Here is a 57,671-nt window from a genome sequence, read left to right as displayed (position 1 = left end):
TCACCTTTGAGGAAACAGAATTTGATTTTGGCGAAGTCAAAGAAGGGGATATCGTGGAGCATAAGTTCAAATTCACCAACACGGGCAAAGTGCCGTTGACCATCTTAAAGGCTCGCTCATCGTGCGGCTGCACCGTGCCATCGTATCCTGAAGACCCAATCGCACCGGGCGAAACGGGCGAAATCACGGCCAAATTCAACACCGACGGCAAACCCAGCCGCCAGCAAAAGAACATTTATATCACCGCCAACACTTATCCCAACGAATCCATCGTGACCCTCAAAGGATTTGTGAAGCCGAGCAATTGAGCATGAAAGCAAATAAAAAAACAAAAGGGCGGCATCTTGCGATGTCGCCCTTTTTGTTTTTGGGAGGATGAGGGGGCTCGAACCCCCGACCTTCGGAACCACAATCCGACGCTCTAACCAACTGAGCTACAACCTCCGTTTCGGGCGGCAAAGATACTTTGTGTTTTTGAACTTTGGCAAGACTTGTGAACGGGATTTTTTTCAAAGCCAAGAATCATGGGAACGGCACTCAAACTGCCATCGCCCCGACAGGTCGCCAACCCCTGAGTTTTTTGAGCAATTTGCACAGTTTCAGATTCAAAGAAGGGTTGGCGTTGAAAAAATGTCCGTTGATGGTCATCCATTTTTTTTCCAGTTTAATTTCGCGCAGTTCGCTGTACGACACCAGACGTGGCTTGTCGAACGGAGCGCGCCAATAGATGCCTCGGTCTGTCATGGCAAACCCTTCCTTGCCGTTGTTTTTCAGCGATAAATCGCAGATAAACCAAACGCGCTCTTTGCGCTCCGCAAAAAGAAAGTTTTTGCACACATTGGCCATCAATTCCTCCTCCATTGCGATAAAATTAAAATAAAACACCTCGTCTTCTCTGTCGAAATCCAGAAAATCCCGAATCATAAGCCCCAAGTCCGTTTTGCCCGCCTGTACTTTTTCGTACTTCAAAATAGCGGGCGGCAACACCGCCCCCGTCAAGTCGGGGCAAAATTGGATGATGAAATAATCGAGCAAACCTTCAAAAGCAGCATCCATGCGGCGGTCAATGTCGGGCAAGGCCTCCGTGCCAAATCGCTCCCATTGCGTGAGCGCATCCTCCGCTATTTGTTCGGCTCGCACCGAATAGATTTCCCGGAAGCGCGAATCATAGAACCGCTCGACAAATTCGCTGTATCGGGCAATATCGTGCTCCGCTTCCACCCGACGGCACAGACTGCCAAAGAACAATCCCTTCACTTGCTCGGTTAAGTCGTCCGCATCGAAATCAAGCGGGTAAACAGGCTCGTAGGCGCTTTGTTGGATGTTTTTGCGGCCAAAGTGAAACCCGCAATGATGACAGAAGACAGATGCCAGCGGGCTTTGCTCGTGGCAAGCCGGGCAGGGCTTCATTTTTTCCACCATCGCGTCGCCGCAGCGATGGCAGAATTTTGCCCCGGGAATGATTTCGGTCGCGCAATTCGGACAGAGGTTCATAGCGTCATTAAAAAGTCATTGTATCGTTGAGTGCACCACGTCATTAAAAGTCATTTTTCAATTACTCCTAATGACCACAATGACGCTCGTTACAGGCGACAAAAATAAAACTATTTGTTTTTAAAAACAAGTTTTTACAACAACTTTTTTTTTCAACATGGCAAAGCAGGTCAAAAAGGAAAACCTTCCCCAAAAGGTGTGCGCCTCTTGTGGGCGGTCATTTTCTTGGCGAAAAAAATGGGAAAAAGTGTGGGAGGAGGTGAAGTATTGCAGTGAGCGATGTCGGAGGAAGAAGGTTTAAGTTGTTTGAGGGTCTGTCCGGCCAAGCGGAGCGGGCGGAGCTTTATCGAGAGCGTTCAGAATAGCGTGTCAAACCTTCCTATATGTTTTTTTACACGGCAAACGCTGCGCTCAAAGGAGTGTAAATTATTGAAAACCAAAATTCTGCTCTCCCCGTGTCTCTGTGTTTTCTTACAGTCCGATTGGGATGACACAGTGTTGTGAACACGCTCGCTGCACCTGGTCGGGCAAGCCCTCAGATGCCGCTTTCAAACTTGTCCCACACATCGGGGCGACGTGTTTTGGTGCGTTCGATGCTTTGCTCGTGGCGCCACTCGTCAATCAGTTTGTCGTTGCCGGAAAGCAAAACCTCCGGGACGGTCATGCCATCCCATTCCGCAGGTCGGGTATAAACGGGCGGAGCCAACAAATTGTCTTGAAAACTGTCAAACAAGGCCGATGTCTCGTCATTCAAGACGCCGGGAATGAGCCTACCCACCGCGTCCACCAGCACGGCCGCGGCCAATTCGCCCCCCGACAACACATAGTCCCCAATGCTGATTTCCAGCGTGACGTACTTCTGTCGAATGCGTTCGTCCACTCCTTTGTAATGGCCGCATATAATGATGATATTTTCCCGGAGCGACAGCCGATTGCACAGTGATTGGTCGAGTCGAACGCCGTCGGGTGTTGTGTAAACGACTTCGTCGTAGGGTCGTTCGGTTTTCAATTTTTCGATGCAGGCTGCGAGTGGTTCTGGGCGCATCACCATGCCCGCGCCACCCCCAAATTGATAGTCGTCCACCTGCCGATGTCTGCCCAAGCCATACTCGCGTAGGTTGTGGAGGTGTACCTCAAGCAAGCCCTTGTCTTTCGCTCGTTGTATAATCGAATGATTGAGCGGGCTTTCCAAAAGTTCGGGCAGGACTGTGATGATGTCGAAACGCATAGTGGGAAGAGGGAGTTGAGGGGGGTGTTCGGCTAAGTGGCGCGAACAGGGGCTGGGGAAAAAACCACCACAAAGGTAAGGCGCTGTGCGGACAGACAAAGCAAACGATGTGGGATACAAAAAAGCCGTTGGTACTCGCTTACGCTTTCTCAACGGCTAAACCCCAAAAAACCAAATGAAAACAATCTTCTTGTGCAAAGGTAAGTCAGCACCCTTCGAACAACCTACTCAATATCGGTGAACGGGCGAAATGAGTCGTTGAAACGGCGAAAACAGCGGCTGATTCTGGATTTGGCCCGTTACTTCAATCCTGTTAAAAACAGCATCACATCCACTCCGTCCGCATAATCGCCCAAGCCCGGCATCTGGCTCTTGCCGAATGGCAGCGCGGCGAAATCGCGCAGTTTCACATTGCTCACCACGCACTGGATTTCCTCTTTTTTTTCTGCCAGACGAGCATCAATGTCGAAGAGGTCGTCGTAGTATTCGTAATGCACGGAGGCGATGCGGGCTTGCAGCGCGGGGTCTTCCTTCAGCAGCAGGCAGCCGTTGTTTTTGTAGTCTATTTTGTTGAGAATGAACAAGGTGAGGTTGTAGTCGAAATTGTTTTTGTACTTGTCGTGGTGAATGATGTCGCGGTATTCGTGCAGCGCTTCGAGCAGGGTGTCGAAATGGTAGCCGTGCGGGACGTAGATTTTCGACACGTTGCGGCAGCCAAGGCCAAAGTAGGTGAAGATATCGCTTCCCAGCGCGTAGAGGTCGGCCATCGTTTCGAGGCCATTGAGCACGGCGACGGCGTTGCGGTTGCGGCGGATGATGTGCGGGTATTTTGAAAAATACTGCTCGAAGTAGCGGGCGGTGTTGTTGCTGCCTGTGGCGACGACCGCATCGAAGCCGCTGAGAGATTCATTTTCTGCCACAAACTCCGTGTATTCCCACGCTTCGTGCGACCATTTGCCCATTATTTTCACCAACAACGGCAACAGGCGTTTGTCTTTGTCGCTGAGTTTCACTTTCGCCCGTTGGCCTGCCGCAAACACGCAGAGCCAATCGTGAAAACCCACCAGCGGGATGTTCCCGGCCATCACGAGACCAATGGTTTTGTCGGGATGTAGCGATTTTGACACGGGATATTGCGCCGCCCAAGCCTCTAATTTTTCTTTTTCCAAAAAGGCTTCGGCGATAGCTTTGAGGGCGTTGCGCGTGTTTTCCTCTGTGAACCAGCGATTTTCAATGTACGATTGTTGAATCGCGGCATCGAGTTCGGCATTGCCACCGGAGCGCAAATAATGGCCGAGTTCGGCGAGCAGTTCGAGTCGTTCGTGGAGTGTCAAAGTCAGGTAAGTTTTTGTGCGACAAAGGTAGAAAAAACGAATCGCAGAGGCGCAGAGACACGGAGTAGTTGAAAATCGGAATTCAGCGTTTCTGCGTCTCCGAAGTGAAATTTCACTGATTCAAGTACATCATCTTCACTTCATAAACCCCGTTCACCACGACCTTTTCACCCTCTTCCATGCCTTTCAAAATCAAAGTCCGCGTGCCGTCGTCCTCGCCCGTGTGCACATAAGCCAACTCGAATTCTTCGGGCGCGTGCTTCAGAAAAACCGCCGTTTTGCCGTTGATTTCGGTCAATGCCGAGTTTGGCACCGCGATTTGCCGGCTGCTTTGTTGGTTCATTGCTTTCAACGTCACGAACTCGCCGATTTTAAAATCGCCATTTGGATTGTCCATTTCAAAAAGCACCCGCTGACTTTGGTTGCCGGGGTTCATCGTCTGGGCGGGCGAAATCAGCCGCACCTCCGCGCTTTTGTGGTCGTCGGTGGAGCAAGTGACCAAAAACTTGTTGCCCACCCGGACTACCGGCACGTCGCGGTCGTAGACTTGAGCCTCCACATACACCTTGTTCAGGTTCGTGACGGTGAAAAGCGTTTGCCCCGCCACGACCTCCGCGCCCGGTGTGAGCGTGAACGCGCCCACAACACCCGAAATGGGCGCTACCAACGACACCGTGCGGCTGTTGGCCGAGGTATTTGCTCCAACGGCTTTGTTTTCAAGCGTTTGTAACTCTGCCAATGCCTGATTGTAATTTGCTTCGGCGGCTTCCACGTCGCGCCCGGCAGCGATATCTTCGATTTTTTTCAAACGTTCCAATTCGCGTTTGGTGGCGGCGACGCGGGCTTTCGCTGTCTCAATTTGCACCGCCAAACCCGCATTATTGGCCGCAATACCGACCTGATCGGGTGTTGCGATGTTTTGTTGCAAAACGGCCAATACCTGTCCGGCCCGCACCGATTGACCTACATTCACGGCAACTCGCGTGATGCGTCCGCCTTGCGGAGCCATCACCACGACCAGTTCGCCGGAAGCCGGGACAACCGTGCCGAACATCGTCGTGGCCGATTGGTAGTCGCCCACCGCAATCGGCTGGGTCAGGATTTCAAACAAAAACTGTGTCTCTTTGGGTGCGTACACGGACTTACCATAGCCGCTACCGCCCGATGCAGGACCGTGTTCTTCGTCGCCATGCGCGAAGGCAGGATTGAAGTTTGGCATTGAAAACCAGGCACTTGCCAACAGAAATAGCGTCGTTAGCACACGGTTTCTTTTTCGGGAAATAAAAAATACCAACGCGCCGCCAGCCAATGCGCCGAACAGGAACATCCACCAAGCGCCCACGCCGCCTGTCTCATCGTGGGAATGCGCCCCTTCCGCTTTGGTCAAAGTTTTCCCGACTTCCACCCCTTGCAGCCCGATTAAATCGGCACCGTTCGGGTGGCTCACTTGCACGTTGAGGGTGTAAATTTTATTTTCGGGAAATGAGGTGTGCAGTTCGTACACGCCCGGCGAGAGGGGCTTTACTTCAAAAAGAATTTGTGGATTTTCAGCCGCGCTGATTTTCAATTCAGCCTTTTCAATGGGCGATTACTGAAATAATCGGCCACAAAAAGCGTCAGGTGCGCCTCTTTCCCTGCGGTCAGTTCAGGATAGTACAGTGTCAGTTCGTACCTGTCGGATTGGCCATAGGTGGTGAAGTGGTCGGTTGCCACGCCGGGGTCCGTCGGGATTTCGTCGCCATGTGCAAGGAGATTTTTTGGGAAAAATGCGACGAGCGCGAAAAGAGAAAACAAGAGCGGTTTCATATTATTCGTGATTGAATTTTTGAAAAAGAGTTTCACACAACGACACGACGGCACAAAGAAAAAATTGGCGTTGTGCCGTTGTGTCATTGTGTGAAAAATCACTGCCCATAAAGGAACAGCAACTGGATATGGGCCGTATTCAGGGCGTTTACCTGTACTGCGTAGTCGCGTTGAATCTCGAAAGCCCCGTCCAAAGTTCGCAAAAAAGTGATGTAATCCACTTGCCCCGCCTCGCGCATCCGAACGGCGGCGGCGATGAGCGCACGGCTGCGGGGCAGGGCTTCGCGCTCGTGGTACTGAACATTTGCCAATGCCGTAACGGCCTCTGTCTGGGTGCGCTGCCATTCCAACGTGATGGCTTGCGACTGTGCTTCGGCGCGAGCCAACGCAGCTTGGCTTTCAGCTTGGGCGACATTTGCCCCGGCGCGGTATCGCCCCACCCATAGCGGAATGCCGATGCTGACGCGGAAACGGTAGTCAATCGGCGAGTTGCGCGTGCCCTAGTTGAGATAGCCCAGAGAAAAGTTGGGTAAGGTGCGGCTTTTCGCCAGATTAATTTGTTTTTTAGCGACTTGCACTGCCTGCTGTTCGTAGGCGACCGCTGGATTGGCGGCAATGTCGGGCATCGCCAGCAGCCCTAAGGTGTCGGCATTTAGGGGCAACAGTGTTCCTAAATCGCTCAACCCAGTAAAAGTTGTCAAATTCTGACGCAGCCCTTCCACCATCCGCTCGGCGGAGAGGCGCTCCCGATGCAGGTTGCCCGCCTCGTTTTCGGCGATGGTTTTTTGCAAAAAATCTATCTCGCCTGCGGTGAACTGGCGGGCGGCTGTGGCGGCAATTTGCTGATACAGCGTGTCGCGGTCTCTCCATTGCTGCGCCTGAAATTCAGCGACTTGCGTTTCTAAATAAAGTGAACGGACCATGTATCGCAAGTCGTTTTCGCTCACGCGCTGACCAGCTTGAGCGAGGGCGGTTTCGGCCTTGGCGACTTGTTTCTGGCGGCTGTACACGGTCGGAAAATCAAATGATTGCAACACGCCGACGGCGTAAAACTCCCCGGTCGGGCTTTCCACGTTCACTTCGGGATTGGGCAGGTTGAGGGCGGTTTTTTCTCCGTACTTTTTTGCCTGCACCCCGAACGCAGCGGCTTTGACTGAGGGGTGGTTTTGGAGCGCGGCCTAGATGGCGGCGTCCGGGGTGATGATTTTTTGGGAAAATGCTGATTCAGCCAAAGCAGTGATTATTAGGAAAATGAATTTATATTTCATTGTCGGTATTTTTGCTTCCTTGTTTTACTCATTAAGAGTTTGGTTTCACACAACGACACGACGACACAAAGAAAAAATTACGTTGTGTCGTCGTGTGAAATCTACATCTCTCATCAAAATCATTTGAACATGGCATTTCTACTCGAATTATCGAATAAACCTTCCCAAATGACTGAAAATGAAATTGCAGAAGTTGTTATTGACATTGGGTTTCATATTCACCGGAAATGGGGGCCAGGGCTTTTGGAGACCGCTTATGAAGAACTTATGGTTCATCATCTACGAGCCAATGGTTTCTTTGTTGAACAGCAAAAAGAGATACCATTTGAAGAAGATGGGGCAAAACTCACTGCGGGATTCAGGGCTGACATAATAGTTGAGAAGAAACTGATTATCGAACTAAAATCCATCGAACGGCTGGCTCCGGTTCATGGCAAAATTTTGCTCACTTACCTACGGCTCACAAACTTGAAGCTGGGACTTTTGATGAATTTCGGTGAAGCCTTTCTAAAAGATGGCATCAAGAGAGTTATCAACGGCTATTTATGAGGCGCTTGGTTTCACACAACGACACGGCGGCACAAAGAAAAAATTACGTCGCGTCGTTGTGTGAAATCTACATCTCGGTCTGAAAAACACCCTTTTTTCCCTCACGCCCGAAAAGAGTTTTTTTCACACAACGACACGGCGGCACAAAGAAAAAATTACGTCGCGTCGTTGTGTGAAATCTACATCTCGGTCTGAAAAATACCCTTTCTTCCCTCACGCCCGAAAAGAGTTTTTTTCACACAACGACACGGCGACACAAAGAAAAAATTACGTCGCGTCGTTGTGTGAAATCTACATCTCGGTCTGAAAAACACCCTTTCTTCCCTCACGCCCGAAAAGAGTTTTTTTCACACAACGACACGGCGGCACAAAGAAAAAATTACGTCGCATCGTTGTGTGAAATCTACATCTCGGTCTGAAAAACACCCTTTCTTCCCTCACGCCCGAAAAGAGTTTTTTTCACACAACGACACGGCGGCACAAAGAAAAAATTACGTCGCGTCGTTGTGCCGTTGTGTGAAACCTGCATCTCGCTGTGAAAAATACTCCTCCACCGCCTTCTTCCCCCACGCCCAAAACACGGTCGGCGTGACAATCATATCGAGCAAAGTCGAGGACAAAAGCCCGCCGAGAATCACCGTCGCTACCGGGTATAAAATCTCTTTTCCCGCCGCTTGTGGGTCCAAAGTCAGGGGAATTAAAGCCAATGCCGCTACGAGTGCCGTCATCAAAACCGGGACGAGTCGTTCGAGCGAGCCGCGCACAATCATCTGTTTATCAAACTTTTCGCCTTCGTGTTCTATGAGATGAAGGTAGTGCGAAATCATCATAATCCCGTTGCGCGAAGCAATGCCTGTCAACGTAATGAAACCCACCAGTGTCGCCACCGAGAAGGTGCCACCCGTGAGCCAAACGGCTGCCACCGAGCCGACGAGCGCGAGCGGGATATTGAGCATCACCTGCACTACGATACGCCACGAACGGAAGTGCGCGTAGAGGACAAGAAAGATACCCAGCAACACGAAAATGCTCAGGATACCGATGAGCCGCGAAGCGTCTTTTTGTGCTTCGAACTGGCCTCCGTATTCCAGAAAATACCCCTGCGGCATTTGGATTTTTTCGCTAACGGCTTTTTGAATGTCGGCGACAGTGCTGCCCAAATCGCGGCCTTGCACGTTGGCCGACACCACGAGACGGCGCTGGCCGTTTTCGTGGCTCACCGAATTGATGCCTTTTTCGTACTCGATGTGCGCGATACTTTCGAGCGGAATCAAAACGCCCTCCGGCGTGTGGATTTGCGTCTTGCGGATATTTTCCAGGTTCTCGCGGTCTTCCGGGACGGCGCGGAGCACGAGGTCGAAGGTTTTTTGGCCGTCCAAAATTTGCGATACGACTTTGCCGCCGTACAAAACTTCGAGGTCGCGGGCGACTTCGCCGGTTTGCATTCCGTAGCGTTGCAACGCGGCGCGGTCGAGGCGAATAGTCAGTTGAGGCACAAGCACTTGGCGTTCCACCTGCACGTCCACCGCACCGGGCACGGCCTCGGCAGCCTCTTTGATTTGTCCGGCAATGGCACGCAGTTCGGTCAAATCTTCTCCAAAAATTTTAATCGCCACCTGCGCCCGCACCCCGCTCAGCAAGTGGTCGAGGCGGTGCGAAATCGGCTGGCCGATGCTGACCGATACCCCGGCGAGGTTTGCCAGTTGTTTGCGGATGTCGGCGACAACTTCCGTGCGCGGGCGGGCATCTTCTCGTAATTCAACTTCGATTTCGGAGTTGGAAACAGGCTCCACGTGTTCGTCCAATTCGGCGCGACCCGTGCGGCGAGCGGTGTAGCGCACATCCGGCACACGCAGGATAAGTTGCTCGGCAACGGTGCCGATTTTGTTGCTTTCTTCCAACGACGTACCCGCCGGAGCGTACAAATTGACGGTAAAACTTCCCTCGTTGAACGGCGGCAAAAACTCTGTCCCGAATGTCGGCACCAGCGACGCAGCGCCGATGACAAGCGAAGCAGCGGCGGCGATGACGAATTTTGAATTGCCCAAACCAAAATTCAGGAGTTTCAAATCCTGCTTTTTCAACCAGGTGACCAAGCCCGATTCTTTGCCTTCGTTGAGTTTTGAATTTGGCAAAAGATAACTACACAATGCGGGCGTGACGGTGAGCGACACGACCAGTAAAGCCAAAATCGAGGTGATATAAGCGATGCCCAGCGGGGCAAAAATCCGCCCTTCGATGCCTTGGAGTTGGAACAAAGGCAGGAATACCAGCACGACGATAATGGTCGCGTACACGATGGAATTACGCACTTCGCTGCTGGCTTCGTACACCACGAGCAGGGGATTTTTTCTCCCCTCTCCCAATGGAGAGGGGACGGGGGAGAGGCTTCGGTTTTCCTTCAACCGGCGGAACACATTTTCCACATCCACGATGGCGTCGTCCACCAATTCGCCGATAGCGATGGCGAGGCCGCCGAGCGTGAGCGTGTTGATAGAAATATCGAACCACTTGAAAACCAAAGCGGTAATCACCAACGAGAGCGGAATCGCCGTGAGCGTGATGAGCGTCGTGCGGAAATTCAGGAGGAACAAAAACAGCACGATGACCACAAGAATGAAGCCGTCGCGGAGGGCGATTTCCACGTTCGTGAGCGAGTGTTCGATAAAGTTTTTTTGCTGAAAAACTTTCGCATTGAGCCGCACGTCGGGCGGGAGCGAAGGCTGGAGTTCGGCCAATGCCCGCTCGATGTCGTCGGTCAAAGTAACCGTGCTTGCGCCGGGTTGTTTTTCCACTGTGAGGATAACGGCAGGGCGAGCGTTCACTGAAGCGTCGCCGCGTTTGATAGCTGCACCAAATTGCACTTCGGCCACCTGGCTGAGCAAAACGGGCGAACCCTCACGGTTTGCCACGACCGTTTTTTTGCAAATCCTCCAGATTGTTGGAGCGCCCCAAAATTGAAATCAAAACCTCCGAGCCGTAGCGGTTGAAAAAACTACCCGTCGAGTTCAGGTTGGCGTTCGCCAATGCATTATCGAGGTCTTCGAGCGTCAGGTTGTACTGTTTCAATTTCGCAGAGGAAACCAAAACCTGGTACTGCAAACGGTCGCCGCCAATAGGGATGACCTGCGCTACGCCTTTGATTGCCAACAACCTGCGCCGGATGGCGAAGTCAGCCAACGTGCGCAAGTCGGCTGCCGTGCTGAGCGTTTTTCCGCTCGCGCTGTCGGGCTCGGCTGTCATGCCCACGAGCATAATTTGCCCCATGACGGAGGAAATCGGCCCCATGACCGGCACGATGCCGTCGGGCAACGGTACGGTGCTGAGTTTTTCGGCTACAAGTTGGCGGGCGCGAAACACATCCACGTCCCAGTCGAATTCCACAAACACCAAACCGATGCCGCGCGACGAACTGCTGCGCACGACTTCCACGCCGGGCGAGCCATTGAGCGCCGTTTCGATAGGCAAAACCGCCTGCGCTTCGATTTCTTCGGGCGACATTCCGCCTGCTTCGAGGAAAACGGTGACGCGAGGCCGATTCAAATCGGGCAGCACGTCCACCGGCAGGTTCATCGCCGTCCAACTGCCCCACACGAGTAGCAGCGCGGCGGCGGCGACCACGAAGAGGCGGTTTTGGAGGGAGAATTTTATGAGTGCGTTGAGCATTGCTTGTCTATTTGGTTTATTTTTGTGTCAAAATTTTTGAAAAATGCAGACTATAACGGTTGAGTTGCTTGACAATCAAGCTATGCTGTTGCTCCAACAATTGGAAAAAATAAAGTGGCTTCGCATTGTGGAACAGCCGAACAAGAAACCTTCGAAGCCTCAACTAAAATTAGGCGGCTCCATCCCTAAAAATGTCGCGCTCGATATGCAAAAACAGCTCAAAGAACTGCAGGAATCATGGGAGCGCGATATTTGATTGATTCTAATGCTGCCATTGATTTTCTCGGTGGTTTGCTTCCAATAGCTGCTACCACGCGGCTCGAATCATGGATTCTGAATGGGGAATGCGCTATTTCAATTATTAATCGCATTGAGTTGTATTCCATCGTTTTACCCCCTGCAGCACTTACAGCTATGAACAATTTTGTGGCTTGCGTTCAAGTTTTTGCACTTTCCGACATCATTGCTGACCGAACAATTCTCATTCGACAAGCAGATCGACTCAAACTTCCCGATGCCGTCATCGCTGCTACCTGTTTAGAAAATACTCTTCCAGTTATTTCCAGAAATCAGGCTGATTTTGGAAAAGTTGCGGGGCTAACCGTAATTGACCCTTACACTATTTCCTGACAAGACAATAGCGATTTTATCTCACACAACGACACGACGAGGTTTTTGAAAATCAATACGTTGTGCCGTTGTGTGAAACAAAAACTGCTTTAGTGATTATGTCCCTCATGCCCCGCCTCTTCAGCCTTTCCTTCTTCCACTTTCACCACAAAATCGGCCGTGTGGACTTTGCCGTCGGTCTGGAATTGCAGCCAGCCGCGATAGGTGCCGGGTTTGGCGAAAGTGGTGTGAATGTCCAATTTGCCACCCTCGGCGGAGGGATGGGTGTGGACAAACTCTTTTGTAGCGACTTCCACGAGTACGAGATGGGCTTTTTCACCCAAATAATTCTCAAAAGTGGCGGGGTCAACGGGTTTGCCGCCTTTCGTAATCGTGACCGGAATATGTTGTTGGGTACCTGATTTGAAACCCGCACCTTCATGCCCGGCTTCCATCTTGAGTGTGAAGCCGTCCACCGAAGTGTTGAGTTTCGGCTGGGCGTAAGCGACCGTTTTTGCGGGAGCGCCGGCCACATCGAGTTCGATTTTGTTCACCTGATTCAGGCCGCCGGTGGGTTTGTAGTCGGTAAAAGCCCAGTATTTGCCGCCCGCGTCGAAGCGGGTTTCATTGTGGCCGCGACCGGCAGTGAAATTTTCGCCTTTTGCCAGCACTTTGATGTCGTAACTGCCTGTGGCTGAATATTCAGGGTGAATGTGGTCGAACCACGAAAGGTCGTCGGAAACCAAAATCAGGTGCATTTTTTTCTCGTGCACGAGGTCGAGCGGGACTGGGGCTGATTCGTTGCCTTTGATTTTCGGCGTGAACGAGAGCATAGCCGGCTTTCCGGCTTCGAGTTGAGCGGGATTGGCCGCGAACGCGGTGAAATATTCGGCGGTATTGGCGCCCGCCTCTACTTTCATCGGCTCGAGTTTCATGTTGCAGATGGGGCAGGTGCCGGGCTGGTCGTAGGTTTTACCTTTTTCGCAGTTCATCGGGCAGATATACTTTGTTCCCGGTGCAGCAGCCTCCGTCGTTTGGGTGTTTTGTTTGGAATGGTCGTGTTTGCAGGCGTTGAATGCCACGACCGACATGGCGAGCACAAGGCCCGCGATGAGCATATTTTTCATAAAATAATGATGTTGAGAGTGTTGAAAAAAATGTTGAGAGGGGTTGAGATAGTTGAGGAGGGTTGAGAATGATTCTCTCAACTTTTTCTCAATTTTTCTGAACCAGAAAAACGGGCATACGTCAGGCTGACGTGGCACTATACGTCAAATCTTGGGCGGCAGCCAAATGGGCAAATAAACCGCTTCGGGCAGGTGGTCGGCAAAGTAAAACGCCTGCTTTTGTACTGAAAAATTGATTACGCGTGAGGCAAGCGTTGGCGATGTTTCGTGTGTAAATGCAGCTCCGGAGTGAATCACAATTTGACATGCCGGGCAGCGACAACCATCATTTTCGTGGTCGCAAGAGCAGCCGGAGTCAGGGCCCTGATGTTCAGCGTCGTCGGCACAGCAATCGGGTTGGGCTTGATTTGTTGTGCAGCAAGATTCGCCCGACGTTTTTTCATGGAACTTGGCTGTATGTTCGGCATTGTCGCTGCCACACGCCTCTGCGCGGTTCGCCGATAGAACGAACAGGCAAATTGAAAAGACCAATGTGGCTAAGCGATACGTCATGTTTAAAACAAAGGTAAAAAGGAAGAGTGGGTTCTACCGGCAACATTTTTTGGATGGTGCCAGCAAGTGCAGGATTTTTAGCAAAAACTTCATTTTCAGGAAATTAATCAATGCTGGTGACGAATTCCCCGGCCGATGAGCCACCAGTTGACAGGAAATGCTGCGGCAAAACCAGCAAGTAAAGCCAGTCCCATTCCAAACCAGAAAAGGCTGTCGCTCAAGCCAGCATCCATCACGCCGGGGGTGTAGAGTTCGGTCAAGACCTGAGCAGTTTCCATAACTACGATACTCAAGCCTTCCGCAATCAGGACGGTCTTGAATGCGCGATTCCAGCCAAAACCTGCCCGTCGCAGTGGAATCATGCCAAGCAAAAAGCCGCCGACAAAGCCCAGAATAATGGCCAAAATCATGGTTTCCATGTTGCCCCAACCTAATGCGGTGCCGATAATGACACCCGATACTTCGCCGATACCACAGCCGAGCAGACAGTGCAAAGTGGCGCTGAATGTGAGTCGGAGGCGATTGGGAGCTACGGTTTGCTGCTTTGGAGGAAGTGTTTGGGGGATTGGATGGTGATGTGCGTGATGTTCCATTTTTGTAGAGATTGTTGTTCAAAAAAACTTTTCGATTTACAATTCAGCGTGTCCATTTTTTCTCACCGCCATTGCGACGGCTTTCCCAATTCGGGTCGGAGCGGTTCACTTTTTTCTTGCAGGGATGATTTTCCGACGGAGAGCGTCCGGTCTTTTCCAGTTCGATGGAAGGCTTTCATTTCCAAGACATTAATGTTTATTTGCCTTGTCAACGACGGTTCGTAGAGCGGGATGCCGTTTCTTTCTTTTTGGCAGGAAGTCAGCAGGAAATAGCAAGCGAAAAGGAGGAAAGATGTTTTCATAGCATAACTTTTCGATGTTGAAAATTGGATTTGTCAGCAGGAATTCAGGATGGAGAACCTTCCAAGTTTTGAAGACCTAGAAGGTTTTGAATTCAGGCCGCTTCGGCTTTGAACCCCGCTTCTTTCACGGCAGCAATCACCGTTTCAGCATCGAGATTTTCGCCTTTGACGGTCAGAGGTTTGTCGGGCGATTGAATGTCAACTTCCCAGTTTTCTGCGCCGACGGCTTCGTTCAGCGCATCTGTGACTTGGCTGACGCAGCCCATGCACTTGATATTGGTTTTGAATTTTAATTCTTGTTTCATTGCAAAAAATTATGGTTGTAAACTGCTTGGACAGATTTGTTTCACACAACGACACGACGACACAAAGAATTGATTATCAGAAAATAAAATCGTAGTGTCGCCGTGTCGTTGTGTGAAACAGTTGAATATTCTTGCCTCAGCACTTAAATGTTTTTGATGACACAAAGGTAAAGGGGGCGAATGCCGGAGGCGTTACAATATGTTGGATGAGATTTACAGTTAAATGGCATCACTTGCGCCACTTCAACCGAAGACTGTTGCTGACGACACTCACTGAACTGAGGGCCATCGCGGCGCCGGCAATCATGGGGTTGAGCAGGAAACCGTTGACAGGATAAAGCACTCCGGCGGCAATCGGGATGCCGATGACGTTGTAAATAAAGGCCCAAAACAGGTTTTGCCGAATGGCGGCTACCGTGTGGCGCGACAACCGGATGGCTGCCGGGATTTTGCCCAAGTCGCTGCTCATCAGGGTCATTTTGGCTACGTCCATCGCAATGTCGGAGCCTTTGCCCATGGCGATGCTCACGTCGGCACGCGCCAAAGCTTGGCTGTCGTTGATGCCGTCGCCGACCATCGCCACGATTTTTCCTTGTTCCTGAAGTTGTCGCACGAACGCTTCTTTATCGGCTGGCAAAACCTCCGCCTGAAAATGCCCGATGCCGACTTGCTCCGCTACCGCGGCGGCAGTCCGACGATTGTCGCCGGTGAGCAAATACACCTCGATGCCCATGTCGCGCAACTCGCGGACGGCTTCGACGGACGAGGGTTTCACTGGGTCGGCGATGGCCGCAAGCGCCAGAATTTGCTGGTTGTTAGCGAAATAAATGACCGTATTGGCCTCTTTTTCCTGCAATGCCGAAGCCGTTTGAAGGCTTTCAGGAAAGGTCAGGCCATGTTCCTGCATGAGTGCGAGATTGCCTGCAAAAACTTTTTTCCCTTCAAATTCTGCGATAATTCCCTTGCCTGTGATGCTTTCAATTTTTTCCAGATGAACCGGTTTTGCCTGTTCTTCCAGAAAGGAAACGACTGCTTCGGCGAGGGGGTGTTCGGAGTTTTTTTCCAAACTGAACAGGACGTTTTGCCACCCGGCGCTATCCGTTTTTTCAGCCCAAATCAGGTTTTTCACGACAGGTTTGCCGGCCGTGATGGTGCCGGTTTTGTCCAAAACGACTGCCTGAATACGGTGCGCCAGTTCGAGGCTTTCCGCGTCTTTTATCAAAATGCCTTGTTCGGCGCCTTTGCCCACGCCAACCATGATAGCCGTCGGTGTAGCCAAACCCAGCGCACAAGGACACGCGATGACCAACACGGTCACCATCGCCAAAAGGCCTTGCGTTAGGCCGTTTTCGCCGCCCAACATCCACCACGTGCCAAACGCAATCAACGCGATGACGATGACGACCGGCACAAACACGGCGGCAATGCGGTCCACCAATTTTTGCACGGGCGCTTTGGAACCTTGCGCTTCCTGCACCATGCGGATGATTTGCGCCAGCAAGGTGTCGCCGCCAACTTTTTCAGCCTTGAATTGAAAACTGCCTTTTTGATTGATGGTGCCTGCCAGAATGCGGTCACCCGCCGATTTCGCCACCGCCACCGGCTCGCCACTGAGCATACTCTCGTCCACATAAGACGAGCCGGATTCGATGATGCCGTCCACCGGAATTTTTTCGCCGGGCTTCACCAGCAGAAGGTCGCCGATGCGCACTTGCGCAACCGGAATTTCCATCATGTGCCCTCCCGAATGTACGATGGTGACGGTTTTGGGCTGCAAACCCATCAGTTTTTTGATAGCTGACGAGGTGTTGGCTTTGGCGCGTTCTTCGAGTAGTTTTCCCAAAAGAATGAATGCCACGACAAATCCGGCGGCTTCAAAATAAACGTGCGCGTGTAAGCCGCGACTGTGCCAGAATTCGGGAAAAAGGGTGTTGAAAATGCTGAAAACGTAGGCAATGCCCGTGCTCAAAGCCACCAGCGTGTCCATATTGGCCGAGCGGTGGCGGGCTTGTCTCCGGGCATTTATGAAAAACGACCTCCCAAGCCAAAGTACCAACGGCGTGGAAATCGCCCACATAACATACTCGACGTAAGGCAAATCCATGAAAAACATCCCCAAAATGCCGAGCGGCACGGCGAGTACGACCGCCCAAATCGTGCGACGTCGCAAATCTTCGTAATGCTTGCGCTGAATATTTTCCGCCTCTTCTTTGGCCGCTTCGGGTTCCGCCACAATGAGGTCGTAGCCGATGCTCTGAAGGGCTTTTTTCATGTCGTCGGGCGAAATCTTCGCAGGTTCATACTCCACCAACACGCTCTGCGTAGCGAAATTCACGGCGGCGGACGTGACGCCCGGCTGATGCCCCAATACGGATTCGACACTGACGGCGCAAGCCGCGCAGGTCATATCGGTCACGGGGAATTGTTGGCGGACGGCGATTGCTGTGCTCATAAAACTTCGTTTTTGATGACACAAAGTTCTGCACTAAGGCCCCGGCCAGCGTTACGATTTAGTGGAAGAGAATTTCGCTTTAATGGACGTGGTCGAGCGTGCGGCGATGCCCGCTATGGTTGTTTTTGAACTCGGTAGGCGTCATACCGGTCACTTTTTTGAATTGGCTGCTCAGGTAGGCCACGCTGCTGTAACCGAGTCGGAAGGCTATTTCACTCAAAGTCAATTCGTTGTAAACCAGCCATTCTTTCACTTTTTCTATTTTTTGCAAAATGAAATATTGCTCCAGAGTGATGCCCTCTACTTCGGTAAATAGTTTGGAAATTGCGGAATAATCGCGGTGCAGGGCTTTGCCCACAAACTCGACGAGGCTGAAATTTTCCGGCAGTTCGCCCGATTGTACTTGCTCGATGAGGAGCGATTTCACTTTTTCAATCAGGCGGCTTCGCTGGTCGTCCAACAATTCAAAGCCCACAGCCTCAAGGTCGGCACGTAGGTTTTGCTCCTGCTCTGGGCGGAGTGTCTGGGAGAGCTCAATTTCCCCCAAAGCGACAGAAACCGGAGCGATGCCGTTTTTTTTCAATACCTGAGCGACGGTGAGTATGCACCGCTGACAAACCATGTTTTTGATGAAAAGTGTCATTTTTTCCACTTTTATCTGGCAAAATTAAATGAAAGGAAAAATTAAAAGCCAACCTTTTAAACATAGTAATTTCAAACTCGTTTCGGATGGAAATTACAAATGAACATAAATGCCTGACCCAAATACTTCTTCTTTGACCCCCGTGCAGCGCCTGCTCAGGCTTTTGGGGCAATTGCGCAGAGAGATTCGCTACACGGTGTTGTACGCTGTGGTGGCGGGTCTCATCAGTTTGTCGTTGCCGCTGGGCATACAAGCCATCATCGGTCAAATCGCGGGCGGCGCCATTTCGGCAGCATGGGGGGTGTTGGTATTGTTCGTCATCGTTGGTGCTTTGCTGGTCGGTATTTTGAGGCTGATGCAGCTTTCCATCATGGAATCCATCCAACGCCGCATTTTTACTGCTTCAGCAATTGAGTTTGCTGTTCGGCTGCCGCGACTCAACTTGGAAATGCTGCGCAGGGAACACCTGCCCGAATTGGCCAACCGCTTCTTTGACACGCTCACCATTCAGAAAGGATTGCCCAAAATCCTGATGGAGGGCAGCACGGCTGCGCTTCAAATCTTGTTCAGCCTGATGTTGCTGTCGTTTTATCATACCTCCTTCGTGCTGTTCTCCTTGTTGTTGATAGGTGTTTTGATTGTGCTTTTCGCATGGACTGGGCCGCGCGGCATACAGACCAGTTTGACGGAATCAAAATACAAGTACAAATTGGCGTTTTGGCTGGAAGAGGTGGGGCGCGTGTCCACCACCTTCAAACTCGCTGGCGAAAACCGCTTCCCACTGCTTCGCGCCGACGAACTGACGGTCAGTTACCTTGATGCCCGCGCAAGGCATTGGCGCATATTGGTGACGCAGTTCGTCAGCAGCATCGTATTTCGGGTGCTGGTGTTGGGCGGCTTTTTGGTGCTGGGCAGCGTGTTGGTGATGGACAATCAGTTGAATATCGGCCAGTTCGTAGCCTCCGAAATCCTTGTCCTGTTCGTCATAGAATCTGTGGAAAAACTGATTCTGCTGCACGAAACGGGCTACGATGTCATCACTGCCGCCGAAAAGCTCGGGCAGGTGAACGACTTGCCCATCGAGCGGGAGGATGGCGTGCGTGCCGAGGAGTTCTGTGGCGAACAGCCTTTGGCCATCGAGTTGCGCAACCTCTCCTACCAATACGACGACGGCGACAAACCAGTGCTGAAAAACCTGAACCTCAGCATCAATGCAGGCGAACGAGTAGCCATTGCCGGGTACAACGGCTCTGGCAAAAGCACGCTGCTACAGGTGCTATCGGTGGGCAAGCGCGACTTTACAGGCTCGCTGCTGTTCAACGGCCTGCCCAAACGCAACCTGCACCTGCGCAGCTTGCGCGAGCGCATCGGCGATATATCCTCGCAAGAAGAGGTATTCAAAGGCACAATCCGAGAAAACATTGATATCGGCAATGAGCACATTACGCTCCAAAAGGTATTGCAAGTGGCTGAAATGGTAGGGCTGAGCGATTTCATTCGCCAAGCCCCCCGAGGCATTGACACAGAGCTGTTGCCGAGCGGAAAAAACATTCCGCGCAGCATCGTCACGAAGATATTGGTGGCGCGAGCCATCATCGGGCAGCCCAGATTGTTGGCGATGGAGGAACCGCTGGGCAATCTGAACCCACAAGACCGCCTCCGCATCGCTAGCCTCCTCACGGACAAAAAACAACCGTGGACCTTTGTCTGCACCACCGCCGACCCTCTGCTGGTCTCGTTTTGCGAGCGCGTGGTCATCCTGAAAGAAGGGGAAATCGTGTTCGACGGCAGTCTGGACGAGGTCAAAAAGACAGAGCATTACAGGCGAGTGCTCAGAACCGATATGAGCGAGGCGTGGTGATGCCCTCGCATTTCAAAACGAACAGAAAACGCAAAAACTTAGGTAGAGGCTGGAAGGAAGGCCGTGAGACCCGATTTTGGGTTGCATACCGTTCAAATGAGAATGGAATCAGCCCTCTACCCTCAACCTTCCACCTAAGTTTTTACAAAAAACAACGACACCGTGATATGGCATTTCAAAATTCCAAACCCCTCATGCTCAACATTTCCGAAAATGTGGTCAGTTGCGACCCGGATATGTTGGGGCTGAAATCGCCGAAAAAGTCGGAGATGTCGAAGCGGCACCTCTCTTTTCGCAGGCTCGTGCTTGTGCTACTCGGGCTGTTTGTCGCCTTCATGTTTTTGCCATGGACACAAAACATACAGGCCGACGGCAGGGTCACCACCCTCCGCCCCGAACAACGCCCGCAGACCATCCACGCGACCATCGCCGGACGCATAGAACATTGGTATGTGGTGGAAGGGCAAGCCGTTCGGCGCGGCGACACCATCGTGCACCTATCCGAAGTCAAGGCCGAGTATTTTGACCCCAATTTGGTGGAGCGCGTGAGTGGGCAAGTGTTGGCCAAACAAGGCGCAATCGAATCATACAGCAACAAAGTCGGCGCGCTGGAAGAACAAATTGCGGCGATGCGCCGCGAGTTGGACAGCAAAATCACCCAGATTGAGCAAAAAATCGTGCAGGGAAGGTTAAAAGTCGAAAGTGACAGCATTAGATTGGTGCAGGCCAACATCGACTTGCAAGTAGCACAGCGGCAGTTCAGCGGCATGAAAAACCTATACGACAAAGGCATAGAGGCGCTCACGAAACTGGAAGAACGCCGCCTCAAATTGCAAGAAGCCGAGACCAAACTCATAGCCGCTCAAAACGCCCTTGAAACCAGCCGGCGCGAACTCGACATTTACCGCACCGACCTGCGCCTCACGCAGAACGAATACGCCAACAAAATAGCCAAGGCCCAAAGCGACAAATTCAGCACCCTATCGGAGCAATACGACGCACGGGCATCGGTCAACAAACTCCAAATCGAGCGTGACAACTACGCCGCCCGCTCGGCATTCTATTACATCGTGGCACCACAGGATGGCTACATCGTGAAAGCGATGAAGCCCGGCATCGGCGAAATCATCAAAGAAGGCGACCCGGTGGTAAGCATCCAACCTGCCGACTACCAATTGGCGGTGGAGATGTATGTGAAGCCTATTGACCTGCCACTGCTCGATGTGGGGCGCACGGTGCGCTTTCTGTTCGATGGCTGGCCCGCACTGTTTTTTAGCGGTTGGCCGGGCGTGTCAGTCGGCACCTATGCCGGACAAATCGTCGCCATTGACCGCAACATCAGCGCCAACGGCAAGTTTCGCGTGCTCGTAGCGCCAGACCCGACCGACGAGCCATGGCCCGCCGCCCTCCAGCCCGGCGGCGGCGCGCAAGGCATCGCGCTGCTCAACGACGTGCTGTTGGGCTACGAGCTCTGGCGGATTGTCAATGGGTTCCCACCGGATTTGTATAAAGGGTTGGAAACAACAGAGACGAAGGAGGAACCCAAATGAAAAGCACCTCATCTGTCAAAAATTTTCCAAAGAGGGAGAGAAAAGCGTGCATCGCGACACTTTTCGCGATTCGTTTATCCGAAAAAAAAGGGTCTGGCGTGATATCCCGCAATGGTTTGCTGGCGCTATTTTATCTGACGTTCTTTCTTTCCAATGCAAAATCCCAAAATCTCGATTGGCCCACCTTTCGCCGCCAAGTCCTCGAAAACCATCCCTTAGCCAAACAGGCAAATCTGTACCGCGACCAAGCCGAGGCCGCCCTGCTGCGTGCCAAAGGAGGCTTCGACCCCAAAGCCTACACCGACCTCACTGCCAAAAACTTCAACGACAAGCAATACTTCCAACACACAGAGGCCGGCCTCAAATGGCCCACTTGGCTCGGCCTCGAACTAAAAGGCGCCTACAACTACGCCTCCGGCCAATTCCTCAACCCCGAAGCCAACCTGCCCTCCAACGGTCAAGCCAACTTTGGCTTCAACTGGACGCTGGGCCAAGGACTTTTCATCGACGACCGACGCGCAGGCTTGCGGCAGGCCCGCATCGGCCTCCAACAAGGCGATGCCGAACGCGCCGCCGCCCTCAACGACCTCCTCCTGGAAGCCGCCAAAATCTATTGGAACTGGGTGGCCGCCGACAACACCCTGCGCGTGTACAGCGAGGCGCTCCGCCAAGCCGAGCTGCGCAACGCCGCCATCCGCGAGAGCTTCCTCCAAGGCGAACGCTCCGGCATGGACACCCTCGAAACCTTCATCCAACTCCAAAACCGCCTGCTTGATGTCAATTTTGCGCAGGTGGATGTGCAAAACACCTTGCTCGCGCTGCAAGTCTTTTTGTGGGAAACCAACAACGAGGTCGTCGAGACCGCGCTCATCCCCCCCTCCCCTGCCCTGCTCGCCGGAGAATTCGTGCCATTGCCCCCGCAAAGCCTGCTCGAGCTCGCACAACAAGCCACCATCCAACACCCCACGCTCCGCCTCTACGATGCCAAACTCCGCAGCCTCGACGTGGAGCGCCGCCTAAAAAACGAGTACCGCAAACCCGTGTTCGACCTCAATTATTATTTGCTTGGCAATGGCTGGCAGTTCTTCCCCACCGCAGGCACGGAAGGCATCGGAGTGTTCGGTCAGGACATGAAATGGGGACTCAATTTCAGTTACCCGCTGCTCAACCGAAAAGCGCGCGGCGACCTGCAAGTGACTCAAATAAAAATCGCGCAGACCGATTTCGAGCTGCGCCAAAAAAGGCAGGACATCGAAAATAAAGTGCAACAATACGCCAACGAATTGAACACGCTGGCCGCCCAAATCTCGCTCTATCGCAACGTCACCACCAACTACCGCACCCTGTTGGATGCCGAAATCGAACGATTCAATTTTGGCGAAAGCACCGTCTTTCTCGTCAACACCCGCGAACAGCTCTGGCTCGACGCGCAAATCAAGTTCCTCAAACTATTGAGCGAATACCGCAAAGCGGAGGCGGGGTTGCAGTGGTCGGCGGGGACCTTGGCGAATTGATTTTACCTTTGAGGATGCGTTTTCAAAGAATCGCCCAACATTTGCGCTCCCTTCCCCAAAAAAGGGTCAGGGAAACTAATAGCTATCCCGACACATTGACTTGGCGCATTTTTGAAACGACGTTCTATTTCGCCGACCTCCTCTTTTTCCCCGATATCCTCATGCTCCTCAACCGGATTTTCAAACCCAACACCCGCCGTTTGACAGAAAGGGAAATCGCGCTCGCCCGCTCTGTTTTTGGCGATGCCATTGATTATCAAAAAGTACGGGTGGACGAACGCTCACACATCGGCTGCCGCCAATACCGCTTTGCTTATGTCGGTTTTTATGTGGTCAACGCATGGGGCCAACTCCCCGACCCCATTTTGATACACGAACTGATGCATGTGTGGCAGTATCAGCGCCTTGGCTCGGTCTATATCCCCCGCGCCTTGTGGGCGCAGCGCACAGCGGCAGGCTATGACTACGGCGGCATCGAAGCCCTTTCGCAGGCGCTGTCGCAGGGCAAATCATTGACCGACTTCAACTACGAACAGCAGGCCGACATCGTGGCCGATTATTTTTGTTTGAAAAATGGCTGGCAACCGCGCTGGTGCGAAGCGGACAAAGCACATCTGCCGAACTTTGAAATGTTGGTGGGGCAATTTTTTCAAGTTGAAAGAAAGTAGCCCACACATCAATACCTCGCTCTCCTGGAAGGGCGCATTTCAAATTGCCGTAAGTAAATCGGAACGCTGTTTCGATATATGCCGGGACAGCGTTCCGGCGTACGGAAGCGACAATTTGAAATGCCCCCCCTGAAAGTGGACGAAACGACCTCCCCAACCATCAATGCGCTACTACCACCTTATACACGGGTGAGTGTTCACCAACATCCGTCTGGCCGTGCAGGAAATAAACACCATTGGGCAGGTGGGTGGTTGGAATTTCGGTGACATCACCCGCAGCCCCCCTCTGGCTAAGCACCAGCCGCCCCACTGCATCAAACATTTGATAAGCGTGAAAAGCGCCCTGCACAAACAGGCGTTCGCTTGTTGGGTTGGGCCACACCCGAATCGGGACGGGAGCCTCGGCCTCGTCGGTGCTGACCAAACAAGCGTCGAAGGGGGCGTATATGCCGTCTGCATCGGAAAAGCATTTGAAATAGGCCGACATACCATCCACAGCAGCGTGGCAAAAAAGCATATTGAGGAAGAAAAACGAACACACATATTGGTTATTCGGGTCTTGGGGATTGCTGACTGGCCCGATGCCCTCCACAACCAGTAGCGGATTTTGATAACCCCAATTGGACAACTGTATCGTCTGTGTGCGCCGCACGCGCCCTGCTATGAACGCAGAACCTGTATCAAGAACGGCGTAATAACCCAAAGAAGGGGTGAAAAACAACGTATCGCCGGGCAGCATGGCGAAATCATAAATGCAAATGCTCGGTCCCGACAAATCCCGAGTATAAATTTTGTCTCCCTCCTGTCGGGCGTAATAAAATAGGATGTTCCCTCCCTGGGCATGGGTGCGCCTGAAACGCATCCACGAAACGTCGTTGTCCAACACCACTTCTTTGTCAATGACTATACGGTGTAGCCCATGGAGGGGGTTCCAGCCGAGATACAGGTCGTACGTCCATTCGTTGCCGATTTGCAGCCACGGGAATGATTGTGCCTGCACACCAACGCTGGCAAGCGCGAAGCAACCTAGCAAAATCAATTTTTTCATAAGTGGATGAGCGTTTGTCAGGGTACAAATATGGGGCGTTTTTGCCGCAGCACAATGTAATCCATGTTTCTCGGGTCGCTACCAAGTCGCAAAGGCTCTAAGAAATTGATTTAAAAATCTTTGTGCCTTAGCGCCTTCGTGCAAAATTTTAATTTCAGTAAATCAATCAACCGCATCAGACTCTACGACATCCAATTTGCTTGGAAGGTATTTGCCAATATGCAACGGTCGCAAGCGTTCTTGTGTCCAATTGCTAAACAACTGTCACGCTATGAAACAAAACACCATCCTCTGGGCATTGGCGTTACTGTCGCACTGCCCCATTGCGCCTGCTCAACCCGGTTTGCAAGGCGAATACTACACGGGCCGCAACTTCCAAAAAAAAGTACTGACCCGAATAGACTCCCAAATCAATTTCGACTGGACGGGCAAAAGCCCCGCGCCCGGGCTGGGCCAATCGGAATACTCCATTCGCTGGACGGGGAAAATCACGCCGCCCGTAACGGGCAAATACCTCTTCTCGGCCGTCGTGGACGATGGGCTGCGTGTCTGGATAGGCAACAAACTGGTGCTCGACGCATGGGATTTGCACGACAACGAACACTTCACTGGCACAATCACCCTGACGGGCAAACAGGAATATGATTTGAAAGTCGAGTACTTTAATGCCATCTTCGAAGGAGAAATTCAACTCCTCTGGCAAATGCCGGGCGAGGAGCCGATGTTGGGAGGCTTGTTTGGCAACAACTTGAAACCCATCGCTACAAAATACTTTTCGCAAACGCCCTCGACGGTTGCGCAGCAGCCCTCCGCCAAACCATCCTCCCAACCCACGCCCCCAACCCCCAAACCTGTCCCTGCCAAGCCCAAACCGACCAAAACCGCCACGCCCAAGAAAGAAGCGCCCCCTACCGAGCCGAAACCTGAAACAACCACACCGCCCTCCCCCACTGCGCAGGCAGATACCATCAAAAAATACACGCCTAAAAACATCCTGTTTGTGAAAGGAAAAAGCACCATGCTGTCTGGGTCATTTGCCGAGTTGGACAATCTGGCCGCCATGCTCCAAAGATACCCTTCCTTGCGCGTCACCATAGAAGGCCACACCGACAATGTGGGTGATGCGGAAAAAAACATGATACTCTCAAAAGAGCGGGCCCAGATGGTAGCCACCTACCTTTCCCAAAAAGGTGTCGCTCCCGAACGAATCACAGCCAATGGCTACGGCGGCACCCGCCCTCTGACCACAGAGGGTACCCCTGAGGCTCACGCAAAAAACAGGAGGGTTGAATTTATCATTCAATAAACACGACTAAAAAAAGCACCCCCGTGGAAGCGCAACGGGGGTGCTTTTATTCAACCTAATGGGACAACAGTTGCTTACGGCTGCCCCACCATGAATTTCAACGTCCGCACACCTTCTTGGCTGCGCAGGTTGAGGAAATAACTGCCTGTTGGGAGGTTGCCAAAGTTGAATTCAAGCGTGTTGAATCCTTTGGGCAAAAGGCCGAAGTTGCGCTCCGTCACCACACGGCCCAAACGGTCCACCACGATAGCTTGCAAGTCGCTTTCGTTGTTCATCATCAGATTCACCGTGAAGCGGTCAGCGACCGGGTTCGGGAACGCGCTGATTTGAGAAATCTGCGAAGTGCCGCGAGCAGCGATGCCATCGTCGCCGGGCGTGAAGTCATTGTTGACGGGCAGCGGGAATGTGCCGCCGTTGCTCAATGCCACCCAGGGCTCGAAGCTTGGGCTGCCGCCGCCGAGGAAGCCGCTGGCAAAAATCACCGCCGTGCGGCCTTTCCAGAATGAAAGGTCAGCATCGTATTTCGCCACCACCGTGTTGTTGTCGTTGCCGGGTGTCACGCTCAACACATATTTGGCAGCAGGCACTTCCAGATAACCTTGGAAGTCGCCGTAAGAAGCGTCGTTGATAATCGGCGCACCGCCCGTCAGCACGTCCACCGTCGGCGCGTCGGGCGAGCCATGGAAGAAGAGGATGCCCACATCATTGGGATTGGCGGTCTGTTCCTTGCCAGCATCAAAAATCTTGATGTCGAAGCCCGGGTTGCCACCCACGATGCCCGTGGCGATAGCTACATATGTTTTCCCTTGCTCCAGCGTCACCGGGAAAACCGCCAGCGCATCGGAAGCGGAAGTGCTGTTGGCAAGTGCGATGCCGATGTTGATTTGCACACCAGCAGGCACATCAATAAAAGGCGTGGCCGTGCGATACACAAAATTGTCAAGCAGCAAGTCATTGTTGGCGTACACATCCACCGTCGGGGTGGGGCTGTTGTGAATCACCTGCAAGCGAGCACCCGTCGGGGCGGGCGGCGGCGGGGCGGTCAAAGTCTGAAGCGGGAATGTGCCACCCGTGCTCAATGCCACCCAGGGCTCGAAGCTTGGGCTTCCACCGCCGAGGAAGCCGCTGGCAAAAATCACCGCCGTGCGGCCTTTCCAGAACGACAAGTCTGCACGGTAGGAAGCGACCACCACGCTATTATCGTTGCCGGGTGTGATGTCCAAGTCGTAAGAAGCGGAAGGCACTTCCAGATAGCCTTGGAAGTCGCCATAAGAAGCGTCGTTGATGATTGGCGTACCGCCCGTCAGCACGTCCACCGTCGGCGCGTCGGGCGAGCCGTGGAAGAATAGAATGCCGACATTGTCTGGCTCGACAGTGGTTTCGATGGCGGCATCGAAAATCTTGATGTCGAAGCCCGGGTTGCCGCCCACGATGCCCGTAGCGATGGCCACATAAGTTTTGCCTTGTTCAAGCGTCACCGGGAAAACCGCCAGCGCATCGGAAGCGGAAGTGCTGTTGGCGAGCGCGATGCCGATGTTGATTTGCACACCAGCGGGCACATCAATAAAAGGCGTGGCCGTGCGATACACAAAATTGTCGAGCAACAAGTCATTGTTGGCGTACACATCCACCGTCGGGGTAGGGCTGTTGTGAATCACCTGCAAGCGAGCGCCCGTCGGGGTGGGCGGCGGTGGAGAAGTCAAAGTCTGAAGCGGGAAAGTGCCACCCGTGCTGAGCGCCACCCAGGGCTCGAAGGCAGGTTGGATGTCGCCGAGGAAGCCGCTGGCAAAAATCACGGCGGTGCGGCCTTTCCAGAAAGACAAGTCTGCGCGATAGGAAGCAACCACCACGCTATTGTCGTTGCCGGGTGTGATGTCCAAGTCGTAAGAAGCGGCAGGCACTTCCAAATAGCCTTGGAAGTCGCCATAGGAAGCGTCGTTGATGATTGGCGCACCGCCTGTCAGCACGTCCACTGTGGGCGCGTTGGGTGAGCCGTGGAAGAAAAGGATGCCGACATTGTCCGGCTCCACCGTGTTTTCCAGCCCCAAGTCAAAGGCTTTCAACTCGAAGCCGGGGTTGCCGCCCACAATGCCTGTGGCGACCACGACGTACGTTTTTCCAGCATCGAATTGCACGGGGAAGGTGGCGAGTGCATCGGCAGCGGAAGCGCTGTTGCCAAGCGCCACGCCAATTGGAATGGTCACTCCAGCAGGCACATCAATGAAAGGCGTGGCAGTACGGAAAGCAAAATTGTCGAGCAGTTTGTCGGGACCAGCATAGATGTCCACCGTAGGCGTTGGTGAATTGTGGATGATTTGAACGCGGGCGGTTTGGGCGGATAGGCCGAATAAAGTCAGCGCGACGAACAGTAGGGTAGTGATTGTTTTTTGCATCTTTTTTGTTTTTTAATGAACGGATAAGCAGGATGCTGTCTTAACATCTGCTCCTCCGGCTGGTTGTGTTGCTTTTCGCAAAATGTCGCTTTTAGGCATATTTTGTTTAACTCAATTTTTAGAATAGCATAAAAAGATTAAACAGTTTGCGGGATTTGCTGTTAATGTGGGTCATCTGTTTTCAAAACAAACACGCCCACAGAAGAGTGTTTTTTTAAATTTTAGTGAGTAAATCGGAACGCTGTCCCTATTTATGCCAGCACAGTGTTCCGGCGTACGAAAGCGACAATTTGAAATACTTCATCCCCTTCCAAAGGCACTCACAATCTGCTTTTTTTAATTTTCACAACTAGCTACATTTTAATGTCTGACTTCTTGCTCAACGGCCACATAGAGGGCCTTGCCGACTCGGATGACTTGGGAGACTTGCACATCTCGACCGCTTCTGACACCCCGATGAAACCACGCGCCGCAGTGATGAGCGACGCCGAAAAAATCGAACGCATATCCGACCATTTCGCCGAAATCATGGATATTCTGGGGCTTGACCTGCGCGACGACAGTCTGCGAGGCACTCCGCGCAGGGTGGCAAAAATGTATGTGAACGAAATTTTCAGGGGGCTTAACCCCGCCAACAAACCCGACATCACCACCTTCGAAAACAAGTATCAGTATCGCCGCCTCGTGGTGGAGCGCAACATCCCGCTGCAAAGCACTTGCGAACATCACTTCCAGCCGATTCTTGGCGTGGCGCATGTCGCTTACATTCCCAACGGGCGTGTGGTGGGTCTGTCCAAACTCAACCGTATCGTGGAGTTCTACGCCCGCCGCCCCCAAGTGCAGGAGCGCCTCACCATGCAAATCGCGGAGGAGCTGAAGCGGGTGCTCAAAACGGACGACGTGGCTGTTTATATTGATGCGCGGCACCTGTGTGTGCAGGCGCGAGGGGTGGAGCACCACGGCGCAAGTACCATCACCGCCGAATATGCTGGCAAATTTTTGAGCGACACGACCAAACACGAATTTTTACAGGCGGTGTACTCGAAGATGCCCGAGTGAGAGGGGTTGAGATGGTTGACGAGGAGGGCCAACCACGAACGACGAAACAGCAAAGCCGCCACGAAGGCGCAAAGACTCGAAGAAATAGGTTGTTAAACCATTGTGCCTTGGCATCAAAAGTCAAATCGTGGTGTGTTTAATCTCCGAAAATCGAGTTATTCTCGAGTATATTGGGCCAACGGTCTCATCATTGGGGACAAAACAAACACAAACACGACCGCCCGGCTCGCAGCTGCGAGACCGGGCGGATTTTTTGTGAAAGGATTCTGCGGCAGATATTCGGGACTGCGCCCCCCCCATCAACTACTTCTCACCAATCTCACTCCCCTCAATTGGTGCGCACGGCGCTGCGATAGCGGCGACCGACCTCTTCCCAATTCACCACATTCCACCAAGCGGTGATGTAGTCGGGGCGGCGATTTTGGTAGTGGAGATAATAAGCGTGTTCCCACACGTCGAGGCCGAGGATGGGGCGGCCTTTTTTTTCAGCCACATCCATGAGGGGGTTGTCTTGGTTGGGCGTGCTGGTGATGAAAAGATTGTCGTCGGCATCCACACAGAGCCACGCCCAGCCGGAGCCAAAACGTGTGGCGCCTGCTTGCGCAAACTGTTTTTTGAACTCTTCAAAGGAGCCGAAATTCTTGTTTATTTTGGATGCCAAGTCGCCTGTTGGCTCTCCTCCTGCATTGGGAGCCATTATTTCCCAGAACATGGTGTGGTTCCAATGGCCGCCGCCATTGTTGCGCACGGCGGGCGAGAGTCTGCTGACGTTGGCAAGCAATTCTTCCAAGGTCTTGCCTTCGTGTTCGGTGCCTTGAATGGCCGCGTTCAGGTTGTTGACGTAAGCGGCGTGGTGCTTGCCGTGGTGGATTTCCATGGTGCGGGCATCCACATGAGGTTCGAGCGCGTTAAAAGCGTAGGGGAGTTCGGGCAGAGTAAAAGCCATATTTTTTGTTGAATTGTTTGAAGATGTTAAAGTGGTGAACTGTATGGTTGAAACAGCGCCGGAAGTAAGATGTTCGACGTGAATTGGTTTTTTCGGGTTCATTTCAAATTGTCGCTTCTGTGCGCCGGGACACTGTTCCGGCATATATCGGAGCGCTGTTCCGATTTGATTATGACTGTTTGAAATGCCCCCCTTTTTTCACAGCCATTCTCGTTTTGGCGGGTTCTGAGGTGTCATCCCAGAAGAATGGAGGGGCGACATCTCAAAAACAGGCCGAGATGTCACTTTTTCGTTCCTCAAAAGATGACACCTCTTACAAACCGAGAATGGCTGCTTTTTTCATGGAAATCTCAAAAAGTTACCCGAGCGTGTAGCGCACATATTTGATGGTTTTGCCAGCAGCCAGGTGAAAGGACTCGTAAAGGGTCTGAATGGCCAGTTCAGGGTAAGGCAGCGCGGCGGCGTAGATGTCGTCATTTTGATAAATCAACTTGCAGCGCGGGTCTGCGGCAATAGTGTCCAGCGTGAATTGGTAAAAGTCGGGAGCGTCGTGTTTCAAATGGACAAGACCGCCGGGTTGCAGGATTTGGCGGTATTTTTCGTGAAAAAAAGGGGAGGTGAGCCGGCGGTTTTCCTTGCTGGCGCGTGGGAACGGGTCGGGGAAGGTTATCCAAATTTCCGCCACCTCGCCCGGTGCAAAGAAGTGTTCGATGATTTCGATGCGTGTGCGCAAGAAGGCGGCATTCGTCAGGCCTGCTTCGAGGGCTGTTTTGGCACCTTTCCAAAGGCGGTTGCCCTTCACGTCCACGCCGATGAAATTGCGGTCTGGGAACTGTCGCGCCAGTTCGACGGTATATTCGCCGCCACCGCAGGCCAGTTCGAGCGTGACGGGGTGCTCGCTGTGAAAATGCGACGCGTTCCACTTGCCTTTCAAATCAACGTGCACCATGCCCGCGCCAACGAGAGCGGGTTGCTGCACGTTGTAGCATTCATACACGTTGGGGAACGACAGGATTTCGGCAAATTTGCGGAGCTTGTTTTTTCTGCCCATGTTTTGTGGCTATAGGATGTTCGCGTGGGGCCGTTGGCGGCGCAAAAGTCGTTTTTCTGTTGAAAATGCAAATTATGAGTTGAAACTTTTGATATTCAAGCCCTTATTCAGGCGGTGGCTTGAAATCACGGCCTGAACAGCGCACCACGCTATTGGACATTATTTTTGTGCCGCAAAGACACAAAGGCACAAAATGCAGCAAATCAATGCGTATTTTGCTTTGCGTCTTTGTGGCTTCGTGGCAAATTTGAAAATGTTCGGTAGTGTGATAGCGCACACAGCGCCTGAGCTACACACGTTATCGCCCCCTTGCTTCCTCAGCTTTAAAATAACCCTGATTTCACATCGCCCTTTTTATCTTTGCCGCATCTTTTCTCCAAAAATCTGTTTGTCAGGCACTTATACCTAAACCTCTCACCCCCACGTCCCTAACGCTCGCTCATGTATCCCGACCTTTCATATTTGGCCCATGCGTTGTTTGGCACCCAACCCGACAACTGGCTTTCCATTTTCAAAACCTTCGGCTTTTTTCTTGCCATCGCGTTTTTGGTCAGCGCGGTGGTCTATTACATCGAACTGAAAAGAAAAGCCCAAGAGGGCTACTACCAGCCTACCAAAGCGACGGTGACGGAGGGAGCTCCCGCCACGACGGGCGAAATAGTGTCCAATGCGCTGGTTGGGCTGATTTTGGCGGGCAAAGGGCTGTATGCCTATCAACACTACGAGGTGTTCAGGGCCGACCCTGCCTCGGTGATTCTTTCCAGCAAAATACACTGGTTGGCCGGACTTTTGGGAGCCGCCGTTTTGGGGGGGCTTACTTGGTGGGATGCTTACCGAAAGCGCAAAAATGTGCCCGTGACCCGCGAGGTGTTGGTGTGGCCGCACGACCGCATCAGCGAGATGACGGTGTGGGCGGCGGTGGGCGGCATTTTGGGGGCTAAAATTTTTGACCTTTTTGACAACTGGCAGTCTTTTCTCCGCGACCCCTTAGGCTCGTTGCTTTCAGGTGGCGGGCTGGCGTTTTTTGGCGGATTGGTACTTGGGTTTGTGCTGGTGGTGTGGTACATGTGGCGGCAAAAAATCCCGTTTTGGCCTTCGGCTGACGCGGTGGCGCCTGCTCTGACGGCTGGCTATGGGGTGGGCCGCATCGGCTGCCAACTCTCCGGCGACGGCGATTGGGGCATCGTGAACAACGCGCCCAAACCCGGCTGGCTCTCTTGGATGCCCGATTCTTGGTGGGCTACCCGATACCCGCACAACGTGCTCAACGACGGCCACACCGAATTGCCCAATCCCAATGTGCCGATAGAAAACTGCGATTGGGACTACTGTATGCAATTGGCGCAACCCGTGTTCCCCACGCCCTTCTACGAAACGATGATGATGGTGGTGGTCTTTGGCATTCTCTGGGCTTTGCGGAAACGCATTCAGATTCCGGGAATGCTGTTTTTCATTTATCTCGCGCTGATTGCCATTGAGCGGTTTTTGATTGAAAAAATTCGCGTCAATGTAGTGCACAAGGTGCTTGGCATGGAACTGACACAAGCAGAAATCATTTCCATCGTGCTTTTCCTTGTCAGTGTGGGCGGCATGGTGTATGTGTGGCGAAAGAACAGGAAAGCAGTGGCCTGACCGTAGCCTCAACGCAATACTTCGCAGGCCCCACGCGCCAACAAAAACTGACCGGCAATGTAAGTGCCCATGATGGCCAGACCCGAAAATGGAAATGGGCTGTCAAATCGGCTCCATGCTATCAGGCTGTCAGACAGCATAAACAGCAACGCCCCGGCAAGCAATGTTTGGAAAATGGGAGCCGTCACACTTCCCTTGAGATTGAACACACTCAGCACCATGGTGGTGATGACCGCCGTGTAGATACCTACGGGCAATTTCATCTCATCGGGAATGCCTGACCACAGCGACCACACCAAGGCTACCGCAGCCAACACAGGCCACAATGCCCAAACGGGCCGACGGCTCAAAAAGCCTTTGTCCGAACGACGAAGCATGGAGGAGAAACCGCCGATGTAAGACAAGTGGGCAAACAAAAAGGCCACTAAGCCCAGTATGAAAAAAAGCGGTTTGCCTCCCCATAGGAGCAACACATCGCCCACTGTGGAAAAGGACAGCCCGGCAAACATCATTTTTTTCAAAAAGCGGGGCTGGCCGTGGCGCGTCTCCACGGCCAGCCAAACCGCCAACAAAGGCATCAGCATCGGTTTGGTAATGACAACCAATCCCCTGTGTTCCATAGCCACCCCCGCCAGATGCGCGAGCGCGACCATGAGAAACAAAGGAAGCCAGACGTTCTTCATGGTTTTGCTTTGTTGAAATCGCCCGCTTTCACGATGATCATCTTCGAGTAGTCGAGGTATTTTTTCATGGCCGCGTTCACGTCTTTGACCGTGAGTTTTTCCACTTTACTCTCGAAATCGGCATCCCAATTCATGGTTCGATTCATGAAGAGATACTGGTTCAGCCGGCCCGCCACCCCGTTGTCGGCAGAGCGATTCACTTTTTGCGACTGTAGCCAGCCAGTCTTGGCGGCATCAAGTTCTTCCTGTGTGACACCGTCCTTGCTGGCTTTTTCGATTTCGTCTTTGAATGCGGCCTCGAGTTTTTCCAAATTCTGCGGGTTGTAAATGGCATTGGCAGAAAAGCCGCCGTTTTCATCCATAGAGCTGGCGAAAAATCCGCCGCGCACCCCGTAGCTCAGTCCTTCTTTTTGGCGGATGCGCGTGGCGAGGCGCGAATTGAGGAATCCACCGCCCAAGATATAGCCGCCGATAGTGAGTGCCGGGTAATCGGGGTGGTCGGTGTTCATGGCGTAGTTGTAGCCAGCCACATAGTTGGCATTGGCCTTGTCTGGTGTGTTGATGACCTCCGTCTTGGCCGCCACCGGGATGTAGTTGTTCTCCACTCGCTTGAAGGGTGAGGGGCTTTTCCAGTCGCCAAAAGTTTCCTTGAGCACCGTCTCTATTTGCTGCTTATCGAAGTCGCCCACCACTGCGCAGGTTGCGTTGGAGGCCCCGTAGAATTTTTGATGGAACGCCTTCACTTGGTCGAGCGTGACGGCTTTCACGGCCTCTTCTTCCTCTTCGAAGGTCATGTTGTAGCGCGGGTCGCCCTTCGGATAGGGGCTGGTGATGCGCCGATAGGCAAGGCTCGACAGGGCCGCCGGGTCGGTTTTTTGCTGCTCAAGGCCAGCAAGGTATTCTTCCCGAAATTTTTCAAACTCGTTTTGGGGGAACGAGGGTTTGCGCATGATTTCGCCCACCAAGCGAATGGCCTCGGCCAGATGCTCGCGGTCGGTCTCGATGTTCACTGTGACGGCGGTGGGGCCGCCAAACACGTTGATGCGGGCTTTAAGTTTGTCCTGTGCCTCCCGGATTTGTTCGCGGGTTTTGTTGAGGGTGCCTTTGTCGAGCATGGAGGCTGTGGCGTTGCCCACCATCTGCTGATTTTGCAGGCTTTCGAGCGTGCCGAAGCGGAAGGTCAGGGTGGCGTTCACTGCGTCGCCTCGATTCTCCTTGGGCAGCAGGGCATATTGCATCCCGTTGGCAAACTTGCCGCGCGTGGTGCGTTTTTCGATGTTGCCGGGAGAGGGGTCAAAATCCTCCCCTTGCGAGATGGGGGGCTTGCCTTTGTAATCTTTGAGCATTTCGGCGAGGTCGGGGGCATCGGGTATCTCCGCGCGGTCAGGGTTTGGTTCGGGCAGGAAAAATCCGAGGGTTCGGTTGGCGAGTTTGAAATATCGTTGTGCCACGCGGCTCACGTCCTCGGTTGCCACGTTCTCCAATTGGTCGCGGTACCAGAAAGCCAAGCGCCAGTCGCCTTGGCCGATATATTCACTCAGCCTAAGCCCCACACGGTCGCTTTGCTTGATGAACATCTCAAAATTCTTGAGCTGCCGAGCTTTGGCTTTTTCCACTTCATCATCGGTGGGCGGGTTCTTTTTCAGGTCGTCGAGCACGTTGAGCAAAATCGTTTTTGCCTCTTCCAGCGAGTTTTCCTGCCGCACCTCTGCCCAAAAGCCCGCAAAGCCGCCTTCCGCGAAACCGGAGGCGCTCCCGCTGATGCTCGAAGCTTTTTTCGTTTCCACCAAAGCCTTGTAGAGTCGGCCTGTAGGCTCGTGTGTCAGCAAATCAGCCAGCACCGACAATGCAGCAAAATCGGGATGAGAGGCCGCCGGGATGCGATACATGGCGGACACCACTTGCACATCGCCGGTGCGGCGGAGCGTGATGTGGCGTTCGCCGTCCTGCGTGGGTTCCTTCGTGTATGTGGGGATGAGTTGGCGGGTAGGCCTCGGAATCGGTGAGAAATACTCGTGTACGAGGTCAAGCGTCTTTTGCTCGTCAATTTTGCCTGCTACCACCAATACTGCGTTGTCGGGTTGGTAGTACATCCGATAGAATGCCTGCAAACGCTCGATGGGCGCTCCCTCGATGTCGGATTTTTCGCCGATGGTGGATTTCCCGTAGTTGTGCCATTGATACATGGTGCCCAGCATCCGCTTGTAAAGCACTCCGAAAGGGCTGTTTTCGCCGCGTTCATATTCGTTGCGCACCACCGAGAACTCGCTTTCCAAGTCTGCTTTTGCGATGAACGAGTTAATCATGCGGTCGCTTTCGAGGTCGAGCGCCCAGCGCAAGTTTTCTTCGGTGGCATCGAATGTCTCGAAATAGTTGGTTCGGTCAAACCACGTCGTGCCGTTGGGGCGAGCACCGTGCGCAGTCAATTCTTGCGGGATGTTAGGGTGTTTGGGAGTGCCCTTGAACACCAAATGCTCGAGCAAGTGCGCCATGCCCGTCTCGCCATAAGCCTCATGGCGCGACCCGACCTTGTAAGTGATGTTCACCGTGATGATTGGTTTGGAAGGGTCGGGAAACAGCAGTACCTGCAAGCCATTGGCCAATCGGTATTCGGTGATGCCCTCCACGGAGGTGACGTATCGCACGCCTTCGGGAAGCTTAAGCTTGCTTTGAGCGGAAAGGGGAGTCAGAAAAATGGTCAGCAGAAAGGCTGACGCCAAACACAGTAGGTTCGTTTTCATGTTATTATGTTTAAGTTACGAAAATTGAGAAAAGAACGAGGTGCGACGGTTGCTTTTTTCCCCGCCGTGCGTTCCGACAGAAAATAAAACAGCCAAAGCCCGTCGCGGGCAAAGATAATTTGCCCAACATCATTTTTGGGAAAGTTCGTCGAGCAAATACAGGAATGAGCGCAGAGGTGGCATAATTTGTGACGCAAGCCATACCTTTGCGTAAAACTGACACGATGACACATCAAGACCATACCCAAACCACGTTGCAAGAAACCTTCAACGAAAAGGGCGAACGCATCAGCCCCGTGCTGCCCCAACACGTCAAAAATTTCCTGATTGATATTGACGGCACCATTTGCGACGATGTGCCCAACGAAGAGCCGGAGCGCATGGGCACGGTACTCCCCTACCCCGACGCATTGGCCATGCTCAATCGCTGGTACGACGAGGGCCACGTTGTCTATTTTTTCACCAGTCGCACCGAAGCCCACCGCGAAATCACCGAGTATTGGCTCCGCAAGCACGGGTTCAAGTATCACGGAATCCTGTTTGGCAAACCACGCGGTGGCAACTATCACTGGATTGACAACCACATCGTGCGCGCCACAAGATTTAAGGGAAAATTCACCGATTTAGTGGTGAAAACGCACGAAATCGAAGTGTTTTCAGAATAAAAAAAACATCTAGGTTCGCATATACAGCAAATCTGTAACCCGTCCTTTGGAGCAGCAGCCATCGGACGGGTTGTCTTTTTTGCCTTGATTCGCCAAGGCTGTTCAGATAAGCACGGATGATACACTTGGTTTTGAATGGATTGCGGCATCAGCCATGCTGAAAACTTAATGGTGCGCAGGATACAGCGCAATAAAGAGGGTAAGAAAAAACGTTGTTCCTTTGTCCCGCAAAACACTCACACCATCAAACGACGACAACGCATGACATCCCTTGCCTTTGCGCTCTGTTTCCTGCTACAAACCACCCCAACCGACACCCTACCCTACGACATAGAAAATCCCTCTTTCATCATCAACCTCGTCAGCGAGGAGCTTCAGGAGATTTCCGGCCTCAGCCCTACCGACACGCCGGGCGTGTTTCTTGCCATAGCCGATGAGGTGGGCGAGATATTTTTCATCGACGGCGCGGGAGGCGGGGTGATACTTCGCCGGGTCAAATTCCGCGAGAAAGGCGATTTTGAAGGAGTGGAAATGGTAGGCAAATGCCTCTATGCCGCAAAAAGCAACGGCGACATCTTCGAAATCGGCTGTTGGGACACTGACCACCCCAACATCGTGGAATACAAAACGCACTTGAAAAAGGAAGACGACGTGGAGGGACTCTGCTACGATGCGAAGCGGTTCGCCCTGCTGCTCGCCTGCAAGCAGAACCCGGATAGCGCCGGGTTGCGACGCATTTTTGCATTTGACCTGAAAACCAAACAATTGGGCAAAGAGCCTGTTTACACCATTAACCCGGAAGAAGTGAACCGCATCGTGCCTCTCAACGAGGAAGACAAGAAGCGACGCTACATCAGCCCCTCCGGCATCGCTGTTCACCCCATCACCAACGATGTCTATGTCATCTCCACGGCACAAAAGCGCCTCGTGGTGCTTGATTACAAAACGGGCGCTATCCGCTATGCCATTCGGCTCAACAAGACGCTCCTGCCACAACCAGAGGGCATCGCTTTCGATAAGGAGGGCAATCTTTACCTGAGCAGCGAGGGGAAAAAGGGCGAGGGGTTGGTCTTGAAATTCGACTATCGGAGAGCAAAGTAATCCGATTCACAACCGTATAAAATACATACCAACCTCTACTTTTGCCCCGAAAATTGATTGCTCGTTCATCACTCATCATCTATTATCACATAAATGCCTGTAATCGAACTCAAAATCCCCAATTTGGGCGAGTCCATATCCAACGTCACGTTCTCCAAATGGCTCAAGCCCGATGGCTCCATCGTGGCGATGGACGAGCCGCTCTGCGAGATAGAGACCGAAAAAGCCAATCAAGAACTCTCGGCTGATTCAGCCGGGAAACTCATCCATGTAGCCAAAGAAGGCGAAGACCTTGAGGTGGGGGCTGTTTTTGCCAAAATTGACACCGAGGTAGCGGCTTCCAACGGCAGCGGTAGCGCACCCACCCCTTCAAAACCAGCGGAAGCAACCACCACAGCACCATCCCCCTCCGAACCGTCCAAGCAGACCTACGCAACCGGCGCCCCCTCCCCCGCCGCTGCCAAAATACTCGCGGAAAGCAACATTGACCCGGCCAACGTGACTGGCACTGGCCGCGACGGACGCATCACAAAGGACGACGCGCAAAAAGCGGTGAACAGCGGAGGCAGCAGTCCGCAAGCTGCGCCGCCACCAAGCACGCCCCCTCCCCCACCACCAATCACCAGCCAACCATTCACCCGAAACGAGCGCCGCGAACGCATGAGCCGTATGCGCCGCACTATTGCCAAGCGCCTGGTGAGCGCCAAAAACAACACGGCCATGCTCACCACCTTCAACGAGGTGGACATGACCGGGGTGATGGAATTGCGCGAAAAATACCAAGAGGCATTTGTCAAGAAATACGGCATCAAACTCGGCTTCATGTCCATCTTCGCCAAAGCCTGCGCAAAAGCGCTGCTCGAAATGCCCGACGTGAATGCACGCATTGACGGCGACGACATCGTTTATCACGATTTCGTGGACATCAGCATCGCCATCTCCACGCCGAATGGCCTCGTGGTGCCGCCCGTGCGCAACGTGGAAAGCCTCAACTTCGCTCAGGTGGAGCAAGCCATCAAAGACCTTTCCACCAAGGCACGCGATGGCAAACTCTCTTTGGATGAAATGACCGGTGGCACTTTCACCATCACCAATGGCGGCATATTTGGCAGCCTCATGAGCACACCTATAATAAATGAGCCACAAAGCGCCATCCTCGGCATGCATGCCATCAAAGAGCGCCCGGCAGTCGTCAACGGAGAAATCAAAATCCGCCCCATGATGTACTTGGCGCTGAGTTACGACCACCGCGTCATTGACGGCAGCACATCGGTCACATTCTTGGTGAAAGTGAAAAACCTGATAGAAGACCCGCTCTCGCTGCTGCTGGATTTGTAAAAACACAAACGGCTGCTTGGATGTAACTCTAAGCAGCCGTTTCTCATGAAACAAGCATTAGTGAAAAAAACTGGGCGACATTTTGAGGCCGTCATGAAAAGCGACGCGCACCTGCCGACCACATCGCCGCTAACTTTGGCGCGCCAAAAACCACGACGAGCGAGCCGAGTGTGATACCCAAAATAAGCATAGAAACGGGAGGATTTAAAATGAACGTTGTGTGTAAGTATTAAAGAATGTCCCCAACGATTATTCCGTGTTATCGCTCAAAGGTGATAAATGTTTTCAACCTGTCAAGTTTTTGCCGCGTTTTTTTTTGTTAATTTTTCATTTTCAAACCCACAAGATGCTTCCCGGGGTTTTGAATTATTTTTGCCCCCGGTTTCGCGTTCAAATTGAGTCAACAAACCCGCTTTTTGGGCGCGAGAACGCTTTCTTTCTCAACGTTCCGTCCCAAATTGTCTTCCGTTTGCACAATTTTTTTCTGGAGGTTTCAGAATCATCTCTACTTTTCGCGTCAACCAACTTTCACCCGTATTCATAATCAATCAGAACAAAAGGAATGGTCTTTAACAACATACTTGAAACCATCGGCAAAACCCCTCTCATCCGGCTCAACCATGTTGTCTCCCACATTCCAGCCGCCGTATATGCCAAGGTCGAGGCATTCAATCCGGGTCTGAGCGCCAAAGACCGCATCGCTCTGCACATCATAGAGCGGGCTGAACGGCTTGGTCATCTCAAACCCGGCGGCACGGTGGTGGATGCCACCAGTGGCAATACGGGGTTTAGCCTCGCCATGGTAGCCGCCATCAAAGGTTACAAGTGTGTACTCACCGTGACGAGCAAAATCTCTGAGGACAAACTCAACAACCTCCGAGCAATGGGCGCTGAAGTCATCCTATGCCCACAAGACGTGGCTCCCAACGACCCGCGCTCCTACTACCGCCGCGCCGAGCAACTCGCCAAAGAAATCCCCGGCGCCTACTACGCCAACCAAAACTTCAATCTCGACAACGCCGACGCACACTACCTGAGCACCGGCCCAGAAATCTGGGAACAAACGCAAGGCCGCATCACGCACCTCATCGGCTCAGCCAGCACAGGCGGCACGCTATGCGGCTCGGGGCGCTTCCTGCGCGAGCAAAACCCCGACCTTAAAGTCATCGCTGTGGATGCCTACGGCTCGGTTCTGAAAAAATACCACGAGACAGGCGTGTACGACGAAGCCGAAATCTACTCCTACCGCATCGAAGGCACAGGCAAAAACATCATCCCGGCCAACGTGGACTTTGAATTGATTGATCGGTTTGTGAAAGTCACCGACCAAGACAGCGCCCTGCGCGCCCGCGAAATCGCCCGTCAGGAGGGAATGCTCGTCGGTTACTCCAGCGGCGCAGCGCTCCAATGCCTCCAGCAAATCCAATCGGAGCTTACCGAAAACGACTTCGTCGTGCTGCTTTTCGCCGACCACGGCTGCAAATACGTCAGCAAGGTTTTCAGCGACAAGTGGATGGTCGAGCAAGGCTTTTTGCAAGAGGAAGAAATCGCCGAATTGTGCTAATTCGCCGCAGAGACGCAGAGTAGTCCCGTCATTTGGCGCATGACACCATCTCCGCGTCTCTGCGGTTTTAAAATCAAAATCATTTCCAAAACTGACATTCGTCTGAATCTCGTTTTCGCCTGAATCCTGACCTTTGGGCTGCCAATTGACGAGGTGTGTTTTTTGACAGGGTTTACAGGATTTACAAGTTTTTTTGGAGAAAAAATCCAACATCATGCAATCATGTAAACCTTGCCGGAAAAAACTTTCGTCCGAAATCAATTTTTCAGGACAAAATTTTTCGCTCGAATGAAATTGCTCCCAATCGAACGCCGCACGGGATTGACCCGCGAGGAGTTCATCGAAAATTATCTCAAACCCAAAAAACCCGTCGTCTTCACCGACCTCGCCAAAGACTGGCCTGCCACGCAAAAGTGGACGTTTGAGTTTTTGAAAAAGGAACACGGACACATTGATGTGCCTATCGCCGGGCCGGATTACCACAAACCGGGGGCGAACTACATGAAAAGCCACATCACAATGAAGTTTGGCGACTACCTCGACCTCATCCAGAAAGGCCCGACGGAGTACCGCATTTTCCTCTGGAACATCTTCGACCACGCCCGCGACCTCATCCACGACGTGTCGAACCCAACGATCTGCGACGGCTGGATTGATAAATACCCATTCATGTTTTTCGGCGGCGCAGGAGCGGTGACCAACTTGCACTACGACATTGACTGCTCCAACGTGTTCCACACACACTTCTGGACGCGCAAGCACATCGTCCTCTTCGACCAACAGCAAAACCCCTTCCTCTACCAACACCCCTACACCGTGCAAAGCCATGTGAACCCGCTGCAGCCCGACTACGACAAATACCCCGCGCTGCGCAAAGCGACTGGCCACGAAACCATCCTTTATCACGGCGAGACGCTTTTCATCCCCGCGCTGTGGTGGCACTACATCGTCTATCTCGATGGTGGATTTTCCATCAGCCTGCGCTCGCGCGACAGTGTGCTGACCCAAGCCAAAGGGCTTTGGAACATCGCCCGCCACTTCGTCATTGACAAGGGCATGAACACCGTGCTCGGGCCAAAATGGAAGACTTGGAAAGAGACGCAGGCCATGAAACGGGCGGAAGAGGCTATTCATAGTGATGACTGATAAATGTCGCCGAGCGCGATAGATTCATCATTCTTCATTCATTGTTCATCATTCATCATTCCAATAAAAAGTGGATTTATTCGACCGCATTCTCAAACAAGCCGGGCCGCTCGGCAAATACGCCGAAGTCGCCGAAGGCTACTATATGTTCCCCCAACTGGAAGGCGAGCTCGGCAACCGCATGAAATTCAAGGGCAAAGAAGTCGTCTGTTGGAGCATCAACAACTACCTCGGCCTCGCCAACCACCCCGAAGTCCGCAAAACCGACGCGGAAGCCGCCGCCCGTTGGGGTTTGGCTTACCCGATGGGCGCCCGCATGATGTCGGGCGAAACCACTTTGCACCAAAAATTGGAGCAACAGTTGGCCAACTACGTCGGCAAAGAAGCCGGCCTGCTCGTCAACTACGGCTATCAAGGCGTGCTGTCGGCCATTGACACGCTGCTCACCCGCCACGACGTGGTCGTCTATGACGCCGAAAGCCACGCCTGCATCGTGGATGCCGTGCGGATGCATGTGGGCAAGCGTTTTGCCTTCACGCACAACGACATAGCCAGCCTCGAAAAATGCCTCGAACGCGCCAAGCGCCTCACCGACGGCACCGAAGGCGGCATCCTCGTCATCACCGAAGGCGTGTTCGGGATGCGCGGCGACCAAGGCAAGCTCCGCGAAATCTGCACGTTGAAAGAGAAATACGGCTTTCGGCTGTTCATTGACGACGCGCACGGCTTCGGGATGCTTGGCAAAACCGGCGCGGGCGCAGCCGAAGAGCAAGGCGTGACCGACGACGTGGACATCTATTTCAGCACCTTCGCCAAAAGCATGGCGCTCATCGGCGGCTTCATCGCTGCCCGCCCGGAGATTATCCGGTTTTTGAAATACAACATGCGCTCGCAAATCTTCGCCAAATCGCTGCCCATGCCGCTGGTGGAAGGCCTGCTCAAACGCTTCGAGCTCCTGCGCGACCATCCCGAACTGCGCGAAAAACTCTGGCACAACGTCCGCCTCCTGCAAAGCGGTCTCAAAGCGCGTGGCTTCGACATCGGCGACACAAACACTTGCGTCACGCCCGTTTATATGCACGGCGAGGTGGAAGAAGCAATGGCCTTGGTGAAAGACATGCGCGACCATTACGGCGTGTTCTGCTCCATCGTCGTCTATCCCGTCATCCCGAAAGGCATGATTATCCTGCGCCTCATCCCGACTGCCGTGCACACGGAGGAGGATATTCAAATCACGCTGGAGGCCTTCTCCGCCGTTGGAGAGAAATTGAAATCGGGGGCGTATAAGAATTATGTGCCGGAGGTGATGGTCTGATGTTTTTTTATTCCAACTGAATGCCAAAAACCGAATCGCGCTCCTGCGGTTCGGTTTTTTTGTCCTGTGCGGCAAGTCTGATGTGTGGCGATTCTCACAAAAGAGGGTTCATCACGTTTTCGCCCCTTCATATCGCACCCCCGACCGCTCCATCGCTCCCGTCAAGCCTTGTTTGTACACCCTACCTACGGGCAGTTGATGCCCTGCGATTTTCACCGTGTCGTGCCGAAACGCCTCGATTTTGGCCAGCGGCACGATAAACGATTTGTGGATGCGCACAAAGTGCCCTTCCGGCAATTTTTCCTCCATGTAGCCGAGGCGCAGATAGGTGACGTGCGTTTTTTCGGCGGTGACGATTTTCAGATAATCCCGAATGCTCTCGATGTAGAGTATGTCTTTGAGGAACACCTTGACCATGTTGCGGTCCACCTTGAAGAACAGATAGGCTTGCTCAAAAGCATCGGAAGCGGGTTTTTCTGGCGGGCGCTCGCCGGGCAAAAGGTGGTGGTAACGGGCGATGGATTTGAGGAAACGCTCGAAGGAAACTGGCTTCACCAAATAGTCCAACACTTCCAAGTCGAAGCCCTCGACAGCGTAGTCGCGGTAAGCGGTCGTGATGACGATTTGTGGGCGGCGGAGCAGGCTTTTAATGAGTTCGATGCCGCTCATGCGGGGCATTCGGATGTCCAAGAAGAGCAAATCCACTTCGTTTTTTTGCAAAAAACTGAATGCCTCGGTAGCCGTGCCACATTGCCCGCAGACCTCGAGGTCGTCGAGGCGGGCGATGTAAGCGGCGAGCAAATCCCGGGCAGGCGGCTCGTCGTCCACGATGAGGCATTTAATTTTCATAAGCAAGTTGCCCCATCCCTTTTTGCGAGGGCAAGGGAGAGGTCTTGATTTTCAAAATAGTCATAAACGAATCCGTTTCCCTTAAACAGCGAAACTCGTAACGGTCGGGATAAAGGATTTCCAGTCGCCGCCGCACATTTTCCAAGCCTATGCCACCGTTTTTCGAGCCGTTTTCGGGCAAAAAATCGGGCAGGCTGTTCTCGATTTTGAGCGTGAGCCAATCGTCTTGGGCCGTAAAGTCAAGCCGAATCCAGCAATTTCCCTCGGCATCGGCAAGGCCGTGCTTGAAGGCATTTTCGACCAGCGGCAGGAACAGCATCGGGCTGATTTGGAAGCCGTCGAGCGGCTGAAAGATGTTGACCGAAATATCGAGTTGCTCGCCGTAGCGGATTTTTTCCAGTTCGATATAGTGGCGAATGTAGTCGAGTTCTTGTTGGACGCTGATGGTGTTTTGGCGGCTGTCGTAGAGGCTGTAGCTCAGGAAGGCAGAAAGGCGGTATATCAAGTCGGGGGTTTTCGGGTTGCCGTGTTGCGCCAGCGAGTAGATGTTGTTCAGCGTGTTGAAAATGAAGTGCGGCTGCACCTGCGATTTTAGCAGTTCGAGCTCGGCCTCGGCTTTGTCTTTTTTGAGCGACGCGGAAATACGCTGCTCCTCGTACCACGCTCTGACGAAGTAAAACATGACATAGACCCCGACAATGAGACAAGTGTTGACGGCCTCGATGACGATTTTCGGCAAAAACAAATAAGGCATCGTCTTCAAACCCTCGGGGTAGTAGAGGGGGTAGGTGTAAAAATAATTGAACGTCCGCCGTATCAGCGCAAACACTGCCACGCAACCAGCGAACCCCCACCAAAATGCCCGTTTTTTCCCTTTCAAAAAATATCGCTTCAACAGAAAATGCACCGTGAACATCGCCGCCGCGAAGGCAAGCGGCACGATGACCAACGCATTGACCCAGTAGCGCCAATACTCGTCCTCGATGGTGGCGTGGCCGAGCCATTCGTAGAGGAAATAAGCGCCCCAGAAAAGGAGGTTGAAGCGGAGTTCTTTATTCATATCGCCTCGAAAAGGGCAAATTTATCAAAAGCAAACATCGAGCATGGCGCAATTCGACCAACCGCAACGCCACCCCACCAACGCCCCTCGCCTCACTTTCCCAACCGTTTGCAGAAAACCCCGACGTTCATCGAATTCGCTTTTGCCGCTCGTGGCTGCCGCTGGTTTTTTACCCAAAAAATCAGAACAATGCGGGCAAAATCAACCTTTCTATTTCTTTTTGTCGGTGCGTTTTCTTTGTGCCTCTCAGCACAAAAGACAAAAGAATTTTCCATAAAAACCGCCGCCACCGCCCCGCTGATTGACGGACTGCTCAACGAGCCGCTTTGGCAAACCGCTGAGCCGCTCTCTGGCTTTTGGCGCAATTTCCCCGACGACACGACGACGGCACACTTTCAGACGACCGTCTGGCTTGCCCACGACCGGGAGCATCTCTACGTCGCCGCCCGCATGGAGCGCAACGCTGCCGAGGGTTACGCCGTCACCACGCTCAAAGAGGATTTCGTGTTTTACGAAAACGATGCTTTCGGCATCATCCTCGACCCTTTTTCAGACTTCACCAACGGCTACGGTTTTTATGTGAACGCCTACGGCACGCGGCTCGATGAGCAAATCAGCGGCGGCTCCATGCCAGACCCGACCATTGACCTGAAATGGCAAGCTGAGACACATCGAAGCGCCGAATTCTGGACGGTAGAAATCGCCATCCCTTTGAAATACCTGCGGCACAAGGGCAGTGACACTTGGAATATCAACTTCGTGCGCACCGACCGGGGCGCCAACGAGCGAACCGCTTGGGTACGCACACCTATCCAGTTTTTGCTAGGCAATCTCGCTTTTTCCGGCAAAATGCACTGGGAAAACCCGCTCGAACAATCGCAAAAACTTTACTCCATCATCCCCAGCCTCACGCTTTCGAGCCATCGCGAGCGTGGCAAAGACGGTGAATTGAAAGCCCAACCCTCGCTCGACGCCAAAATCGCCATCGGGACCTCGCTCAACCTCGACCTGACTATCAACCCTGACTTTTCACAGGCGGAGGTGGACAAGGTGCAACTCAATTTGACTCGCTTTGAGTTGGATTTTCCCGAAAACCGCCTGTTTTTCACCGAAAACAGCGACCTCTTCGCCCAGTTCGGCGACGTGTCGTGGGGCAACCCGCCCGTTCGACCGTTTTACAGCCGGCGGGTCGGGCTGCGTTTCGACGATGAAATACAAGGCTATGTGCCGACCAAAATTCTCGGCGGAGCGAGGCTTTCCGGCAAAATCAACGAGGATTGGCGGCTGGGCGCGATGACGCTTTTTACCGGGCAGGAAAAATTGCAGACAGCACGGGAAGGAGCGTTCGCTTACTCGCCCGTGCAGAATTACAGCGTGTTGGCCGTACAGCGCAAAGTGTTTAGCCGCTCCAACCTCGCCGCCATGCTGGTGCATCGGCAGGCGTTTGGCACGGACAGCACCGAGCATTTTGCCCTCAACAGAAAGGACCATAACACCTTGCCAGCCCTCGAATACAATTTTGCCACAAAGAATGACCAGATTTCGGGCAAGGCCTTTTACCATCTTTCACTCAAACCGGGCGAGGGAAAAACGCCATTTGCACGGGGTTTCCTGCTGCGTCACAACACCTATCGCTGGCGCAACTGGGCGCAATTCGTGCAGGTCAGCCCCGGCTTCCAGCCCGATGCGGGGTTTGTGCCAAGACCCGACGCGATTGGGCTGAATTTCCATTTGGCGTACAGCATTTACCCGAAAAAAGGACGGCTCGCCCGCATAGAGTTCTTGACCAACCCGCAGTTTTTCCTGCGCTCCGAGGATGGCAAGTTCATGGACAGGTTCGTCATCAGCGGCATCAACATCGTCTCGAAAAAAACGGTGGATTTTTGGCTCGTCCACATCAACGAGCGGGTGACGCTCCGCGCTCCATTCGACCCTTCTCTGCGCAACAAGGGCGAGACACTGGATGCCGGCATGGTTTACGATTTCGACTACCTGCGGCTTGCCTACACTACCGACCGTCGCCGACCGCTTTACTGGCAAATGGCGATTGATGCCGGGGCGTATTATCACGGCTCGCAAGTCCGCACCGACGGTGAGTTTGGCTATCGCCTGCAACCTTGGGGCATTCTCGCGCTGAATTACAACGTGGGTTTTCTGCGCTTCCCGGAGCCGTTCAGCGACCATGACTTTTGGTATTTAGGCCCAAAACTGGAATTGTCGTTGTCTCGCAGCGTGTTTTTCACGACGGTTTTGCAGTACAACAGCCTCGCGGAAAACCTGAACCTCTACGCCCGTTTTCAGTGGCGTTTCCGCCCGTTGAGCGACTTGTTCCTGATTTACAGCGGCAACCAGCAGGTGCAGCCAAACGAGTTTCGCAATCGCCAAGTGATTTTGAAAACAGTGATGTGGATTTGAAATCCTTGTAATCCGCCCGCTCGCGGGGCGAGCGGATTCTAATAGAAATGATTTAGGTATGCCCGAACCGCGAAACGCGGTTCGGGCTTTTTTATGATGCCTGATTACTTTTCGCGCAATTCCGCCACTTTATGCTCGGCAGGCGCGATGATGGCCGAGATGGTGCCTTCGACTAAAATTTGAGTATTTTCAAGAAAAAACGGCAGCAACTTTTACCCGCCATGTTGTCATGCTTCTCCGCTGGCTGGCGGTTCGGGATGACAGATTTGTCGGGAAGGGGAGTTTTTTTATCAAATGCCTACTTTGCAAAACACAACGGGTCGCCCGGCTTCCATGCCGAGCGACCCGAACAGTGCTATTTTTATAAAGTGCCTGCCATCCGCTTCGCGGCGGCATCAGCATCCCATCAACGAATCACCACCTTTTTCACGCTGCTGCCCGTCGCGCTTTCAAGACGCACCATGTAAATACCCGCAGGCACTTGCTGCACGTCAAGGGTCACGATTTGCCCCGCGGCGATGCCTTCCAACTGGCGAGCGAGTGCCGTGCGGCCATCCGCGCCAATGAGCTGCACACGCACCTGACCAGTAAGTGCCTGACCGACGCTGATGTGCACAAAATCAGCGGCGGGGTTGGGCTGCACTCGCATCGGCAACTGATGGCTGCCCGGAGCGTCAGTGCTGACGATGCCCGGCTGCACGATGACCCCACGAGCAGGTGCTTTGGCGCAAGCCACTTCCCCTTCGCTGCTCACGCAAGCCTCGCTGTCGAAGTTGTAGAGGTCCAACACTTCGATTTCGTCCACATACCACTTGCCGACCGCCCCGGTCGCAGAGCCAGCGTTCGTGCCGACCCGAAAACGAACGGACACGTTTTGCCCCGCGTAGTCGGAAAGGTCAATATACGTCTGCACCCATCCGTCCGAATGACCGGAGAAGCCGCTCAGGTAGGCTTGGGCAAAGGTGTTGTAAGCGACTTTGCGGGGGTAAGGGTTGCGAATCAGCCTGTCTTCGGGGAACGGGTCCCATGCCTGTTCGCCCGCGCGTTTTATCTCCACGATGCCCGCGTCAACACCAGGCTCGGTGTCGTATTGGTGCCAAAAACGCAGCACGGGTTGATTGCCGGAGACCGTGAAAAGTGTCTCCTCGATGTATTCAAGGGAGAATCGGCTTTCGGCAAGCGGGGTCTCTGCCAACCAAGCGCCGTCGCCGCTGACGAACTCATCCGACTGGAAAGAGAAAAAATGTCCTGATTCGAGATAATCGAAAGAAAGCCATTCGCCATCGCTATCCAATGGGTCTTGGAAATAGCGCAAGGAGCCGACAAAATCGGCAGACTTGGCCGAGTAAGTGAGGGTTTTGACCTGTCCGGTTGGCATTGCACCGAGATTCCAAGTCACATACCCGTTGGCGAAGGTGCCGCCATCGGAAGCCGAGACGAGCGTGAGTCCGCTGGGCAATTCGTCGAGCACGACCACATCGTTGGCTGTTTCGTCCCGGTGGTTGGTAATCGTGATTTTGAATTCGGCGATTTCGCCCGGCTCGATGAGCGGCGTGGTCGTTTCCTTCTTGATTTTCACTTCTTTTATGCAGGTTGGAATTGGGTCAAAATTTTCCACGCCGTCGGCCGCGTCGGCATTGCTCCCTTGGTCGGCGAGATAGCCCAACCCCCGACGAGCAAACACGGCGCTGATGAGGCAAGTATCGGCACCGTCGTAGTTTAGGATATCGGCGGCCATAATGGCGTCGCGGCCATCCACGAATCCGGGCCTGCAAGGCTGCAACTTCATGCCATCCATCACGAGTTGGATGGCGCGCGCGTTGCCGCTGTTCGGGTTGGTGAGGTCGGGGTCGAAGCCGTATTTTTCCACCATTGCCCAATAGAGGTCCCACGTCATGGCTGCCCACACTTCGCCCAAAGCGTGTACTTGTGTGTTTTCGGCTACCGTTCCGTAAGTGACGGGGCTGATAGCCATGTTTGCGGAATAGGGGTAGCGGCGGATGCCTGTGCCTTCGTTGTTCTGACGCAAAACGAAAGTGCCGATGCCACGGCGTTTTTCGGCAAAATCGCCCGGGCGGGCTGATTTGACCAGCGTGAAAAAGTCGCTCCAGCCCTCACCCATTTGTTCCTCGTTGGAGAGGCAAGCGGTGTTGTTAGGGCCACCCGTGAGGCGATTGGAGATGCCGTGACCGTACTCGTGGGCGATGATGCCATTGTCAAAGTCTCCATCTATGAATTCAGGGCCGGCAGAACCCGGCTGCACCAACGATACGATGAGGCCGCTGCCAGCATATTGGCGAATTTGGTCGCAGTCCGATTTTTTCAACATGACAACGGGGATGTTCACCTGTCCTCCGGCAGTGCCAGCGGCCATGTTGACCAGCCCTTCCTCGAAGTTGCAAATGATGCAGCCAATGGCACCCGCGTTCTGAGCATTGAGGGCTTTCACGCCAAACTGACACACCTGGCGGTCAACCAACGCTATTTTACCCGTCAAATCATTTTGAAGGGGGCCACAACCGAGGGTGGGTGCCGAAGTGCCGTCGTTCACAATTTCCACCAAACCCGTCACGGGTGTATCAGTGATAGGCGCGCCCCAACCTGAGGCTGTAGAAACAGAGTAGGAGCCTGCTACGGGCCCAGGCTCATCCACTGTGAGCAATTGACCACCGGAGCGCGTCCACACGAACATTTGCATACGAGGGCTGCTGCCGTCAGGCGGTGTCGAGAAGTTTGCGTTGTTCACCGACTGGTTGGCGGCCGTGAAGCCATCAATGGCGTTTGCTTGCACGGCATCGTTGCCAGCGCCACCCTTTCCGTAGTTGTTTACCTGAAAATTGCCCGCCTGTTCGTCGAATCCAAAACGGTAGGTGATGTCGTGCAACATATTGTTCATGTAAAACAGGTTGGTGATGGCTGCATCCAAATTGTCCAAAGGCTCGCCGTTAGGGTCGTATGGAAAATCAAAAATGAGCGAGGGGCCGCCCTGCGCCGATTCGGCGGCGGTGCCCACATTGTCGTTGTTGCGGTCGTCGTAAGCCCACACGTTATTGCCTCTCGTGTAGGTGTATTCGGCTCCGGGAGCGCCATTGGTATCGTGCCAACCGTAGGGGGAGGCAACCGGGTCGGCGGGATTGACCACAAGGCTGCGGTCGCCGTGCGCAGGGCTTTCGACTGGCAGCGCGAACACGTTGTAAGTGCCCGAAGCCTGAGGCGGCGACGCAGCCTTCGATGTTTCGGCAGCCGAAGCGGCGGCAGGTTGCTCATCGTCGCACACATCGCCCACCCGATGCGCGTGGCCTGCCTGGCAATAAACGGTGTGATTGTATTTGCTCAAAACCAGCCCCGTTTGTGCGTCCACGCGCATATTCCAGATATCGGAAGAAGTGGCTTGCTCAATGACGAGCGTCCATGCCAAGCGCACGGAACCGTCGCGTTGCAACTCAAAACAGGCAGATACGGGAATTTCGCTTTTGGAAACGGCGCCGCCGTCAAACACGAAATTGCGGTCGTTGATTTTTTGGCGCAGCGCAGGGGCCTGGAACCCCGTGAAGCCCAAGTTGGCGAAGGCCATCTCAACGGCCTTGCTCGCGCTGAGCGAAGGCAGTATGGTATTGACTTTGGCCGACAACTCGGGAACAAAGCGATGACCCAAGGTCAGCACACTGCCATCAGGTTTCACATGCAGGCCAAACAGGCCATTGAACAACGGAATCCCCTTGTGCTGTTGTTGCACCCAGACATGGGTCACGCCATTGTGCTTGCTCAAGTACTCGTCCGTCACTTTGAGGTCAGACACATCGGCCTTTGTGAGGCCAAACTGAGCGGGGTTTTCTTGTAAAAAACGAATTGCGGTCTCACGGGGGCGGTCAGCGGTTTGTGCTTGCGTGGCGTTCGCCACAAACAACACCAAAGCCACCGCAAGCCAAAGGCGCGGTAAACGAAGCAAAATCATAGACACGAAGTTTGATTTGGAAAAAGTACCAATGTTTGAAATGAAGAATCAGGTTGTGATTCAAGAGGTGGCCAAAGGTAGTGCGATGATATGTCCAAGAAGAACTTATCTTGGGTAAAAACCACGTTTTGCCAAGAGGCGCTAAACAACGCGGTTAAAACAGGTAGAGATATCGAGGGCGAGGGCGGGAGCGGAGGACTTATTCAGTACAAAAGGAGACGATGCCAAGTATCAAGCACTGCAAAAGCATAAGCCCATCAATCAGCATTTTTTGAGCCACCACGTCAGCATTTTTTGACAAGACAAAATGCAACCACCCGGCACTCCACGCGAGCGATATGAGCAATGCAAAAGCCATACTCTGCTCGTATATTTTTAGATAAACATTGGCACCGCTACACAGAGCCGCACACAGTAATGCGCCATTGATGAGCAGAAACGTGCGCTTGCGACCCAATCTCCCGGCCAAAGTTGGAAGCCCCCTTTGTTGGTCGTAAGCCAAATCCGCCCAATCGTAAGCCAAAGCCAGAGCAAAAACAAAGGCTGTCCTGCCGAGCAAAATCATACCCGCCTCGCCCCAACGCCCCGTCGGCACGGGCAGCAGCACCGTCACCCAAGCCCACGCAAGCGCCACCGCGAGGGGCTTGGCCATTGGCACGCCCCGAAGCCCCGCGTTGCCGGGACTTTGCAAGCCATAGTAAAGCGACCACAAAGCGACTGGCACCAAGACCACGCCTTGCCACGAACTCACCCTCAAATCGGACACCCCATCGCCCCATAACGATAGCAGAAAACATATTCCGCCCAGCCCCCCCGCCAACCAAGCGCCTGCTCTCATCCGTCTGTTGGGGTGAGTGAAATGATAGGCAAACACCGCACCGCCCAACACAAACCCATCCAGCCAGCCGGGGCGAAGCGCCTCCCCCAGCAACAAGCGCGTTTGTGTCAGCATGGCCAGTGCGCAGAGACCAATCCAGAGCAGGCGGAGCAACACTGATATTTTGTTACCCGATTGAAACATTTTCTTTTTGGACAAACATTTACCTTTCCCTTTGTTTTAACCACGCGCTAACATCCGCTCGTATAATTTTTCGTCACGGCAAATGTTAAGAGCGTTAAATGCCATTCGGTGGAATAACGAGTTTAATTCCGCGAAAACCAACATTTTGCACACGCACAACCGTCTGAACAAGCAATTCCTAAAGCCAAGTTTTTTGTTAGCCAAACATTAAAGCCACAATGGGCTTACAACCAAAAACCTTGATTGTTGCCCAATCAGCAAAAATCACGTAACCATGAGACGCTTTTTGTTTTTTTCATTGTTGTTCGCTGCCTTCACCACCAGTACGTTGGAAGCTCAATACTTCGGGCGCAACAAGCCCCGCTATCAGCAGCACAATTTCAAAGTGACCCAAACCGAGAACTTTGAAATCTATGATTACATGAACAACCCCGAAAAGCTCAAGGAGCTCGCCGCAGCTGCCGAGCTTTGGTACTCGATGCACCAAGCGGTGCTGCGCGACACCATCCAACAAAAAAACCCCCTCATCATTTACAACGACCACGCCGGGTTCCAGCAAACCAACACCATCATGGGTAGCATCAGCGTTGGCACGGGTGGCGTCACCGAAGGATTGCGCAACCGCGTGGTGTTCCCCATAGCCATGACCAATCAGCAAACCCACCATGTGCTGGGTCACGAGTTGGTACACGCCTTTCAATACAACATGGTGCTGGGCGGCGACTCCACCTCCATGCGCAACCTCGCCAACCTTCCCCTTTGGATGATCGAAGGGTTGGCAGAGTACCTGTCCATTGGCCGGGTGGACCCTCACACGGCGCTCTGGATGCGCGACGCGGTGCGGCATGGCGACTTGCCAAGCATTAATGACTTGAATACTGGCAGGTACTTCCCCTACCGCTGGGGGCAAGCGTTTTGGGCCTACGTCACTGGCACTTATGGCGACGAAGTTATCAGGGATTACTTCATGAACACGGCCAAGTATGGTCTCGAACCCGCCACCCAATTAACACTCGGTGTCACCACCGAACAGCTTTCCACCGCATGGCGCGCAGCGTTGCGCAACCATTACGGACGCTATGTAGGGCTGGACAAAGAAAGTATTGCCATTCTCGAAGCCTCAGAATTGGATAGAAAATCGAAAGAGAAAAGAGAGGCACGCGAAAAACTGCTGGGCAGAATGGCAAAAGCGGAAAAAGCACCGGGCAAAAAATTGTTCGATGAAAACGATGCCGGGCGCATGACCATTTGCCCTGTGCTTAGCCCCAATGGCAAGTACGTCATTTTCCTTTCGGAGAAAAGCCTGTTTTCCACCGACCTTTTTCTAGCGGAAGCCGCCTCCGGCAAAATCATCAAAAAAGTGGCAAGTACTGTTTCGGATGGGCACATTGACCAATTCAACTTCATTGAAAGCGCCGGCACTTGGAGCCCGAACAACAAGCAGTTCGCCTTTGACGCCTACGAAAAAGGCCGCAGTGTGCTTGTCGTACACGACGTGGCCAAAGGAAAACGAGTGGACAAACTAACCATACCGGGCGTTCCGGCATTCAGCAACCCCACCTGGGGACCCGACGGACGCACCATCGTGGTCAGCGGCCTCGTCAATGGCCAAACCGATTTGTATGCTTATGACATGAAAACAAAAAAAGTGCGGCGGCTTACCGACGACCCCGCTTCCGAAATACTGCCGCAGTGGAGCCCCGATGGGCGTTACCTGACTTATTCAACCGATAAAATCAGCCTCGAGCGCGGCCGTACCAACGGCGCATGGACGATGAACCTCGCCATCATGGATGTCGCCTCGGGAACAGCCGAGCAACTTGACATTTTCCCAAGCGCCGACAACATGAACCCCCACTTCGACAAGGCAGGCAATCTGATATTCCTCAGCAACCGCGATGGCTTCCGCAACCTCTATTGGTACAAACTGGATGAAAAAAAGGTCTTTCAACTCACCAAACTGACCACTGGTATCACTGGCATCACACCCTATGCACCAGCCGTCACGGTGGCTGACGACCGCGACCGTATTCTCTACAACTACTACGTCAATGGCGCATATCGGGTTTATCAAGCCAAATCCTCTGACTTCACCCCGGAAGAGGTAGACCCTATGAGCGTGGACATGGTGGCAGCCACTTTGCCGCCATTCGCCCCCAGCAAGCGCGATGTGGTGAATACCAATCTTCGACTGCTCGACATCAACACAAAACAAGCGGAAGACACCACCACCTTGAAAGCAGTGAAGTACAGGCCCAAATTTTCGTTGGACTATATCGGGGGAAGCGCCGGGGTCGGTGTGGCTACGGGCAACCGAAGCTTCGGCAACGTGGCTGGCGGATTGGGTGGCGTGGATATGCTCTTTGGTGATGTGCTGGGCAACAATCAAGTTTATGTGGGCGCTGCGCTCAACGGGGAAATTCAGGATGCTGCTTTTCAGGCTTCGTACATCAACCGAAAAAAGCCTATCGGCTGGGGTTTTGGTGCTGGCCACATTCCCTTCGTGACGGGTGGGGCGCGATTGCCTTTGTATCTTGAACCTCTGGCGCAGCCTTCGGGCCAGTTCAACGTGGCGGTCATTGACGAACTATTGTTGCAAAGACAGTTCTTACAACAAATAAATGCCTTCACTTTTTACCCGTTTTCAGCCACCAAGCGGGTGGAATTGGGCGCTTCCACGGACTTTTTCTCCATTCGAAACACTTCTTACCGGAATGTATTTGCAGGGATTTTCGACACACTCACCGGCAATCTGTTCATTGGGCCACTTATCGGACAAGAGCGCCAGCGCGGCGACCGATTTGGGCCGGTTGGCATCTATAGCGTGAACGCGGCCTTTGTGGGCGACAACTCCTTTTTTGGCTTTACCGCGCCCTTGCAGGGCTGGCGCTATCGCATCAGCGCGGAGCAATACATGGGCGGCTTCTGGCGCTTCACGGGTTTCTTAATGGATGGCCGACGGTATTTTTATCAACGACCTTTCACACTGGCCGTGAGGGGGATGGCCTATGGCCGTTTTTGGGGCAATCAGGATGATGGCTACCAATCGGGCAACTACGCGGTGCAGCCACTTTTCGTGGCGCAGCCTTGGTTTGTGCGCGGCTATCCCTACAATTTGCTTTTCAACGACGAACGCGAGTTGATAGAGACCAGTCTGGGCAGCAAGATGATGGTGGGCAATGTGGAAATCCGTCTGCCTTTTACTGGGCCGCGCCAGTTGGCGGTCATCAATTCCAACTTCCTGCTCACAGACTTGAACATCTTTTTTGACGCAGGCTTGGCATTTTTCAAATCGAATGACCTGAAAAAAAATCCGGTGGATGATGACCCGCTTGATGGCTTTACTCCCGTTCAACACAAGCCGCTTTTGTCCACGGGTGTCTCGCTTCGAGTCAACTTGTTTGGTGCGCTGGTGTTGGAGCCTTATTTCGCACTGCCTATTTCGGTAGCCAAGGAACGGCGCGAATGGCAGTGGGGGCTAAACTTCATACCGGGATGGTAATTGATGAAGATTTGTTCAATTGCGCCTGTAATCAATTGATGTTCGATATTGACATGGGCTAACCCTGATCATCAGAGTTAGCCCATGTTATTTTCAAGCCTTGCACCAATAACGCGAGGTGAGTTGTGAAATACAAGCGCGGCGCGCACATCCATTCCGCTCGATTTTTCCTGTCTGGGGATTTTGCTGGGAGAGCAAAAAAGAAGCCCCCGGCGCCTCACGGCGCCGGGGGCGAGGGTTGTGTTGGGTTGGCGCCGACCTACTCTCCCGGGGCATCGACCCCAGTACCATCGGCGCTGGCGGGCTTAACGGCTCTGTTCGGAATGGGAAGAGGTGGGTCCCCGCCGCCAAAGACGCCAACATGTCTTGAGGGGCCCGCGCGGAGGCGGCCCGTCCTGTTTCTTTTTCGCCGGCCGCGACGGGCGCGGGCGACATGACAAGGGGCGGGAGGAGCGAGGGGGCAGGGGCGCAGGCGGCGCGGCGGCCCTCATGCCGGGGGGGCATGAGCAAATCAAAAAAAAAAGGAAGCTTGCGGGCAATTAGTACGGCTCGGCTCAACGTGTCGCCACGCTTCCACCTGCCGCCTATCAACGCAGTCGTCTCCTGCGGCCCTTACATCGGAAGACTCATCTCGGAGTAGGCTTCGCGCTTAGATGCTTTCAGCGCTTATCCCGGCCGAACGTTGCTACCCTGCGATGCGCCTGGCGGCACAACAGGCACACAAGCGGTTCGTCCAACACGGTCCTCTCGTACTGGTGTCAGGTCTCCTCAGTCTTCCCGCGCCCACAACAGATAGGGACCGAACTGTCTTGCGACGTTCTGAACCCAGCTCACGTGCCGCTTTAATGGGCGAACAGCCCAACCCTTGGGACCTTCTCCAGCCCCAGGATGCGACGAGCCGACATCGAGGTGCCAAACCTCCCCGTCGATATGAGCTCTTGGGGGAGATCAGCCTGTTATCCCCGGAGTACCTTTTATCCTTTGAGCGATGGCCCTTCCATGCGGAACCACCGGATCACTTTAGCCGTCTTTCGACCCTGATCGGCCCGTCGGCCTCTCAGTCAAGCGCCCTTGTACTAATACGCTCTGCGCACGATTACCGTCCGTGCTGAGGGCACCTTTGCAAACCTCCGTTACGCTTTTGGAGGTGACCACCCCAGTCAAACTGCCCGCCATGCACTGTCTCCCCGAACCATCGGGGGTTAGGACTCAACTAGTCAAAGGGTGGTATTTCAACGTCGGCTCCCCGACGGCCTGAACCGCCGGATCAATGCCTCCCACCTATCCTACGCATCGAATAGCCAAGCCCAACGCAAAGCTGCAGTAAAGGTTCACGGGGTCTTTCCGTCCCGTTGCGGGT

At 53.3% G+C, this 57,671-nt stretch carries 40 protein-coding genes, 1 tRNA gene, 2 rRNA genes and 3 pseudogenes (2 of these 46 only partly in view); 20 read left to right on the top strand and 26 right to left on the bottom strand.

The annotated features are described in order from the left end of the window. Positions 1-308, top strand: partial view of a DUF1573 domain-containing protein gene (locus KIS77_01000; protein ID MCW5920890.1) — the 3' portion only. Its footprint begins 172 nt before the window's first position; 308 of the gene's 480 nt are visible here — the last part of the coding sequence; its start codon lies beyond the left edge, outside the window; its stop codon occupies positions 306-308. Positions 309-370: 62 nt separating this feature from the next. Here KIS77_01000 and KIS77_00995 read toward each other — a convergent pair. Next, positions 371-444: transfer RNA gene (locus KIS77_00995), tRNA-His, on the bottom strand. Between the two features lie 93 nt (positions 445-537). Next, the gene (locus KIS77_00990; protein MCW5920889.1) at positions 538-1,494 is read right to left on the bottom strand and encodes a zinc ribbon domain-containing protein; all 957 of its coding nucleotides are present in this window, start codon (positions 1,492-1,494) and stop codon (positions 538-540) included. Positions 1,495-1,651: 157 nt separating this feature from the next. On the opposite strand from KIS77_00990, the gene KIS77_00985 reads away from it, so the two are divergent. Beyond that, the gene (locus KIS77_00985) at positions 1,652-1,795 is read left to right on the top strand and encodes a DUF2256 domain-containing protein (protein ID MCW5920888.1); all 144 of its coding nucleotides are present in this window, start codon (positions 1,652-1,654) and stop codon (positions 1,793-1,795) included. 234 nt (positions 1,796-2,029) lie between these two features. Here KIS77_00985 and trmD read toward each other — a convergent pair whose 3' ends face one another. The 4 genes and pseudogenes from trmD to KIS77_00965 form a co-directional block, all read right to left on the bottom strand. Further along, a complete protein-coding gene (trmD, locus tag KIS77_00980; protein MCW5920887.1) occupies positions 2,030-2,722 on the bottom strand; it encodes a tRNA (guanosine(37)-N1)-methyltransferase TrmD in 693 nt (230 codons plus the stop codon). Between the two features lie 299 nt (positions 2,723-3,021). Then, on the bottom strand, positions 3,022-4,056 hold the full coding sequence (locus tag KIS77_00975; GenBank protein ID MCW5920886.1) for an acyl-CoA reductase: 1,035 nt from the start codon (positions 4,054-4,056) through the stop codon (positions 3,022-3,024). 112 nt (positions 4,057-4,168) lie between these two features. Further along, positions 4,169-5,862 (bottom strand): annotated as a pseudogene (locus tag KIS77_00970) (efflux RND transporter periplasmic adaptor subunit). A gap of 98 nt (positions 5,863-5,960) precedes the next feature. Continuing rightward, positions 5,961-7,130: pseudogene (locus KIS77_00965) on the bottom strand (TolC family protein). A gap of 129 nt (positions 7,131-7,259) precedes the next feature. Here KIS77_00965 and KIS77_00960 point away from each other — a divergent pair. Further along, positions 7,260-7,679 carry a GxxExxY protein gene (locus tag KIS77_00960; protein ID MCW5920885.1) on the top strand — a complete coding sequence of 140 codons (420 nt, stop codon included), beginning with the start codon at positions 7,260-7,262 and terminating at the stop codon, positions 7,677-7,679. Positions 7,680-8,170: 491 nt separating this feature from the next. On the opposite strand, the pseudogene KIS77_00955 reads toward KIS77_00960, so the two are convergent. After that, a pseudogene (locus tag KIS77_00955) lies at positions 8,171-11,345 on the bottom strand (efflux RND transporter permease subunit). Positions 11,346-11,388: 43 nt separating this feature from the next. On the opposite strand from KIS77_00955, the gene KIS77_00950 reads away from it, so the two are divergent. Continuing rightward, positions 11,389-11,601, top strand: coding sequence for a hypothetical protein (locus tag KIS77_00950; GenBank protein ID MCW5920884.1), 213 nt, complete (start codon positions 11,389-11,391; stop codon positions 11,599-11,601). Then, entirely contained in the window at positions 11,583-11,975 is a 393-nt protein-coding gene (locus KIS77_00945; protein ID MCW5920883.1) for a type II toxin-antitoxin system VapC family toxin, read from the top strand. The genes KIS77_00950 and KIS77_00945 overlap by 19 nt, the downstream gene beginning before the upstream one ends. Before the next feature lie 89 nt (positions 11,976-12,064). Here KIS77_00945 and KIS77_00940 read toward each other — a convergent pair whose 3' ends face one another. The 7 genes from KIS77_00940 to KIS77_00910 all read right to left on the bottom strand — a co-directional run bounded on the left by KIS77_00940 (position 12,065) and on the right by KIS77_00910 (position 17,928). Beyond that, positions 12,065-13,081, bottom strand: coding sequence for a hypothetical protein (locus KIS77_00940; protein ID MCW5920882.1), 1,017 nt, complete (start codon positions 13,079-13,081; stop codon positions 12,065-12,067). Between the two features lie 293 nt (positions 13,082-13,374). Further along, entirely contained in the window at positions 13,375-13,524 is a 150-nt protein-coding gene (locus KIS77_00935) for a hypothetical protein (protein ID MCW5920881.1), read from the bottom strand. A gap of 216 nt (positions 13,525-13,740) precedes the next feature. Beyond that, positions 13,741-14,226 (bottom strand): DUF4396 domain-containing protein, encoded by a 486-nt coding sequence (locus tag KIS77_00930; GenBank protein MCW5920880.1) that lies wholly within the window; start codon positions 14,224-14,226, stop codon positions 13,741-13,743. 62 nt (positions 14,227-14,288) lie between these two features. Further along, on the bottom strand, positions 14,289-14,528 hold the full coding sequence (locus KIS77_00925; protein ID MCW5920879.1) for a hypothetical protein: 240 nt from the start codon (positions 14,526-14,528) through the stop codon (positions 14,289-14,291). 92 nt (positions 14,529-14,620) lie between these two features. Next, positions 14,621-14,833 (bottom strand): heavy-metal-associated domain-containing protein, encoded by a 213-nt coding sequence (locus KIS77_00920; protein MCW5920878.1) that lies wholly within the window; start codon positions 14,831-14,833, stop codon positions 14,621-14,623. 229 nt (positions 14,834-15,062) lie between these two features. Next, the gene (locus tag KIS77_00915; GenBank protein ID MCW5920877.1) at positions 15,063-17,285 is read right to left on the bottom strand and encodes a copper-translocating P-type ATPase; all 2,223 of its coding nucleotides are present in this window, start codon (positions 17,283-17,285) and stop codon (positions 15,063-15,065) included. Between the two features lie 79 nt (positions 17,286-17,364). Next, on the bottom strand, positions 17,365-17,928 hold the full coding sequence (locus tag KIS77_00910) for a helix-turn-helix transcriptional regulator (GenBank protein ID MCW5920876.1): 564 nt from the start codon (positions 17,926-17,928) through the stop codon (positions 17,365-17,367). Between the two features lie 109 nt (positions 17,929-18,037). Here KIS77_00910 and KIS77_00905 point away from each other — a divergent pair, with 109 nt between their 5' ends. The 4 genes from KIS77_00905 to KIS77_00890 all read left to right on the top strand — a co-directional run bounded on the left by KIS77_00905 (position 18,038) and on the right by KIS77_00890 (position 23,521). Beyond that, positions 18,038-19,789 (top strand): ATP-binding cassette domain-containing protein, encoded by a 1,752-nt coding sequence (locus KIS77_00905; protein ID MCW5920875.1) that lies wholly within the window; start codon positions 18,038-18,040, stop codon positions 19,787-19,789. 194 nt (positions 19,790-19,983) lie between these two features. Continuing rightward, positions 19,984-21,339, top strand: a complete 1,356-nt coding sequence (locus tag KIS77_00900) for an HlyD family efflux transporter periplasmic adaptor subunit (protein MCW5920874.1) — start codon at positions 19,984-19,986, stop codon at positions 21,337-21,339. Positions 21,340-21,437: 98 nt separating this feature from the next. Beyond that, complete coding sequence (locus KIS77_00895; protein ID MCW5920873.1) at positions 21,438-22,853, top strand: TolC family protein; 1,416 nt, start codon at positions 21,438-21,440, stop codon at positions 22,851-22,853. Between the two features lie 95 nt (positions 22,854-22,948). Beyond that, on the top strand, positions 22,949-23,521 hold the full coding sequence (locus KIS77_00890; protein ID MCW5920872.1) for a hypothetical protein: 573 nt from the start codon (positions 22,949-22,951) through the stop codon (positions 23,519-23,521). 160 nt (positions 23,522-23,681) lie between these two features. Here KIS77_00890 and KIS77_00885 read toward each other — a convergent pair whose 3' ends face one another. After that, on the bottom strand, positions 23,682-24,569 hold the full coding sequence (locus KIS77_00885; protein MCW5920871.1) for a T9SS type A sorting domain-containing protein: 888 nt from the start codon (positions 24,567-24,569) through the stop codon (positions 23,682-23,684). 271 nt (positions 24,570-24,840) lie between these two features. Here KIS77_00885 and KIS77_00880 point away from each other — a divergent pair, with 271 nt between their 5' ends. Next, positions 24,841-25,875: an OmpA family protein gene (locus KIS77_00880; GenBank protein ID MCW5920870.1), complete on the top strand. Its 1,035-nt coding sequence runs from the start codon at positions 24,841-24,843 to the stop codon at positions 25,873-25,875. A 74-nt stretch (positions 25,876-25,949) separates the two neighbouring features. Here KIS77_00880 and KIS77_00875 read toward each other — a convergent pair whose 3' ends face one another. Next, positions 25,950-28,268 carry a DUF4397 domain-containing protein gene (locus tag KIS77_00875; protein ID MCW5920869.1) on the bottom strand — a complete coding sequence of 773 codons (2,319 nt, stop codon included), beginning with the start codon at positions 28,266-28,268 and terminating at the stop codon, positions 25,950-25,952. 363 nt (positions 28,269-28,631) lie between these two features. Between KIS77_00875 and folE the strand changes: the two genes are divergently transcribed. Then, complete coding sequence (folE, locus tag KIS77_00870; protein MCW5920868.1) at positions 28,632-29,327, top strand: GTP cyclohydrolase I FolE; 696 nt, start codon at positions 28,632-28,634, stop codon at positions 29,325-29,327. Between the two features lie 328 nt (positions 29,328-29,655). Here folE and KIS77_00865 read toward each other — a convergent pair whose 3' ends face one another. Together KIS77_00865 and trmB are read right to left on the bottom strand one after the other, a co-directional pair. Beyond that, on the bottom strand, positions 29,656-30,273 hold the full coding sequence (locus KIS77_00865) for a superoxide dismutase (GenBank protein ID MCW5920867.1): 618 nt from the start codon (positions 30,271-30,273) through the stop codon (positions 29,656-29,658). Between the two features lie 358 nt (positions 30,274-30,631). Continuing rightward, complete coding sequence (gene trmB / locus KIS77_00860) at positions 30,632-31,324, bottom strand: tRNA (guanosine(46)-N7)-methyltransferase TrmB (protein ID MCW5920866.1); 693 nt, start codon at positions 31,322-31,324, stop codon at positions 30,632-30,634. 441 nt (positions 31,325-31,765) lie between these two features. Between trmB and KIS77_00855 the strand changes: the two genes are divergently transcribed. Then, a complete protein-coding gene (locus tag KIS77_00855) occupies positions 31,766-32,956 on the top strand; it encodes a prolipoprotein diacylglyceryl transferase (protein ID MCW5920865.1) in 1,191 nt (396 codons plus the stop codon). Between the two features lie 8 nt (positions 32,957-32,964). On the opposite strand, the gene KIS77_00850 is transcribed toward KIS77_00855, so the two are convergent. Continuing rightward, positions 32,965-33,639: a lysoplasmalogenase gene (locus KIS77_00850; protein ID MCW5920864.1), complete on the bottom strand. Its 675-nt coding sequence runs from the start codon at positions 33,637-33,639 to the stop codon at positions 32,965-32,967. Then, positions 33,636-36,380 carry an insulinase family protein gene (locus KIS77_00845; GenBank protein ID MCW5920863.1) on the bottom strand — a complete coding sequence of 915 codons (2,745 nt, stop codon included), beginning with the start codon at positions 36,378-36,380 and terminating at the stop codon, positions 33,636-33,638. The genes KIS77_00850 and KIS77_00845 overlap by 4 nt, the downstream gene beginning before the upstream one ends. Before the next feature lie 224 nt (positions 36,381-36,604). Between KIS77_00845 and KIS77_00840 the strand changes: the two genes are divergently transcribed. The 6 genes from KIS77_00840 to KIS77_00815 all read left to right on the top strand — a co-directional run bounded on the left by KIS77_00840 (position 36,605) and on the right by KIS77_00815 (position 43,509). Next, the gene (locus KIS77_00840) at positions 36,605-37,045 is read left to right on the top strand and encodes a phosphoheptose isomerase (GenBank protein ID MCW5920862.1); all 441 of its coding nucleotides are present in this window, start codon (positions 36,605-36,607) and stop codon (positions 37,043-37,045) included. A gap of 261 nt (positions 37,046-37,306) precedes the next feature. After that, entirely contained in the window at positions 37,307-38,146 is an 840-nt protein-coding gene (locus tag KIS77_00835) for an SdiA-regulated domain-containing protein (protein ID MCW5920861.1), read from the top strand. Between the two features lie 93 nt (positions 38,147-38,239). Beyond that, positions 38,240-39,484: a 2-oxoglutarate dehydrogenase complex dihydrolipoyllysine-residue succinyltransferase gene (odhB, locus tag KIS77_00830; GenBank protein MCW5920860.1), complete on the top strand. Its 1,245-nt coding sequence runs from the start codon at positions 38,240-38,242 to the stop codon at positions 39,482-39,484. Between the two features lie 562 nt (positions 39,485-40,046). Beyond that, positions 40,047-41,048 (top strand): cysteine synthase family protein, encoded by a 1,002-nt coding sequence (locus KIS77_00825; GenBank protein ID MCW5920859.1) that lies wholly within the window; start codon positions 40,047-40,049, stop codon positions 41,046-41,048. A gap of 288 nt (positions 41,049-41,336) precedes the next feature. Beyond that, positions 41,337-42,194 (top strand): cupin-like domain-containing protein, encoded by an 858-nt coding sequence (locus KIS77_00820; GenBank protein MCW5920858.1) that lies wholly within the window; start codon positions 41,337-41,339, stop codon positions 42,192-42,194. A 145-nt stretch (positions 42,195-42,339) separates the two neighbouring features. Beyond that, the gene (locus KIS77_00815; protein MCW5920857.1) at positions 42,340-43,509 is read left to right on the top strand and encodes an aminotransferase class I/II-fold pyridoxal phosphate-dependent enzyme; all 1,170 of its coding nucleotides are present in this window, start codon (positions 42,340-42,342) and stop codon (positions 43,507-43,509) included. Between the two features lie 111 nt (positions 43,510-43,620). Here the strand turns inward: KIS77_00815 and KIS77_00810 are convergent, their stop codons facing one another. Together KIS77_00810 and KIS77_00805 are read right to left on the bottom strand one after the other, a co-directional pair. Continuing rightward, positions 43,621-44,358 carry a response regulator transcription factor gene (locus tag KIS77_00810; protein ID MCW5920856.1) on the bottom strand — a complete coding sequence of 246 codons (738 nt, stop codon included), beginning with the start codon at positions 44,356-44,358 and terminating at the stop codon, positions 43,621-43,623. Continuing rightward, positions 44,348-45,418, bottom strand: coding sequence for a histidine kinase (locus KIS77_00805; protein ID MCW5920855.1), 1,071 nt, complete (start codon positions 45,416-45,418; stop codon positions 44,348-44,350). Before KIS77_00805 ends, KIS77_00810 begins: the two co-directional genes overlap by 11 nt. A 189-nt stretch (positions 45,419-45,607) precedes the next feature. Here KIS77_00805 and KIS77_00800 point away from each other — a divergent pair, with 189 nt between their 5' ends. Further along, the gene (locus KIS77_00800) at positions 45,608-47,833 is read left to right on the top strand and encodes a carbohydrate binding family 9 domain-containing protein (GenBank protein MCW5920854.1); all 2,226 of its coding nucleotides are present in this window, start codon (positions 45,608-45,610) and stop codon (positions 47,831-47,833) included. Positions 47,834-48,239: 406 nt separating this feature from the next. On the opposite strand, the gene KIS77_00795 is transcribed toward KIS77_00800, so the two are convergent. Beyond that, positions 48,240-51,788, bottom strand: coding sequence for a T9SS-dependent M36 family metallopeptidase (locus KIS77_00795; protein ID MCW5920853.1), 3,549 nt, complete (start codon positions 51,786-51,788; stop codon positions 48,240-48,242). Between the two features lie 199 nt (positions 51,789-51,987). Beyond that, positions 51,988-52,809, bottom strand: coding sequence for a hypothetical protein (locus KIS77_00790; GenBank protein ID MCW5920852.1), 822 nt, complete (start codon positions 52,807-52,809; stop codon positions 51,988-51,990). A gap of 274 nt (positions 52,810-53,083) precedes the next feature. On the opposite strand from KIS77_00790, the gene KIS77_00785 reads away from it, so the two are divergent. Next, positions 53,084-56,311, top strand: a complete 3,228-nt coding sequence (locus KIS77_00785) for a PD40 domain-containing protein (GenBank protein MCW5920851.1) — start codon at positions 53,084-53,086, stop codon at positions 56,309-56,311. 246 nt (positions 56,312-56,557) lie between these two features. Here KIS77_00785 and rrf read toward each other — a convergent pair. Continuing rightward, positions 56,558-56,672, bottom strand: a 5S ribosomal RNA gene (rrf, locus tag KIS77_00780). Positions 56,673-56,830: 158 nt separating this feature from the next. Continuing rightward, positions 56,831-57,671: ribosomal RNA gene (locus tag KIS77_00775) — 23S ribosomal RNA — on the bottom strand (it continues 2,017 nt past the right edge of the window).

This window comes from Saprospiraceae bacterium, from assembly GCA_026129545.1.
GTDB lineage: Bacteria > Bacteroidota > Bacteroidia > Chitinophagales > Saprospiraceae > M3007.
The sequence above is the reverse complement of the archived record's forward strand: the minus strand, read 5'-3'. Positions and strand labels throughout refer to the sequence as shown.

Excerpts from the sequence above, each read along its gene's own strand:
- folE (MCW5920868.1), top strand. The coding sequence starts at position 28,632 with ATGTCTGACTTCTTGCTCAACGGCCACATAGAGGGCCTTGCCGACTCG.
- trmB (MCW5920866.1), bottom strand. The coding sequence starts at position 31,324 with ATGGGCAGAAAAAACAAGCTCCGCAAATTTGCCGAAATCCTGTCGTTC.
- KIS77_00865 (MCW5920867.1), bottom strand. The coding sequence starts at position 30,273 with ATGGCTTTTACTCTGCCCGAACTCCCCTACGCTTTTAACGCGCTCGAA.
- KIS77_00960 (MCW5920885.1), top strand. The coding sequence starts at position 7,260 with ATGGCATTTCTACTCGAATTATCGAATAAACCTTCCCAAATGACTGAA.
- KIS77_00785 (MCW5920851.1), top strand. The coding sequence starts at position 53,084 with ATGAGACGCTTTTTGTTTTTTTCATTGTTGTTCGCTGCCTTCACCACC.
- KIS77_00940 (MCW5920882.1), bottom strand. The coding sequence starts at position 13,081 with ATGAAAAATATGCTCATCGCGGGCCTTGTGCTCGCCATGTCGGTCGTG.
- KIS77_00925 (MCW5920879.1), bottom strand. The coding sequence starts at position 14,528 with ATGAAAACATCTTTCCTCCTTTTCGCTTGCTATTTCCTGCTGACTTCC.
- KIS77_00840 (MCW5920862.1), top strand. The coding sequence starts at position 36,605 with ATGACACATCAAGACCATACCCAAACCACGTTGCAAGAAACCTTCAAC.
- KIS77_00900 (MCW5920874.1), top strand. The coding sequence starts at position 19,984 with ATGCTCAACATTTCCGAAAATGTGGTCAGTTGCGACCCGGATATGTTG.
- KIS77_00950 (MCW5920884.1), top strand. The coding sequence starts at position 11,389 with ATGCAGACTATAACGGTTGAGTTGCTTGACAATCAAGCTATGCTGTTG.
- KIS77_00905 (MCW5920875.1), top strand. The coding sequence starts at position 18,038 with ATGCCTGACCCAAATACTTCTTCTTTGACCCCCGTGCAGCGCCTGCTC.
- KIS77_00835 (MCW5920861.1), top strand. The coding sequence starts at position 37,307 with ATGACATCCCTTGCCTTTGCGCTCTGTTTCCTGCTACAAACCACCCCA.
- KIS77_00885 (MCW5920871.1), bottom strand. The coding sequence starts at position 24,569 with ATGAAAAAATTGATTTTGCTAGGTTGCTTCGCGCTTGCCAGCGTTGGT.
- KIS77_00790 (MCW5920852.1), bottom strand. The coding sequence starts at position 52,809 with ATGTTTCAATCGGGTAACAAAATATCAGTGTTGCTCCGCCTGCTCTGG.
- KIS77_00815 (MCW5920857.1), top strand. The coding sequence starts at position 42,340 with ATGTTCCCCCAACTGGAAGGCGAGCTCGGCAACCGCATGAAATTCAAG.
- KIS77_00820 (MCW5920858.1), top strand. The coding sequence starts at position 41,337 with ATGAAATTGCTCCCAATCGAACGCCGCACGGGATTGACCCGCGAGGAG.
- KIS77_00910 (MCW5920876.1), bottom strand. The coding sequence starts at position 17,928 with ATGACACTTTTCATCAAAAACATGGTTTGTCAGCGGTGCATACTCACC.
- KIS77_00850 (MCW5920864.1), bottom strand. The coding sequence starts at position 33,639 with ATGAAGAACGTCTGGCTTCCTTTGTTTCTCATGGTCGCGCTCGCGCAT.
- KIS77_00795 (MCW5920853.1), bottom strand. The coding sequence starts at position 51,788 with ATGATTTTGCTTCGTTTACCGCGCCTTTGGCTTGCGGTGGCTTTGGTG.
- KIS77_00855 (MCW5920865.1), top strand. The coding sequence starts at position 31,766 with ATGTATCCCGACCTTTCATATTTGGCCCATGCGTTGTTTGGCACCCAA.
- KIS77_00800 (MCW5920854.1), top strand. The coding sequence starts at position 45,608 with ATGCGGGCAAAATCAACCTTTCTATTTCTTTTTGTCGGTGCGTTTTCT.
- KIS77_00875 (MCW5920869.1), bottom strand. The coding sequence starts at position 28,268 with ATGCAAAAAACAATCACTACCCTACTGTTCGTCGCGCTGACTTTATTC.
- KIS77_00990 (MCW5920889.1), bottom strand. The coding sequence starts at position 1,494 with ATGAACCTCTGTCCGAATTGCGCGACCGAAATCATTCCCGGGGCAAAA.
- KIS77_00880 (MCW5920870.1), top strand. The coding sequence starts at position 24,841 with ATGAAACAAAACACCATCCTCTGGGCATTGGCGTTACTGTCGCACTGC.
- KIS77_00985 (MCW5920888.1), top strand. The coding sequence starts at position 1,652 with ATGGCAAAGCAGGTCAAAAAGGAAAACCTTCCCCAAAAGGTGTGCGCC.
- KIS77_00845 (MCW5920863.1), bottom strand. The coding sequence starts at position 36,380 with ATGAAAACGAACCTACTGTGTTTGGCGTCAGCCTTTCTGCTGACCATT.
- KIS77_00945 (MCW5920883.1), top strand. The coding sequence starts at position 11,583 with ATGGGAGCGCGATATTTGATTGATTCTAATGCTGCCATTGATTTTCTC.
- KIS77_00920 (MCW5920878.1), bottom strand. The coding sequence starts at position 14,833 with ATGAAACAAGAATTAAAATTCAAAACCAATATCAAGTGCATGGGCTGC.
- KIS77_00930 (MCW5920880.1), bottom strand. The coding sequence starts at position 14,226 with ATGGAACATCACGCACATCACCATCCAATCCCCCAAACACTTCCTCCA.
- KIS77_00825 (MCW5920859.1), top strand. The coding sequence starts at position 40,047 with ATGGTCTTTAACAACATACTTGAAACCATCGGCAAAACCCCTCTCATC.
- KIS77_00915 (MCW5920877.1), bottom strand. The coding sequence starts at position 17,285 with ATGAGCACAGCAATCGCCGTCCGCCAACAATTCCCCGTGACCGATATG.
- odhB (MCW5920860.1), top strand. The coding sequence starts at position 38,240 with ATGCCTGTAATCGAACTCAAAATCCCCAATTTGGGCGAGTCCATATCC.
- KIS77_00810 (MCW5920856.1), bottom strand. The coding sequence starts at position 44,358 with ATGAAAATTAAATGCCTCATCGTGGACGACGAGCCGCCTGCCCGGGAT.
- KIS77_00935 (MCW5920881.1), bottom strand. The coding sequence starts at position 13,524 with ATGAAAAAACGTCGGGCGAATCTTGCTGCACAACAAATCAAGCCCAAC.
- trmD (MCW5920887.1), bottom strand. The coding sequence starts at position 2,722 with ATGCGTTTCGACATCATCACAGTCCTGCCCGAACTTTTGGAAAGCCCG.
- KIS77_00805 (MCW5920855.1), bottom strand. The coding sequence starts at position 45,418 with ATGAATAAAGAACTCCGCTTCAACCTCCTTTTCTGGGGCGCTTATTTC.